This is a genomic window from Photobacterium sp. SP02, assembly GCF_038519165.1.
GTDB lineage: Bacteria > Pseudomonadota > Gammaproteobacteria > Enterobacterales > Vibrionaceae > Photobacterium > Photobacterium halotolerans.
The window spans coordinates 1-50,941 of the sequence record NZ_JASJOJ010000033.1 but is presented as its reverse complement, the minus strand read 5'-3'; the positions used below and the strand labels follow the sequence as shown (position 1 = coordinate 50,941).

The 50,941-nt window shown below is 48.6% G+C and carries 39 protein-coding genes; 9 read left to right on the top strand and 30 right to left on the bottom strand.

Annotated elements, in window-relative coordinates; genetic code table 11:
• Positions 1 to 98: 98 nt before the first annotated feature.
• The 8 genes from P0Y67_RS14480 to P0Y67_RS14445 all read right to left on the bottom strand — a co-directional run bounded on the left by P0Y67_RS14480 (position 99) and on the right by P0Y67_RS14445 (position 11,667).
• Positions 99 to 1,202, bottom strand: coding sequence for an ABC transporter ATP-binding protein (locus tag P0Y67_RS14480; protein ID WP_342392437.1), 1,104 nt, complete (start codon positions 1,200 to 1,202; stop codon positions 99 to 101).
• A gap of 5 nt (positions 1,203 to 1,207) precedes the next feature.
• Entirely contained in the window at positions 1,208 to 2,065 is an 858-nt protein-coding gene (locus P0Y67_RS14475) for a carbohydrate ABC transporter permease (RefSeq protein WP_161458743.1), read from the bottom strand.
• On the bottom strand, positions 2,062 to 2,982 hold the full coding sequence (locus P0Y67_RS14470; RefSeq protein WP_342392436.1) for a carbohydrate ABC transporter permease: 921 nt from the start codon (positions 2,980 to 2,982) through the stop codon (positions 2,062 to 2,064). The genes P0Y67_RS14475 and P0Y67_RS14470 overlap by 4 nt, the downstream gene beginning before the upstream one ends.
• 142 nt (positions 2,983 to 3,124) lie before the next feature.
• Positions 3,125 to 4,345 carry an ABC transporter substrate-binding protein gene (locus P0Y67_RS14465; protein WP_446728838.1) on the bottom strand — a complete coding sequence of 407 codons (1,221 nt, stop codon included), beginning with the start codon at positions 4,343 to 4,345 and terminating at the stop codon, positions 3,125 to 3,127.
• A gap of 714 nt (positions 4,346 to 5,059) precedes the next feature.
• Complete coding sequence (locus P0Y67_RS14460; RefSeq protein WP_342392434.1) at positions 5,060 to 6,238, bottom strand: hypothetical protein; 1,179 nt, start codon at positions 6,236 to 6,238, stop codon at positions 5,060 to 5,062.
• Positions 6,231 to 6,686, bottom strand: a complete 456-nt coding sequence (locus P0Y67_RS14455; RefSeq protein WP_342392433.1) for a response regulator — start codon at positions 6,684 to 6,686, stop codon at positions 6,231 to 6,233. Before P0Y67_RS14455 ends, P0Y67_RS14460 begins: the two co-directional genes overlap by 8 nt.
• Entirely contained in the window at positions 6,683 to 10,042 is a 3,360-nt protein-coding gene (locus P0Y67_RS14450; protein ID WP_342392432.1) for a hypothetical protein, read from the bottom strand. Before P0Y67_RS14450 ends, P0Y67_RS14455 begins: the two co-directional genes overlap by 4 nt.
• 905 nt (positions 10,043 to 10,947) lie before the next feature.
• Positions 10,948 to 11,667, bottom strand: coding sequence for a helix-turn-helix transcriptional regulator (locus tag P0Y67_RS14445; RefSeq protein ID WP_342392431.1), 720 nt, complete (start codon positions 11,665 to 11,667; stop codon positions 10,948 to 10,950).
• Between the two features lie 54 nt (positions 11,668 to 11,721).
• On the opposite strand from P0Y67_RS14445, the gene P0Y67_RS14440 reads away from it, so the two are divergent.
• Positions 11,722 to 12,087, top strand: a complete 366-nt coding sequence (locus P0Y67_RS14440; protein ID WP_342392430.1) for a VOC family protein — start codon at positions 11,722 to 11,724, stop codon at positions 12,085 to 12,087.
• 81 nt (positions 12,088 to 12,168) lie between these two features.
• On the opposite strand, the gene P0Y67_RS14435 is transcribed toward P0Y67_RS14440, so the two are convergent.
• The 5 genes from P0Y67_RS14435 to bcsQ are packed head-to-tail and all read right to left on the bottom strand — an operon-like array spanning position 12,169 to position 22,772.
• Positions 12,169 to 15,972 carry a cellulose synthase subunit BcsC-related outer membrane protein gene (locus P0Y67_RS14435; protein ID WP_342392429.1) on the bottom strand — a complete coding sequence of 1,268 codons (3,804 nt, stop codon included), beginning with the start codon at positions 15,970 to 15,972 and terminating at the stop codon, positions 12,169 to 12,171.
• The gene (gene bcsZ, locus P0Y67_RS14430) at positions 15,963 to 17,072 is read right to left on the bottom strand and encodes a cellulose synthase complex periplasmic endoglucanase BcsZ (protein ID WP_342392428.1); all 1,110 of its coding nucleotides are present in this window, start codon (positions 17,070 to 17,072) and stop codon (positions 15,963 to 15,965) included. The genes P0Y67_RS14435 and bcsZ overlap by 10 nt, the downstream gene beginning before the upstream one ends.
• Positions 17,069 to 19,357 (bottom strand): cellulose biosynthesis cyclic di-GMP-binding regulatory protein BcsB, encoded by a 2,289-nt coding sequence (bcsB, locus tag P0Y67_RS14425; protein WP_342392427.1) that lies wholly within the window; start codon positions 19,355 to 19,357, stop codon positions 17,069 to 17,071. Before bcsB ends, bcsZ begins: the two co-directional genes overlap by 4 nt.
• Before the next feature lie 3 nt (positions 19,358 to 19,360).
• On the bottom strand, positions 19,361 to 21,982 hold the full coding sequence (gene bcsA, locus P0Y67_RS14420) for a UDP-forming cellulose synthase catalytic subunit (RefSeq protein ID WP_342392426.1): 2,622 nt from the start codon (positions 21,980 to 21,982) through the stop codon (positions 19,361 to 19,363).
• A 4-nt stretch (positions 21,983 to 21,986) separates the two neighbouring features.
• Complete coding sequence (gene bcsQ, locus P0Y67_RS14415; RefSeq protein WP_342392425.1) at positions 21,987 to 22,772, bottom strand: cellulose biosynthesis protein BcsQ; 786 nt, start codon at positions 22,770 to 22,772, stop codon at positions 21,987 to 21,989.
• A 667-nt stretch (positions 22,773 to 23,439) separates the two neighbouring features.
• On the opposite strand from bcsQ, the gene bcsE reads away from it, so the two are divergent.
• The 4 genes from bcsE (at position 23,440) to P0Y67_RS14395 (ending at position 28,627) form a co-directional block, all read left to right on the top strand.
• Entirely contained in the window at positions 23,440 to 25,020 is a 1,581-nt protein-coding gene (gene bcsE, locus P0Y67_RS14410) for a cellulose biosynthesis protein BcsE (RefSeq protein WP_342392424.1), read from the top strand.
• The gene (locus P0Y67_RS14405; protein WP_342392423.1) at positions 25,017 to 25,163 is read left to right on the top strand and encodes a hypothetical protein; all 147 of its coding nucleotides are present in this window, start codon (positions 25,017 to 25,019) and stop codon (positions 25,161 to 25,163) included. Before bcsE ends, P0Y67_RS14405 begins: the two co-directional genes overlap by 4 nt.
• Before the next feature lie 22 nt (positions 25,164 to 25,185).
• Complete coding sequence (gene bcsG, locus P0Y67_RS14400; RefSeq protein ID WP_342392422.1) at positions 25,186 to 26,829, top strand: cellulose biosynthesis protein BcsG; 1,644 nt, start codon at positions 25,186 to 25,188, stop codon at positions 26,827 to 26,829.
• Positions 26,830 to 27,016: 187 nt separating this feature from the next.
• Positions 27,017 to 28,627: a methyl-accepting chemotaxis protein gene (locus P0Y67_RS14395; RefSeq protein WP_342392421.1), complete on the top strand. Its 1,611-nt coding sequence runs from the start codon at positions 27,017 to 27,019 to the stop codon at positions 28,625 to 28,627.
• Positions 28,628 to 28,686: 59 nt separating this feature from the next.
• On the opposite strand, the gene P0Y67_RS14390 is transcribed toward P0Y67_RS14395, so the two are convergent.
• Positions 28,687 to 29,565, bottom strand: coding sequence for a hypothetical protein (locus P0Y67_RS14390; protein ID WP_342392420.1), 879 nt, complete (start codon positions 29,563 to 29,565; stop codon positions 28,687 to 28,689).
• 682 nt (positions 29,566 to 30,247) lie between these two features.
• Here P0Y67_RS14390 and P0Y67_RS14385 point away from each other — a divergent pair.
• Complete coding sequence (locus P0Y67_RS14385) at positions 30,248 to 32,842, top strand: alpha-amylase family glycosyl hydrolase (RefSeq protein WP_342392419.1); 2,595 nt, start codon at positions 30,248 to 30,250, stop codon at positions 32,840 to 32,842.
• A 90-nt stretch (positions 32,843 to 32,932) separates the two neighbouring features.
• Positions 32,933 to 34,957: an alpha-amylase family glycosyl hydrolase gene (locus tag P0Y67_RS14380; protein WP_342392418.1), complete on the top strand. Its 2,025-nt coding sequence runs from the start codon at positions 32,933 to 32,935 to the stop codon at positions 34,955 to 34,957.
• Between the two features lie 150 nt (positions 34,958 to 35,107).
• Here P0Y67_RS14380 and P0Y67_RS14375 read toward each other — a convergent pair whose 3' ends face one another.
• Positions 35,108 to 35,260 carry a hypothetical protein gene (locus tag P0Y67_RS14375; protein ID WP_342392417.1) on the bottom strand — a complete coding sequence of 51 codons (153 nt, stop codon included), beginning with the start codon at positions 35,258 to 35,260 and terminating at the stop codon, positions 35,108 to 35,110.
• Positions 35,261 to 36,206: 946 nt separating this feature from the next.
• Here P0Y67_RS14375 and P0Y67_RS14370 point away from each other — a divergent pair.
• A complete protein-coding gene (locus P0Y67_RS14370; RefSeq protein WP_337111615.1) occupies positions 36,207 to 36,851 on the top strand; it encodes a LuxR C-terminal-related transcriptional regulator in 645 nt (214 codons plus the stop codon).
• Between the two features lie 248 nt (positions 36,852 to 37,099).
• Positions 37,100 to 38,620, top strand: coding sequence for an MFS transporter (locus tag P0Y67_RS14365; protein ID WP_342392416.1), 1,521 nt, complete (start codon positions 37,100 to 37,102; stop codon positions 38,618 to 38,620).
• Between the two features lie 503 nt (positions 38,621 to 39,123).
• Here P0Y67_RS14365 and P0Y67_RS14360 read toward each other — a convergent pair.
• The 15 genes from P0Y67_RS14360 to P0Y67_RS14290 form a co-directional block, all read right to left on the bottom strand.
• On the bottom strand, positions 39,124 to 39,438 hold the full coding sequence (locus tag P0Y67_RS14360; protein ID WP_337111617.1) for a BON domain-containing protein: 315 nt from the start codon (positions 39,436 to 39,438) through the stop codon (positions 39,124 to 39,126).
• Between the two features lie 59 nt (positions 39,439 to 39,497).
• Positions 39,498 to 40,388, bottom strand: coding sequence for a F0F1 ATP synthase subunit gamma (locus tag P0Y67_RS14355; RefSeq protein WP_342392415.1), 891 nt, complete (start codon positions 40,386 to 40,388; stop codon positions 39,498 to 39,500).
• Positions 40,385 to 41,926: an alternate F1F0 ATPase, F1 subunit alpha gene (locus tag P0Y67_RS14350; protein WP_342392414.1), complete on the bottom strand. Its 1,542-nt coding sequence runs from the start codon at positions 41,924 to 41,926 to the stop codon at positions 40,385 to 40,387. The genes P0Y67_RS14355 and P0Y67_RS14350 overlap by 4 nt, the downstream gene beginning before the upstream one ends.
• Positions 41,916 to 42,719, bottom strand: a complete 804-nt coding sequence (locus P0Y67_RS14345; RefSeq protein ID WP_342392413.1) for a F0F1 ATP synthase subunit B family protein — start codon at positions 42,717 to 42,719, stop codon at positions 41,916 to 41,918. The genes P0Y67_RS14350 and P0Y67_RS14345 overlap by 11 nt, the downstream gene beginning before the upstream one ends.
• Positions 42,720 to 42,722: 3 nt before the next feature.
• Positions 42,723 to 43,004 (bottom strand): F0F1 ATP synthase subunit C, encoded by a 282-nt coding sequence (locus P0Y67_RS14340; protein WP_342392412.1) that lies wholly within the window; start codon positions 43,002 to 43,004, stop codon positions 42,723 to 42,725.
• Positions 43,005 to 43,048: 44 nt separating this feature from the next.
• Positions 43,049 to 43,717 carry a F0F1 ATP synthase subunit A gene (locus P0Y67_RS14335; protein WP_342392411.1) on the bottom strand — a complete coding sequence of 223 codons (669 nt, stop codon included), beginning with the start codon at positions 43,715 to 43,717 and terminating at the stop codon, positions 43,049 to 43,051.
• On the bottom strand, positions 43,707 to 44,006 hold the full coding sequence (locus P0Y67_RS14330) for an ATP synthase subunit I (protein WP_161459031.1): 300 nt from the start codon (positions 44,004 to 44,006) through the stop codon (positions 43,707 to 43,709). Before P0Y67_RS14330 ends, P0Y67_RS14335 begins: the two co-directional genes overlap by 11 nt.
• The gene (locus P0Y67_RS14325; RefSeq protein WP_342392410.1) at positions 43,996 to 44,331 is read right to left on the bottom strand and encodes an AtpZ/AtpI family protein; all 336 of its coding nucleotides are present in this window, start codon (positions 44,329 to 44,331) and stop codon (positions 43,996 to 43,998) included. Before P0Y67_RS14325 ends, P0Y67_RS14330 begins: the two co-directional genes overlap by 11 nt.
• Positions 44,324 to 44,713 (bottom strand): F0F1 ATP synthase subunit epsilon, encoded by a 390-nt coding sequence (locus tag P0Y67_RS14320; protein WP_342392409.1) that lies wholly within the window; start codon positions 44,711 to 44,713, stop codon positions 44,324 to 44,326. The genes P0Y67_RS14325 and P0Y67_RS14320 overlap by 8 nt, the downstream gene beginning before the upstream one ends.
• Positions 44,703 to 46,136, bottom strand: coding sequence for a F0F1 ATP synthase subunit beta (gene atpD, locus P0Y67_RS14315; RefSeq protein WP_342392408.1), 1,434 nt, complete (start codon positions 46,134 to 46,136; stop codon positions 44,703 to 44,705). The genes P0Y67_RS14320 and atpD overlap by 11 nt, the downstream gene beginning before the upstream one ends.
• 300 nt (positions 46,137 to 46,436) lie before the next feature.
• Positions 46,437 to 47,015 (bottom strand): TerD family protein, encoded by a 579-nt coding sequence (locus tag P0Y67_RS14310; RefSeq protein WP_161446569.1) that lies wholly within the window; start codon positions 47,013 to 47,015, stop codon positions 46,437 to 46,439.
• Between the two features lie 24 nt (positions 47,016 to 47,039).
• The gene (locus tag P0Y67_RS14305) at positions 47,040 to 47,615 is read right to left on the bottom strand and encodes a TerD family protein (RefSeq protein ID WP_120512559.1); all 576 of its coding nucleotides are present in this window, start codon (positions 47,613 to 47,615) and stop codon (positions 47,040 to 47,042) included.
• A 20-nt stretch (positions 47,616 to 47,635) separates the two neighbouring features.
• Positions 47,636 to 48,805, bottom strand: a complete 1,170-nt coding sequence (locus P0Y67_RS14300) for a toxic anion resistance protein (protein WP_342392407.1) — start codon at positions 48,803 to 48,805, stop codon at positions 47,636 to 47,638.
• Positions 48,795 to 49,865, bottom strand: a complete 1,071-nt coding sequence (locus P0Y67_RS14295; RefSeq protein ID WP_342392406.1) for a toxic anion resistance protein — start codon at positions 49,863 to 49,865, stop codon at positions 48,795 to 48,797. The genes P0Y67_RS14300 and P0Y67_RS14295 overlap by 11 nt, the downstream gene beginning before the upstream one ends.
• A gap of 358 nt (positions 49,866 to 50,223) precedes the next feature.
• Positions 50,224 to 50,703: a GyrI-like domain-containing protein gene (locus tag P0Y67_RS14290; RefSeq protein WP_342392405.1), complete on the bottom strand. Its 480-nt coding sequence runs from the start codon at positions 50,701 to 50,703 to the stop codon at positions 50,224 to 50,226.
• Positions 50,704 to 50,941 lie beyond the last annotated feature (238 nt).

Here is a 50,941-nt window from a genome sequence, read left to right as displayed (position 1 = left end):
ACTGCCAGCGAACCTGCCAATAGAACCTGAAAGACAACACCCCATCCGAAAAAATACCACTGGGCGGCAAAACAGCTCGAGTGAGCCTTCCCCAAAAATCAGATAATACGTTGCTGGGATTGCGCGTCGAAAAACACCGCTTTTGACAGATCGATGTGGAAATGCATGGTTTCGCCGACCTTAGCCTCATAGTCCGGTGAAATGCGGCACGCCACTTCCTGACCGTTCATGGTGACCATAGCAATGGTGTCCGGGCCTGTCGGTTCCAGCACATCCACGGTCAGCGGTAGCGTGGTGCAGCCCTCGCCTTCCACCAGCTGCTCAGTGATGTTTTCCGGACGCAGCCCGATCACAATCGACTGACCATCGCGTTCACGCAGCGCGGCGGGCAGGGCAAGCAGGTGCGGCTCTCCTGCGACTGTCACGCTGGCAACCGGCTTGTCCTGGGCATCGAGATCCACTCTGGCCTGAATAAAGTTCATTGACGGCGAGCCCATGAAACCGGCGACAAACATGTTATTGGGCTGGTTGTAGATTTCTTTGGGGGTGCCCAGCTGCTGCAGTTCGCCGTCTTTCATCACCGCGATGCGATCGGCCAGGGTCATGGCTTCTATCTGATCGTGGGTCACATACACGATAGTGGTGCCCAGTTGCTGGTGCAGACGTTTGATCTGGGTGCGCATTTCAACCCGCAGCTTGGCGTCCAGGTTCGACAACGGCTCATCGAACAGATACAGCTTAGGCTGACGCGCCAGTGCCCGTCCCATTGCGACACGCTGACGCTGGCCGCCTGACAGCTGCGCCGGTTTGCGATCCAGCAGGTGATCGATCTGCAGCATAGCGGCGACCCGATCCACTTCCTGCGCAATTCTGGCCTTGTCCAGCTTGCGGATTTTGAGACCAAAAGCGATGTTGTCCCGCACCGTCATATTGGGATACAGGGCATACGACTGAAACACCATGGCGATATCACGATCTTTCGGTTCCACCTGGGCGACATCGACACCATCAATCAGAATCTCGCCGGAGGAGATGTCTTCCAGCCCGGCGATGGTATTCATCAGGGTGGATTTGCCACAGCCGGAAGGGCCGACCAGGATCAGGAATTCACCTGAATCAATGCTGATATCAATCCCCTTCAGGGTCTCAATCTCGGCGTTGCGGTACGTTTTACGAATCTGTTTTAACGCGAGTGTAGCCATGCTTGTTATCCTTTCACTGATCCCGCGGTCAGACCGCGGACAAAATACTTCCCTGCCAGCACGTACACCAGAAGCGTTGGCAATGCGGCAATAATGGCGGCGGCCATGTCGACGTTGTACTCTTTCACCCCGGTGCTGGTATTGACCAGGTTATTGAGCGCCACCGTGATCGGCTGGGTTTCTGCGCCGGAATACACCACGCCGAACAGGAAATCGTTCCAGATAGCGGTGAACTGCCAGATCACTGTCACCATGAAGATAGGCGTCGACAGCGGCAGCAGAATCCGGAAGAAAATGGTAAAGAAACCGGCTCCGTCCAGCTTGGCGGCTTTAACCAGCTCATCGGGCACGCCAACATAAAAGTTACGGAAAAACAGTGTGGTAAAGGCCAGACCGTAAATCACGTGCACCGTCACCAGACCGGCTGTGGTGTTGGCCAGCCCCAGCATGCCCAGCAAGGCAGCCATGGGTAACAAAATGACCTGAAACGGAATAAAGCAGCCGAACAGCAGCAAACTGAAGAACAGCTGAGAGCCCCGGAAACGCCACTTGCTGATCACATAGCCGTTAAAGGCCCCCAGCAAAGTCGAAATCGCCACCGCCGGGATCACCATCTGGAAAGAATTCCAGAAATAGCCTTTGATACCGTCGCAGCTCACGCCGGTACAGGCACCGGACCAGGCTTTATGCCAGGCATAGCCCACCCATTCCTGCGGCAAAGACATCAGATTGCCGCTTTTGATATCGGGCAGGGTCTTGAACGAAGTAATCACCATCACAAACAGCGGCATCAGGTACACGACGCAGAAAAAAAGCAGCCCGCTGTAAATCGCCATCCGGCCCAGAGTGAAATGCTTATTCATGATTTCTTCTCCCGCAATTCGGAATAGAGATAAGGCACCAGAATGGCCAGCACGCCAGCCAGCATCATGATGGCACTCGCCGCACCCAGACCAACCTGTCCACGGGTAAAGGAGTGCGCGTACATAAAGAGCGCAGGCAAATCGGAGGAATAGCCCGGACCGCCCGCGGTGAGCGCGGTGACCAGATCAAAGCTTTTAATGGCAATGTGCGAAGTGATAATCACGGCACTGAAAAAGACCGGACGCAGGCACGGCAGGACAATTTTCCAGTAAATGACAGGCATGCTGGCGCCGTCGATCTGGGCCGCTTTGATGATCGATGAATCGATACCGCGCAGCCCCGCCAGGAACATCGCCATGACAAACCCCGACGACTGCCACACCGCGGCGATCACCAGGGTGTAAATCGACATGTCCTGATCCACCAGCCAGTTGAATTCAAAGCCGGTAAATCCCCAGTCATGCATCAGTTTTTCGATCCCCAGGCCGGGGTTCAGAATCCACTTCCAGGCTGTACCGGTCACAATGAAGGACAGCGCCATGGGATAGAGATAAATAGTCCGGATTGCGCCTTCCTGGCGGATATTCTGATCCAGCAAAATCGCCAGACCAACCCCCAGTACAATCGCAATCAGCATAAACATCAGGCCAAAAATACCAAGATTGGTCACCGAGGTGATCCAGCGGTCGTTGTCCATCAGCTTCTCGTATTGCATCAGACCGGCAAAATTAAAGCTGGGCAGAAAGCGCGAGTTGGTCAGCGACAAATAAAATGTCCAAAACATAAAGCCATAAATACAGATCACAGTGACCAGCATGGTCGGCGCCAGCACGATTTTCGGCAGCCATTTCTGTAATCTGTCCGCCAGGCTGGGCCGGGCCGCTTTCTGTTTGGTGAGCGACAAGGTTTGCTCCATAGTGCGTCCTTGATTCTGGTTGCGTCTCAATGATCACCTCTCAGGCACACGCGTGCCCCGGCATGAATCGTCATATTCATTTGCCGCAGAGGTAAAAAAGCGTGGGTGAATCGACGGACTGAACCTCAGCCCGCCGACAGGGTTACATGGCTGCTTTTACTGCACGAGCCAGCTGTTGCGCGGCTTGTTTCGGATCGGCAGATGTATCGTTGAAGAAGTTGGTCACCACATCATAAACCGCACCCTGCACATAGCTGGTCGTGGCCAGGCCGTGGGCCATACTCGGGACCAGATCGCCCGTTTGCGCCGAGGCTTTGAAGGTGGCCATTGAATCCAGCGCACACTTGTCGAACTTGTCCATGTTCATGTCCAGTCGCACAGGGATCGACCCTTTATTGAGGTTAAACACTTCCTGGAAGTCTTTATTCAAAATGGTTTTGGCCAGATGTTTCTGCGCCTGCTCGTTGTCTTTGTTGCTCAGTTTGAAGAAGGCAAAGCTGTCAATGTTGAAAGTAAACTGGTTTGCTGTGCCCGGCGCTGGCGCGCAGATGTAATCTTTACCCGGCTGTTTACCCGCCGCGGCAAATTCACCTTTCGCCCAGTCACCCATGATCTGCATGGCAGCGTCGCCATTGATCACCATAGAGGTGGCGATATTCCAGTCACGACCCGGCGAGTTATCGTCAATGTAGTCATGCATACGCTGGAAAGTCGCAAAGGTTTCGACCATTTTCGGACCGGACAGCACGTCCATATCCAGATCAACGAACGCTTTGTTATAGTCCTGCGAACCTAAGATATCCAGCGCGATAGCTTCAAACAGGGTCGCGTCCTGCCAAGGCTGGCCGCCGTGCGCCAGAGGAATAAAGCCCGCCGCTTTTATCTTCTCGGCCGCAGCAAAAAACTCGTCCATGTTGGCAGGCACTGTCGCACCGGCTTTCTTGAACACTTCAGGGTTGGCCCACAGCCAGTTCACCCGGTGCACGTTCACCGGCACGGCCACATAGTCACCGTTATATTTCATGACTTTAGTCACCACCGCTGGCAGCACCTTATCCCATTGACCGGCTTCTGCCACATCATCCAGTGAAGTCAGAAAGCCCAGATCGCCCCACTCCTGAATATCATGACCTTTGATTTGCGCCGCAGAGGGCGGGTTGCCCGACACGGCACGGGTTTTCAGTACTGTCATCGCACTTTCACCGCCGCCACCGGCCACAGCGAAGTCTTTCCAGCTGTCGCCCTGCTTTTCCAGCATTTGTTTCAGCACAGCGGCCGATTTGGCCTCACCGCCAGATGTCCACCAGTGCAGCACTTCCACTTCACCGGCATTGGCGACAGAACTGGCTGCCGCGAATGTCATAGCGATCAGCGATTTTTTCAGAGTAAAGGTACCTTGCTTTGTCATTATTATGCTCTTCCTTGTTTATCAGGGATATGACCGGCGTGTAGGGTACAGAGCGCCGGTTGTTTAGAGTCTACCCAAGCAAGGAAATGGCACTGTAACAAAAGGAAACCAGAACGTAACACACGCGTAACATTTGGCTGTGTTTGATTATTTATCAGGTAGTTAGGGTGTTAAATAGATGCTAAAAAGTGTGATGTCAGTAGGGGGATGCGTGAGCGTTTTCAGTAAGGCTGCAGGTATGTCGCGCTTGAGATTGGTGCATCTCTTGGCATGGTGTGATGCGCGCCAGACACTCTTTGTCGGGCCAAAGAGTGCCCAGAAAACCCTTTTGGTTCTCTGGTGTTGTCCGGGACGGTTGTAGCCGCTCCCGGCGCCGACAACCTAAAAATTCGTCCTGAATTTTTCCCTGGGGGAATGGATTATTTTGATTTAGCGCAGACGATAAACAAGCGATTTCAGGTAAAGCAGAAGGTATGTCGCGCTTGAGTTTGGTGCCTCTCTCGGCATTGTGTGACGCGCGCCAGACACTCTTTGTTGGGCCAAAGAGTGCCCAGAAAAGCCCTTTTGGTTCTCTGGTGTGGCCCGGGACGGTTGTAGGCGCTCCCGGCGCCGACAACCTAAAAATTCGTCCTGAATTTTTCCCTGGGGTTATATGATATTGCTACCCCCCTAAATTAAGAAATACACAGCAACAGCTATAAGTAATAGAGGATAAAAAACCTTAAAATGAGAGGAGATTCTCGCAAAAAGAGATAATAATTCTTGGATAAAGCCTATCTTTATTTCTTCATCATTAGATACTACTTCACCTTTAAAGATCGGCAACCAGTATTTCTTTATGAACTCACCGTCACGATTAAAAAACATACTATGACCACCGCTAAAGAATCGATTTGTTACCTTACTTGAGCTGAGCCCTCTAAAACCAGTCAACCCGGCCATACCTGTTCCTAGTACAACAGCTTCGCTAAATAATAGAGGAACATCTTTAACTGCACAGTCATTCACAATAGTTATGTGTTTTAAATGATTTAATTTGGAAAAATCGTAATCCTGATCTAACACACTACCACTTAAGACAATACACTTAATGCAACTTAGATCCATATCACCTTTAATATTTTCAAGTGCTTTTACAGTTAAATATGTACCAAAACTATGTGAGAAAAATAAAACCTCTTTTGCTTTATTATTTTTTAACCAATCAATAAGATCGTGCTCTAACCTATTAACTATTTTCTTTCTTAGTGAAGGGAACAAGAAAGTAAAAAAATCTATACCTGTAAATTTAAATCCAAGATGCTCAATATCCTTTCCATCATTATCTTTCTTTACTCCAGAAAAAAGAAATTCTTGCCATGAGCCAAAGGTTCTTATTCCATGAACTGTAACAACGGCATAATCTTTTTCCACTTTTCTCGTTATATTGCTACGATAAATTGCATATCTAATTGCCTCTTTCTTACTGTTCAACCATGATATATCACTGGACTTAGCATAATCCAGTGAAAATCCAATATCACTAAACTCTCTTTCCTTTTCCTCTAAGCTTTCTTTTAGTGCCGTGTATCCAATTATTTTTTCAGGAGGTTCGACCCTTCCTCTTGAGATATCATTAAGTATCTTAACTCCTCCCCAATCATCAATTTCGCTTCCTCCATCAAAGTTAGGGAGTGCCATATCTAAGAAAACCACACTATATGTAATCTTTCGTAGTAGAGTTCGAGCATGCTTTATCGAAAAAGATGCATCTATTTGTTCATCATCCAAGTCGAAAGTTTCCGAGAGAGTCTTTTTTATTAAAGTAAGCCGAGATTTATCATCATCAACAATTAGCAACTTAGGCATTAATAACAAACTCCTTCAGCTTTTCCTTCCATTGTGACCCTGAGTGCTCATAAAAAATGGCACCCTTAAAACTATCAGGGTATTTTTCTTTGGCAATTTCATTAATTTTGTGCAAGCTCATACTATTATCTGCCGTAGATAGAGATTCATATTGAGTCAAAAATACAAATTTTACATCTATATTCCTCCTCGATATTTGTCGAGCGATATCTAGGCCAGCCAATGCACGAAAATCATTATTTAACTCATCTTGATTCTGATCAAAAGTTGGCAAACTCATATCAATAATAGCGAGTTCATACGCACCTGATGCCAAGGATCTTACAGCAGAAGAGTATGAGACAACTACATCTACGTTATTACAAGAAAGATCTGATTTTAAATAATATAAAACACTTTTGCTTTTGTAATCACCATCTTCAACTAATAATATCTTCCTATTGTTCATAACATAACCTTCTGATAAAAAATGTTGTCATCCAAATCAATTTCAAAATTAAATCTTGGAGAGCTATCCACTAAATATCTATATATCTTGTATAAACCTGTACCACCTTCGCTAACTAACTTTTCGTAGTTAGAATCCGGACTAAATTTTTTAACCTTATCAATGTAATTATTACTTATAATATAATCTTTCTTACTGTCATTTATCTCATTACTTATTACAATATTAGTTCTATCATGTAATGCTATACTAATTGTTGTTTGACTTGAATTATTACCATGAGATAAACAGTTCTGATAAATAGAAATCAATGCCCTCACAACGCCCAAAGCTTCAACAGAAGACAGAAAAGTATTATCTGGACCAATGTTAATTTGACTTCTATCAATATTAATAACCTGAGGATTATAAATCGCTGATATTGATTCAATAGATGAAGATAGAATATCAGTCATGAGAAATTCTCCCTCAATTAGAACATTTGGCCTAACGAACCAAGATTCCACTTGTGATATCTCTTCTACTATATGAACTTTTGCACTGGATAGTTGTTCTGTCAATTTAGTTAACACTAACCCTGTAGAGTTCAGCTTGTTTTTTAACTCATCAATAATAGCAACAAACTTAATTTTGAGTACTTCATTAAGCTTATTGCAAATATCAGTAAAGTGCTTATCAAGCTCTGACCAGATATACTCTTCCAAAACTAAAATCAACTCTCTAGCCTCTAAATCAGTAATATTTTCTGGATCTGAAAAACTAAATCCGTCTAACTTCAAGCTAACAAAGCTACCAAATCTATCTAGATTATCTTGGCTAAGTGAAAAATTAAATATAGCTTTCTCATTACTTCTAACCTCTGAAATCGTAGGCCAAGAGTTCGCTTCTTCTATTAAATCATCAATCTCTTTTGAGAATGATTTCAGACAACCATCAACATAGTTAACAAAATCATCGTTGGCGATATTTTCTAAGTAATTACGCCAATATAAATTTGGTTCGTATTCGCCCTCTAAACCCACTACAGTTACTAAGTTAAGTCCCTCAAAAACACTTCTAAGTTTGTTTGGTAGTACACCATGGCGAATTTCAGAACTGAGCGAACGCGCTAATCCAAAGTTACTATCAGTTATAAAATCCTTGACTACTTTTTCATAAAGATTTTCATAAATGTATGTTCTTATGTTCTTCTTCTTGTTTTTAGAGTCTTCTTCATTAGAAACATCATCAAAGAACGTCTCGACAATCGACTCATCAATATCTTTGATCATATTAATATTTTCAAACTTAACTCGATACTCGTTTAGATTACTTTTTATGATTCCATCGACGTCTACATAAATCTTATTCTTATCATGTTGCAATGTTAATGAGTGGGAGAGGATTTCTGCTAATATACGTTTCTCTTCTTCTTGTAATAAGTAATTTTCACTTTTAACATTAATTAAGTTTCGTACTATTTTCAACCTTTCTAAAATTAATTCCTTACCACTGGTAAAACTCAACAAATCACTCATTATTTCAGTGCTACAAACTTCAGAAAAGAAATAAAAATATCTTTCATCATCAAGGTCAACTGAAGAAAATAGCTCACTTGGTTTATTTGTGTTATTGTCAATTAGAAAGTCTTCGAGCATCTCTGAAACATTGACTTTATAGTTAGAGTCTCTAACTATGGAGTATAGATATACACATATCAAAGATGAAACAGAATTAGCAAATTTAGGTAAATATTCAATTCGATTAACAATTTCCTTGAGTGGATAAAGAATCACATTGTATGTATCTTTTATACACTCCCTAGATATTATCTCTATAACCTTTTCTGTCATTTCAGACTCTAGATACATTCCACATTTCAAGAAATTAAATTCAGAAGGAGTTATATCATCAAATTTATCTAGATTTTTTAACACTCCCTCTATTTCTTCTTCCGTTATATTACCTCTCTCTATTAATGATTGAGCCTCATATCTCGCCTTTCTGCTATCAGATAAAAAATCAAACTTATCATTTATAGAAAAATTAAACTTAGTATCGCTTTCAAAAATCACACTTTTATGCCTAGGAGTAATAGCAAAGCCTAGAGCATATGCTTCACTGCATGATTCTATATACGACTCTTTATTAACAAATGGGTATGAAGAGTAAATGGATGGTCTTAAAGATTTAAATAAATCTAGTGTATAATATCTAAAATTAATTTCTTCAATCGATTTTAAGATTGTATTATATCGAGAAGGTGTACTATGTAACACACATATCTGAGTCACGATACTTTCTTCAAGCTTTCCGGAAAATATACTTGAATCAATATCTCCATCATCTCCATATAAGTGTAAAATCGATTTAGCCTTTATATCTAGATAACTTAAATCTCTGTCAACATTACTTGATGTCCCATTAATCACTTCTTGATATTTACCTTGGCTATACAAATCAATCAAGTGTCTTCTATCTTCATTCGAATCCACCTCGCTATTTATTTCCCCATTAATAATATCTTCGATCCTTAGCCAATAATCATCATCAGTTGCATTATAAATATAATTAATAAACCTTATGTAAAGCTCATGCTTTTCTGATTTATTATTTTTAATTGCATAGTCGAAAAATAGCTTTTTAAATAGAACATACTTATCTAATGGGTTTAGAATCTCCGCGATTTCTATCGCCTCGTCTATTTCTCTATCAACATCGTATATTCTTGGCATAATCAGAGTTGAAAGCATATCAACATATCCTGAAAAGCTATTGTTTCTATATTCCTTCTGAATATCTGAGAAATAATTCTTTAAAAAAGCATCAATACTAGATGAAGAGTGTTTATAGAACAGATAAGTAAGTAACTTTATTTCATTCTCTGACACACTTATAGAATTAATATAATTCAGTATATCTTTTGGGGTTTTCAAGTCATGTTTTAATGAAATTCTAGCGTCTACTGCCCAAAATGTATTTCCATATTTATTATTAACTTCATCGATCAGTTCTACACATCTATCATGCTCACCTCTGATGAGACAGTTTTCTATCTCTGATTTTGCTTTTTCAAATCCATAAATAATTTCCTTGTTTTTATTAAAATAAGCAACTAATGAAAATAAAACAAATTCCGTACCAAGGTAGACGAAGTTATTAGATCCATTAGTAAAAACTTTCTTGTTATCTGGAGTTATAAGCTTATCAAACTGAGGAACACTTCCTGACGCTAGTGCAATGTTTACTATTGAATCACTAGGTAACCCAAAGATCTTATGTCGCAACTTCTCAAGGTGATACTTCTTTGTTTTCTTGCCATTACCTGACCTCAAGGCTTCCTTGATGACTCCTGAGAATCTTGTGTGCTTTGCCATAACTACCTAGTCCTTTCTGAAATCTCATCTATTTTTTATTGCGACAATCTGATCCTGCTAAGTTATGTAGCTCAGCATATAGATACGTATTATTATCATATTTGAGAAGAAATAGGGACGATTTTACGAATGGGGCTGTACCGCCAGAAGAAAACGGAAAGGGGCACTAATAAGTTTCAAACTTAACCATTTTCCCAATCCAGGGAAAAATTCAGGACGAATTTTTAGGTTGTCGGCGCTGGGAGCGCTTACAACCGCCCCGGACCACGCCAAAGAACAACAAGGGCTTTCTGGACACTCTTTGGCCCAACAAAGAGTGTCTGGCGCGCATCGCACCATGCCAAGAGAACCACAGAACTCAAGCGCGACATACCTCACCCAGCCTTAAAAGTCACACTCGCTGCACGGGAATAACAGCTTGAAAATGTACATTGATGGCACTTCCTAGGGAAAAATTCAGGACGAATTTTTAGGTTGTCGGCGCCGGGAGCGCCTACAACCGACCCGGACCACACCAAAGAACAACCAGGGCTTTCTGGGCACTCTTTGGCCCGACAAAGAGTGTCTGGCGCGCATCACACCATGCCGAAAGAACCACCAGACTCAAGCGCGACATACCTCACCCAGCCTTAAAAGTCGCACTCGCTGCACGGGAATGACAGCTTGAAAATGTACATTGATGGCACTCCCGCAGGGAAAAATTCAGGACGAATTTTTAGGTTGTCGGCGCCGGGAAGCGCCTACAACCGACCCGGACCACACCAAAGTACCCAAAGGCATTTCTGGGTACTCTTTTTGCCTCAAAAGAGTACCTGGCGCGCATCACACCATGCCAAAAGAACCACCAGACTCAAGCGCGACATACCTCCCCCGTACCAAAATCCCCAGCCGTACCTTTGTGCACCTCAGCCCTGACGCAGTCTTAACTCCTTCTCCCGCCACTCCCGAAACAACCCATGACGCCGCCTCGGATACCCCTGATCCATCATCAAAGCATCCGCAACCCACTCCGTACGGAAGTGACGAAAATCCTGCCGCAGTTCGCACCAGGCGGCGAGTACCCTGCCCTGGGCGAAATAGCCGATCGCAAACGGCCAGATCACCCGGTTACTCTCTTGCCCATCGGCCGCGCGATAGCGAATGGCGAGTTTTCTCTCCAGCCGGATGGCCTTTCTGAACAGGGTGAGATCTTCCGGGGCAAGCTCAGACGGCGGGCCGACGCGCAGCGGGACTTCATTGGCGCCCTGCACCAGATCGGCGGGAAGTACGGCAGTGACTTTCGCCAGTGCGGAATCGGCGGCGCTGGCCATCGGCACATCGCCAAAGGCCGAGACCCAGCGGACACCCAGCATGATGGCGCTGATTTCATCTTCGGTGAGCATTAACGGTGGCAGGAAAAATCCCGGTTTCAGCACATAGCCCATGCCGGGTTCGCCCTCGATCTGCGCCCCCTGGGCCTGCAGTGTGGCGATATCCCGGTACAGGGTACGGATACTGATATTCAACTCATCAGCCAGCCGCTGTCCGCTGACGGGCAGCCGGTGCTGGCGAAGAATCTGCAGTAATTGGAGTAATCGTTCGGTACGCATAGGCAACATGATACTGCCACTTTCTGACAGTGTCACGCGCTAATCTCAGCGCTGTACACACAGACGATTAACTCACAGAGGAAAGAGAGAATGACACCTAACCTGTTGCTGCTGTATGTGAAAAACCCAGAAACCAGCGCAGATTTCTATCGCCAACTGCTTGGCCGGGAGCCTGTGGCCGCACTGCCGACTTACGTGGCGTTTGAGTTTGAAAACGGCTTTAACCTGAGTTTGTGGTCAGAGCAGGCACGCAATTTTGTCTCCGGCGGCGAGGGCCATCGCAGTGAATTCGCGTTTATGGTGCCGGATGACGATCAGGTCAAAGCGCTGTATGACCAATGGCAGACTGCCTGTGTCGTGATTGAGCAGCCTTTGCATGACGCGGTCTTTGGTCTGACTTTTGTGGCGCTGGACCCCGACGGGCACAGAATCCGGGTCTGCACACCGGATGAGTAACGGGGAATCAACCCATGATCAACAGGCGCAGCTTCATGCGCCTGTATTTATGTGTTGCAATGTCAGTGACGGTTGCGCGTATCAGTCAAAATCGCTGTACAGGCTGGGCACAGTCGGCGGGTAATCGATCGGTTGCCAGCGATCATTGAAGGTAAACCGGGTATAGAGCATCAAATGGTTTGGCTCGTAAAAATCAGAGCGCTGCAAGTCCAGGGCGACCCCGACATACCAGCGGCTGCTGACCCGCTTTTCCAGTGCGCCTTCCAGCGAATAACCAAAACCGCCGCCTGTGTCTGATTCCCCGTCCGACTGATAGGGCGCATCTTCTCTCGACCAGGAATTGGACACAGAAGCGCTGACCAGATACGACCAGCTGCTGTTATAGCGGCCATAATAATTCACCGGCAGCGACAGCGACACATAGCGCTGCGGGCTGTAATACCCGCCGCTGCCCAGCGTGTACTCGCTCAGGTTTTTATCGTAGTCAAAATACAGCAGATTGGTGCCGATACTGAAACGCTGATCATCGGTGGCAATCAGTTTGTAATAGCCGCCGCCCAGCAGGGCCAGCCGGGTATTATCAGCCACATTTTCGCCGGTGATCAGATGATGTTGCACACTGCTCCAGAAGCCGTACGGACCGCCAATGTCCCAGCTGGCATTGAGCTTAACGCCTGTGCTGACCACACCGCCCCATTGTGTGCCGGCTGGATCAACAGAAGAACCAGCCGTCACTTGGGGCACACTCATCCCGGCATACGACAGCACACTGCTGGTTTCCGGTCGGCGTGACAAGGTGCCGGACACACCGAAATCGCCGATGTCGCCCTCAAGCGTAACGCCGCCCACCCAGGTTGACTGCGCAAAACCCAGCGGTGTGGTGCCGATATCGGCCTGCCAGTTGTCGGCCTGCCAGCCGATGCCCAGGGCCAGCCCGGTGTCACGGGCGCGCAGCGTGTCGTATTGCGCATTGGAATCGGCAAACCTGTCGTAATAGTCCAGATCGCCGGAGTCGAGCGAGACATAATCGGCCCGCACCATCAGATGGCCGTCCCATTGTTCGAGCGGGATCCGCGCTTCAATCGGCACCTGACTGGCCTTGTTTTCCCCGTCCCGGGCACTGTAATCCCAACCGATCATGATGTGGCCGTCGCTACGATCGCGCAGACGGTCGATGTCAGCTTTGACATTGCGGGTCAGCCAGTAATCGTCGGCCTCCTGATACAGCGTGCGTAAATCGGGTGACTGGGCCTGCGCCGCCTGTGCATCGGCGCTTTTTTCGATGCGATCCGCATTCAGTGCCTGATAGCCACGCTGCTCTGCCAGCGCCCACTGCTGATTATCCATCGCCAGGGCCATGCTGTTGCGGTAATCCATCGCATCCGCGTCCGGCCGCTGGCTCAGTAAACGGTTCAGTTCACGGGCTTTATCGTATTCGCCCTGACGGTTCATCACAGGGGCGGCGGCCATTAATTGTCTGGCCGTCAGCTGGGCACGGCTGGCATAGAGCTGCTCAGACACTGGCTGATAAACGGCCGCATCGCCCAGTGCGGCACTGGTTTGTAACACGCCGAGCCGGGCATCGGTGCGGTAAGGCTCGGGGGCGGGTTTAGCGTCGGTGAGCACATTCTGATAAAGCGCCTGCGCCCGGCGGAACTGCCTCTGTTCAGTCAGGAGTTCTGCTTCGGCCAGCAAGCGCCGGGTATTGAGCGCATCCAGTTCGGTAAGCGATACGGCGTCCCGCTGCCCGTTGACACGCGCCTGTCCCTGCTGCGCCAGCCACAGATCAAAGGCGCTGAAGTGCGCCAGCTCAATCATCAGCTCACCATAGCCAAGCTGAGCATTCTGCGGCCAGGCATCATTCGGGGTTAACTGACGGTAGATTTTCTCAGCCTGCTGCCGTTCACCTAAACCGGACCAGCTTATGGCCAGCCGCGCCAGCACGGCCGGCTGACTGGCATACTGCTGCGCCAGCGAATGCAGTTGCTGGCGCACGGCATCCGGGTTGGCCTGATAGCGGGCAGGTAAATCTGCCAGAGACTGATTCAGGCGCAGCCGCAGCAAATTACGCTGCATGGCCTCACTGCGTCGGGCAGCAGGCACGCGCGATAACACGGCAATGGCCTCATCATCGCGACCGGCCTGACTCAGGTATAACCCGTAGGCAAACTGCATCTCCGGATCGCGGCTGTCAGCGGCCCATTGCTGCATCAGGGCATCGGCCCGGCTGCGCTGCCCGGCGGCGACTAAGGCATCGGCGATATCGCGGCGCTGCCAGGGAGAGGAGGGATCCAGTTGGAGTAATTGTTTGGCGAACCGCTCTGCGGCCTGCGTATCATTCTCTGCCAGCGCGCTGCTCAGTTGTTGCACCACTAACTGGGTTTTCATCTCCAGTAAGGTGTCGCGAATTTGCCGCCGCTGGGCCGGAGGCAACTGCTCCGCAAAGGTAATCGCCGCCACCAGCCCCTTGCTTTCCAGAGTCAGATTCACCAGGCCGCGCACGATCTGCGCATTGCCGGGATCACGCTGCAAGGCTTGCCGGTAGGCCTGCCCGGCGGCAGCAAATTTCTGCTGCTGCTGATACAGTTCTGCCAGTTTGAGATAGGCATAAGGTTCGGCGGCGTTCACTGGCATGGCTTTCCGATACGCGCGCTCGGCCTGACTCAGTTGGCCTTTTTGTCTCAGCGCATCGCCTTCATCCAGATACGCCCAGTAAGAAGAGGCCTCCACCAGCGACTGCCACTTACTGACATTGTCCGGATCATCATCGAGCTGCTGCGCCTGTCGGAAGTAATCCAGTGCTTTACCCTGCTGCCCTTGGCGCAGGTACACCATGCCGAGGCCGCCCAGGATGTCAGGATCGTCCGGGCGCGTGGTTAAAGCGTATTCCAGTTGTTTTTTGGCTTGCGGGTACGCCCCTTGCTCTATCAGCGCCAACCCCTGAAGCTTGGCCAGATAGGTGGGATCTTTGCGCAGGCTCTGCTCAGTTTCCCAGCGCGCCTGGGCATTGCGGTTGGCACGATTGATGGCGGTATCAGACGAAAAATAGCTGGCGACAATGGCGTACTGTTCGGCCACTTGCGCTGATATCGGCTGCTGATCCAGCGCGCGCAGCCAGGCATTGGCCGCCACTATGCCGATATCCGAACGCAGTGCCAGCTGGCGGTAAGTCGCCAGAATCCAGGGATCGGCGGCATCGCGACGACGAATATGGTTTGCCAGCGCCAGCTGAAAAGCAGGCACGCCGGGATACGCGGCATTGAGCTGCTCCAGCCCCTGTTTCACGCTTTCCCAGCGCTCGCTGAGACTGCCTTCGGCCTGCAGGTATTCCAGCTGCAACTCGGCCGAGGGCATACCATTGGGGAACAGCGCATCATAGGCTTTCAACGCTTGCTCATAACGGCCGGCGCGCACCAGTAATCGGGCTTGCTGCAACTCGGCTTTTTTGCGGCCGTTAATGGCAATCAGATCATTCAGCGCCTTGAGCTGCACCGACTGCGGTGAGCCGGCTCTTAACTGATTTCTGACTTCCTGCGCCTGCTGCAGCTGGTTTTGTTTGATCAGCAGCCGCGCCTGATAATACAGCCCGTCCGGGTGCTGGCTGTCAATCGCCAGTAATCGCTCCAGCGCACTTTCAACGATATCATCGCGACCTAACGCCGTGGCCAGCTCAATCTGATTGACCAGAAAATCCACCGAATTGCTATCCGACGGCACGGCGGAAAAGGTGGTCACCGAGTCTACCGGCTGGTAGACCTGCTCAAGCTGCTGAGCTGTTAAAGGTGTTGCCGGCACAATTCCGGCGTAAGCGGACAGGCTGATGGTGCCGGCGCTGAGACCCAGTGCAATCAGGATACTGGCGTTTAGCGAAACAGTTACTGACATCCCTTTTCCCATGCTGGCTCCAGTTCACCCTGTACGCCGAAGCGATAACGTTGCTGGTGCCAGCCTTCGCCAAACAGCGCCAGCACATTGTCGTAATAGTGGTCGTCCTGATTTCTGATCAGGTGCCTGGCCGCCCGCCCGGCCTGAGCCTGCAACAGCGCGGTTTCACCTGACGCGGCCAGCAAGGGCAGCATGGCGGCCGAAAATCCGGCGCTGCCCTGTTCCTGATACTGGCCCGTCTGAGTGTTCACCGTACGTGGCGGGGCCGACAAAGCCGCCGTGGCCGCCACCATGGGCTGCATTGCCTTCACCAGTGCTGCTTTGTCTTTCGAATCGTCGCTGAGCATGCCTGCCCATAAGTAGGTACGAATGGCGTTATAGCTGCCCACCGGCCCGGTTTGCTGATCTGCGCTATAACGGCCGTTGGCCAGCGTGGCCCAGTCCGGGCTGAAACCGGCGGGCATGGTGTCCAGAATCATGGCAAGGCTGGTGCGGTACAGAGATGTCCAGCGGTATTGCGGATACAGCTGTGCCATCCGGGCAATCAGCTGCAGCGGCAGGTAACTCGGATTGACCCGATACTGACCGTTCTCCAGCTCAAACCCCACCGATCCCGGCAGCAGCACAGTGCCCAGGCCGTCGACATCCACGGTTTCTTCGCGCAATATCCGGCTGGCGATCAAATGGCCCAGCGATTGGTAATAATGGTTATTCCAGAGGCGGCCCGCTTCAGCCAGCGTGTACGCAATCCAGAGATCAGAATCCGAGGCCGGATTATCATCCAGCACGCCCCAGCGTCCCGATGGCTGTTTGCCCCACAGCCAGGCCGGCAAGCGCGCCGTCAGATCGCCTTCGGCCAGCTGGCTTTGCGTCCAGTCCAGCAGGGCGGCAAAGGCCGGTTTGTCATTGGCTATCAGGGCAAAAAACAAGCCGTACGACTGGCCTTCGGATGTGGTGATCCGGCGCTCGTCACTGCCGTCTATCACGCGGCCATCGACCAGATAAGCCGATTTGAACGCTTGCCACTGCGGCCATTCACAGCGGTTTGCCAGGCTCTGGGCACTGAACAGCAGACTCAGCACAAGTATCAGGCTTTTCATGCATCTTCTCCGTTGCGTGCCAGCCGTCTGGCGGCAATTTTCCGCAGCACCCGCCACAGGAAGACAGTGACAATCACCACCAGCAACACCGCCAGGCAGGCGACAAGCACAGGGTGATTGGAGAAGTGATACCAGATCAATTTCAGCACCGGCAACTGGCCGACAAAATAATGCTGGCCGACGTTATAACTGGCCACTTCCTGATTACGCAAGATCACCACAGAGCCTGACATGTGTTCCACTTTGCCCGAATCAATAATGGCATTATCCACCAGGCTCAATGCCTGCGGACTGGCAGCCATGATTGCGACCAGGCTGCGCTTTTTGGTGAACGGCGATTCCATGCCTGTGATGGCGGCAAACTTGCCGCTGGCATTGACCGACACCAGATCGACAGCCTCCGGATTGTCAGACGCCCTGCCCAGCCAGTTCATGCCTGATGCGGTTTCGTTGCGGCCCGGCAGACGGATCTGGCGCTGACCGGACTGCAAAACCAGATTAACCTGATCAGGATGCCCAATCGCCTGGTTCAGTTCCTGCGCCACACCAATACTCAGGATATCCTTGCCTTTCAGCGTGGCGCTGTCCCACTGATCTGCGAGTGAAACTTGAATGGCCGGGTAACCGGTGTCTGCCCCCAGCCGGCCCATGACATTCAAAAAGGTTTGCAGCACTTCGGCTGACGAAGCGGCGGGCAGCACCACAACCGTGTCCGACAAGTCTGCCATGCGGGTAAACGGGAAGCCGGAGGTTGCAAAGGAGCGCAGGTTCGGCATCTGGATATAATGCGGAAAGCCGCTGAAATCAATGGTCGAGTCGCCGTCAACCACGGCATACTGTTTGCTCGGCTGGGTGATCTGGCAGTTCCCTTCCGTGACAGAGGCAAAGCCGAATTCGAAATCGATGAAATTTTTACTGCCCACTTTGAACGCCGGAATCCGTACCCTGTCACTGCCGCCCAGCAAGCCGTCGTCCAATAAGGGCACCCGGACACGCTTGGATTCACCGCCCTGACCGGCTGTGGTCAGGTTAAACGCTTCGACAAACTCATCGTTGATCCCCAGCGTCAGCCGTGAGCCCGAGTTATCTTTCATTGGCGGCGAATAGCGGTACTGCAGATCCATCGGAATACCGCGGCTCTGCCAGGTGAACAGATCCGGCGGCAGCTGAAAACTCAGCCGTACCGGCGGCGGGGTACGGCCTTCCACCTGCAGCTGACTGCGCTGTTCCACCAGCTCAGTGAACGCCACGGGCCTTGAGGTATCGACCCAGTTGGGCGCGTCATAAGGGACGCGGGGTTTGACCTGCACCACCTGATTGATCTTCGCCATCGGGCCGGTTAACAACTGGGTGCCCAGTGCCAGCCCCTGAACCGCGGTATTGAGATCCTGGCTGTCGCGGCCCTGCACCAGCAGCAGTTTGACATAAGGGTTGGTCGGGTGGGTGATCACCTGTAAATACGGCCCGTCGGCATCCGGAAAGTCACGCAGAAAATCGGGTTTATTGTCATTGCTGACAAACACCACAGCATGCTGCTCTGGCAATTGATCGAACAAGAGCGAAAATTGCGCGCCCCGCCACCCGGACAGCGAACCAAAGTGGGACGCCAGCACGCCCGCCGCTTTTATTTCTGCCAGATCATAGTCTGCTCCCATAATGACCGGCAGGGTTAACTTGCCAAAATCACGGGGATCAAAAAAGGGCGCCGGCAATAAGCTCAAATCGCTTTCAAGCCGGGTTTTCTGCACAAACAGCTCGACCCGGCTGCTCTGGCTGATCTCCGCCCAGATACTGGCATCATTGGGGTTAGAGCAGGTTTTATGGGTGTTGCCAATCAGCTCAAAGCGGATCTGGTTATAGTTACTGAAATAACGCGAGTCCAGCGGCATGGACACGCTGCTTTTTTTGCCCTGCTGGCCATCTGTGACCGGCACGACCCCCATCAGTTCATTGTTGAGGTACACCTTGATGTGAGACACCAGCGCCAGCAGCGCCGGTGAAGGCGTAACATCAAAATGCAGGTTGGCTTTGGCAATCACCTCATCCAGACGCGAGCCGAAACCGACATTGGCGTTGGCTTCACTGCCGTAAATACCGATAGAGCCATTAAAGCCCAATTGTGAGAATGGCAGCTCTCGCTGGATAACGGGTGAGAGCTGATGTGAAGGTGTCGTGGCTCCCGCTGAATCGGCGTTAACTGCCGTGGCCTGCGCACTGGCCATTGCCGCCATACCCAGACTGCTGAGTATGGCAACCACTGTTTTTATTGTTTTATTGATCTTCATTTTTTAAGCCCTGTTGGGGACATTACGTGGTCTCAGTGACCAAATCAGGCCACCAAAGATTGAAACACCCTGCGCCAGCGCAGCGACTGGTGCCGGGCTGTGCTGAATCAGGCGGCGGTATCCGTTCCAGCCGACCTGCAGCACAGATTTCATACTCGACATCGGCTTATCCGACTGATAAGACTGCTGCCACTTCGCCCAGATGTCTGCTCTGGCAAACGTACATTGCACGTACTGAATTTGCTGCTGTGTGCTGAGTTCACTGAGCTGCAGCCCCAGCATGCCGTTACCGGTAAAGGCGATGGTCGCCGGAAACACATAGGATTGCTGACCACGACTCAGCACCACCTCCAGTTTCTGATTCACCTGGACATTCAGTCGCTCACTGTCCTGTTCGCCCAGCTGGACCCGCAAGCCACTGAGCGAGAAATCTTTCATTTCAGCCTGCAGCAGGTGTCCGGATCTGAGCCTGACCGCCACCGGCATAGAGACTTCAACCCGGTGATCACGGCGTATTTGCTTGGCTTCAACAGCCACCGCCACTGCCGCGCCGAGGATCAGCAGGTTGTACAGGGTCCAGACAATATTCACCAGCACGGTCGCCATTTCGTTATCCGGCCCCCATCCCAAGCGGTACAAGCCCATGCCGAGTCCAATCACATTCAGCAATACCAGCACCAGATAGGGTCGGGAGATCACCCAGTCATAATGGGATTCTTTGACCAGCCCGCCCTTGGCGGTGACATTGAACTGCCCTTTGTGCGGGGCAAACAGTGCCACTGTGGTCGGGCGCGCGATATACCAGGCCAGAACGGTTTCATACACTTCGCCCCAGAATGAATAGCGAAATTCCCCCTGCATCCGCGAGTTGGTCATACTGGCATGCACCATGTGCGGTAACACGTACAGAATGATCGCCAGCGCCGGTGCATAAATAATGAAGCTGTGCAGCAATAAGAACGCCAGTGGCGCGGTCAGGAAAATGATCCTGGGAATACCCGACAAAAAATGCAGCATGGCATTGGCATAACACAAGCGCTGGGACAGCTTAAGTCCTTTGCCGGTCAGCGGATTATCCACCCGGAAAATCTGCGCCATGCCCCTGGCCCAGCGGATTCGCTGGCCGACATGCGCCGACAGCGTTTCTGTTGCCAGACCGGCTGAAATCGGTTGTTTCAGATACGCCGAGTGATAACCCAGACGGTGCATCCGCAGTGAGGTATGCGCATCTTCAGTGACTGTCTCCACCGCTATGCCACCGACCTCTTCCAGTGGCCCGCGGCGTAAAATGGCGCATGAACCGCAAAAGAAAGTGGCATCCCACAGATCGTTACCGTCCTGAATCAGGCCGTAGAACAAGTTGCCCTCATTGGGCACATCGCGAAAATTGGCCAGATTACGCTCAAACGGATCCGGCGAGAAAAAGTGGTGCGGTGTCTGAATCAGCGCCAGTTTTGGATCTTTCAGGAACAGGCCCATGGTCAGCTGGAAAAAGGCTCTGGCCGGAATATGGTCACAGTCAAAAATGGCCACATATTCTCCCTGAGAGCGCTGCAGGGCATAGTTAATGTTGCCCGCTTTGGCGTGCTCGTTGGTTGGCCGTCGCAGATAGTGCACGCCAACTTCCCGGGCAAAATCGCGAAAACTGTCTCGCTTACCATCATCCAGAATATAAATATTCAACTTATCCTTTGGCCAGTCGACGCCCAGAGAGGCGTACACAGTGGCACGCACAACGTCCAGATCTTCATTATAAGTCGGTATCATTACGTCAATTGTAGGCCAAACTTTTGTCTCTGACGGCAGGGCAACCGGTTTTCTGTTCAGCGGCCAGATATTCTGAAAGTAACCTAAAATCAGCACGATCCAAGAGTAGGTTTCTGCCAGTAACAGTAAAACGCCCAGCATAAGCGCCAGAGGGTCATCCCAGTTCAGGGTGGAAGAATAGCGCCACCACAGATAGCGGCACGAAGCTGTGACCGACAGGATGATCAACAGCAAGGTCGGAAAATGGCCGGGCATTCGCCGGCACATCATGGCCAGCGCCCACAGCAGCAGCACAAACACCATCTGGGCTTCCAGCCCGAACGGCACGGTAAAACAGATCAGGGCCAGCAAGACCACAGCGATCAGCAGCAGAACATTGATCATCCGCCCGGTTTTGCTTTCTCTTAATACCGTCTTGAGATCTTCTGTGTCGGCGTCGGTCGCTTTTTTTTCCAGCCATTGAATGAGGCCGGCAATGCGCCCAAAGGGTAAATAAAAGATGGCTTTCACGCGGCGGATCAGCTGTTTGGTTCCCGCTTGCAGTCGGGCTTTAAAGTGGCCCGGCGATTGCGGCCTGACGCACAACAGCCACAGGCTCTGCAGCACAAAACGCACAGGATCCAGCAACGAAGGAGAAGCAAAATTGATGTGCGGGTAGTAAATCAGCGGCAGACGCCATGCCGGCACGCCGGCAATCTGCGGCTTGAGACACACAAACGCAAAGGTAAACCATAACCCGAGTATCAGGCTTCCCGTGCGGGAGGCAGGTGTATTTCGCTCGCGCTCATAAGCCAGCTTTTGCACTTTAAACTGCTCAATAACCCAGGATTTAAAAATCAGATTTAAGGTGTTGAACATAGACTCAGGAAACACACTGGATGGCTGATAATTGCGACACGCACCAAAAGGCGAGCGACTGGTAATCTTTTGCCGCCTGGCTGGTTGGTGAAAACTGCTGCACCGTGGTCAGGTTTGCCACACTGTCCATCAGAGCGATATCTCGGTGTAACAGAACCGGTGACATATCAGCATCAAGCTCTTTTTTCATCACCAGCATGAAATCGCGGCTGATCTCAGTTTCTGGCTGATATTGATTGAGCACATAGCGCACTTTGGCTGACACAGGCGCATCGTTAAACACAGTCAGGGTCTCAGAGACATCTTGCAGCACGCTGTAACAGGCAGCGTCCGGTGTTAACACCACCAGCACGGCATCAAAAAAATACCCGAAGGATTCATCTTCCAGTATCGCCAGATCTGACGCCGCCAAATGTACCAGTTGCCAGTGATCCTGATTGTCACCGAGGTCAACCCGCCCGAGTGCTTCCAGGATCTCGGCAAGATAAGGGCCGCGATTCGCCTCAAACTGCCGGGCGTTCTGTAATGACAATTGGCCAAAAGGCAAAAATGTTACACCATTGGGACTTTCAAAGCCGGCCGATTGCCAGTCGGTGTTTGCACACATGTGGCTGGCCCACCCTTCAACGCTGGAGAGTGGTAAACCAAAGTGTAAACGCAGCAAATTGGCCGGGACAGCATCCACAACCAGCACATTTTTCTGCACTGGTACGAGCGCCTGTGCCAGATTGGCTGTGACTGTGGTCGCCCCGGCACCGCCACGCAAGCTGAGGATCCCGATCCTTTTCATGCCATATCGGCCTGGCTACTGTTTTCCATGTTCGTGCGCCTTGTCCCGTGAAGTGATTTTTTACTTTTTAATATCAACCACTTGTTTTTAATTTTTGAATAATTTTCACTTTCGTTTAATTCAACATAATCATGATTTGTCATGTTGTAAGATGCATAAATTGCATCAACATCTTTCGCAGGCATTACCACAATAATTCACCACTACTTCATCGAATTTATCAATGCCGTTCATACATATTGTATTTAAGTACATAATTTTTAAAGAAACAAACAGGTGCTAACATTTATTACATTTTTGCCTTTTCATTCTTAACACTCAGTCCACAAAAAAATAAAAAACCGATTCAATAAACTTGATGCGTGTGACTCACACGCTTCCTGATACAACCGGAAAATAATGATAATATTACAATTAATTATGTGTGCCTTTCAGTTCATAATCAAATGTCATCATCAATGCATCGGCCACATGCCAAGAGAACAGTTCTTTATAGATTTCAGTCTTTACCAAGATACATCAGACGAATGATTCGACATTTTGGGCAAATTCTATATGATCTGATTATATTAGTAACATCTTTTCTGTCGCGATCTTACGGTGATGGTACCTCTGAAAGCGTTAAACAGCAGGGAAAAGTGCCGATAGCGAGCAACTGGTATTTTATATGTCTACAAATCCGGACTTTACACACTTTGTCGAAATAAACAATTTTCCGTCGGTTTATGTGACTCTTTTTGACCAGAAAACCATGGCAATCGATTATCTGACAGCCATCTTGAAACAGAATCAAAACAATGGCTTCACTTGTTTTACAAACAAAGATAACTTTTACTCAGGTCTGAACGTTCAAGAAAGCGTTCAGCTTTCAGCGACATTAAAGGAAAAGTGTCAAAGAACCTTTTTTCTGAATCAGAATAAAACCAAAAATGGTATCCATTTTCATTTGCTGCTGGATGATCTCATCAAATTAAAAGTCGCAAAGCACTCGCTTGCTATCCTTTTTGTGCCGGATATATTTTTCACAAATATTAATAAAAAAAATCTCACTATTGTTTTAAAAATGCTTCATAAATACGCTGCTGACCATGAGCTGGCGATACAGCTCATGGTGTACGGCTCTGTCACCTCAACCGCATTAAAACCGGCATTACTGTCACTGAACCGCTATCTGGCAGGGCTGGCCGCGATGGGAATGATCAGTGACAACAAATACAGCTACCATGTGCATTTCTGGGCAAAATCAGACGGTATTCAATCAGATAAAAAGTTTGTTGTGCAAAAAACGGCCCCGGGTATGCTGACTGCGGTGCCGATGTCCCCCACCAGTATAGCGACATTCAGTAGCCAGGATGACACGACCCTGATTGTGATGAGTCATGCTGTGCTGGATGAAGACATCCCACTTCCTGCGCATGTTCAGCTGGCAGCGAACAATGCAGAGATCATCCGTGATTCAGCAATACCGCATTCAGCGACATTGATCTTGTCCTGTCAGTCGCCGGAGGAGATCCGCCAGCTGGCGGTCGACTGCCTGCATTTACGACAGCAAGCCGGCCCGAAGCTCAAAATCATCATCAGAGAAGTCAGACAGTGTCTGCGATATGCCGATGAGACTTTCCTGCTGCGCGCCGGCGTAAATCTGATTGTGCCTTATCATCTGCCTTTCCTCAGAATGATGAGCCAGGTTGATGCGATACAAGGGCAACGCATGACGCGCTCACTGCCGGACAATACGGAAGAACTCTTGTTACATGACCCGAACTACAATGCACGGGGGTATCTGGATAATCAGACATTTATCCAGTATTGCCATGCTGTAATGCAGCAATTGACCTCCCCGCAACTGGGTGTGGTATTGATTAAACTCAAACTGCTGTCCGGCATGCAGCCGGAGGAGTGTCTGCGGCTGTGCCATATCCGGCGTGATGGCGATGTGATTACTGCCTGCAACCATGCCTTGTACGTTCTGTTCAGTGCCATTCGCCAAACCGATATCCATACCGCACTGAATCATATTTTTGATGTCCCGGTCCGGGATCTCTTCCGGACCGTTCATGTCATCAGTGCACACTATGAGCTGGAAAAAGAGCTGGAAGTGGTTGGCAAAGAAGCTTTGCCGGTTTCGGCAGAAATCAAGAAAATCACCACAGAACCGGCGATTTTTACAGTAAAAAGCAACGCCGAGGATGAGATGGCGACCCTTTTTGCCACCCCGAAGCGCATTCGATTAACAGGTGAATCATGAACATTGATGATTTTCTGCTCACCGCAGGGTTCAGCCTGATCACAGGTATGGTACTGGGTTATTACCTGCGCCAGCTGATTGCGCTGGGCAAGCGTTTCCATCACAGGTTTATCAGGCGCTCCCGCTACTTTGAACAAGACTGAATCTTTCAACTAAGCAGAGACTATGACGATTACACGCTTTTCACATTCATCACAGCAGGTTCAAGGACTGGGGTGGTGGAATGTTTATTTCATTGCCAAATTCGCCCTGTATTTCCAGGGGACGATTGATTTCCACCCGCTGGAAAACGTCGTGCTGGCCCTCTTTCTGTTATTGCCGCTGCGCTCTCGTTTGCTGGCAACGGTCAGGTTCGTCATCGCTGTGCCTGCAGCGGCCTGGTTGCTGCACTACGATTCTTTTCTGCCGCCTTTAGAGCGCCTTTGGGGGCAAATGAATCAGTTAATGCATTTCGAATGGCGTTATCTGTTTGAATTGGCTGGCCGTTTTGTCTCTGTCCAGGCGATATTGGGCCTGTTTGCCGTCTGTATCGGTTATTACCTGCTCAATCGCTTTTTACGCATATCCGTGCTGGTGATGGCGGCGATGTTGTTTTTCAGTCTGCCCTCCAGCCAGATACCGCCTGTCATTGCGGATCAGGGAACGGCTGATAACACGACCCCGATCACCCAACCCGCAGGCAATGTAAACACAACGGCTGCCAACGTGCCGGCGGGCACGGACGATGCCTCGCTGAATCAATACGTCTCTGAGTTCTTTTCCCGTGAAGCAAAGCGGCAAGTGCTGTTTGATGACAGCGCTGTTCAGGCTGCGCCATTCGATATTCTATTTCTGAGCATCTGCTCTGTTGCCTGGGACGATATTGATATTGCCGGGCTGGAAGATCATCCCTTGTTTAAAGAATTCGATGTCCTGTTTGATCAGTTCAATGCAGCGACTTCCTACAGCGGGCCTGCCGTGATCCGTCTGCTGCGAGCCAGTTGCGGGCAGGAAAACCACAGCCAGCTCTTTGCGGGCGCACCGTCTGAGCAGTGCTACCTGTTCGAAAACCTGAAACAATTGGGTTTTGAAGAAAATCTGGTGATGAACCACGACGGGGTTTTCGACAATTTCCTCGAGTTAATTCAAACCGAAGGGAATGTCACGGCAGATCTGATGCCGCAAACAGATTTTTCTCCCTATCAGAAATCGTTTGACGGTGCGCCGATCTACCGCGACAAAGATGTCTTAAATCACTGGTGGCAGCAGCGCCAGCAGGAAGGCAGTGACAAGATCGTCGCGCTCTACAACACCATTTCTCTGCATGACGGCAACCGGATCATTCACGGCAACCAATCCACCGGGCTGGTGAGCTACAAACTGCGGCTGAAAAACCTGCTCGACGATCTGTACGCTTTCTTCCAGTCGCTGGAACAATCGGGCCGGAATATTGTGGTGGTGCTGGTGCCCGAACATGGCGCGGGCATGAAAGGCGATCGGATGCAGATCACCGGAATGCGGGAAATCCCGTCGCCTTCGATTGTGCATACCCCTGTTGGCTTAAGAGTCTTTGGCAAAAACATCGTCCGTACCGGCGAGACAGCCCGCGTGACAGCACCGTCCAGCTATCTGGCGTTATCTCAGCTCATCGCCAATGTCTTAGAACAAAACCCGTACCTGAGCGGCAGCTTTGACCCAGCCTCACTGATCAGTAACCTGCCTGCCACGCCTGTGGTCGCTCAAAACGAAGGCTCTACTGTCATCAGGGTGCAGGGCAAAAACTATGTCACCCTGGATGGCAGCAACTGGTCTGAATACCCGGCGAAATAACACCAGATATTCTCTGCCATTTCCCACGCCCCCATTCGGGGGCGTGGAAGTTACATCGGCAGATTGAACGGCAACAGCGTGACTTTCAGTCATTTGCATAAAAAATAAAATAGAAAAGATATTATTATTTCTCTTAACCATGCAAAATACCGCCCTTATACGCCTTCGGTATCAAGCTTAAATTCATATGAAAAAAAATATATTCACAAAACTTCTCGCCGTGCCTGCCACACTATGTGTATTTATGTTCATACTTTTCTGGAATCAAATGTCTGGAAATAAAGACACGTTAAATGCAATGAACTCAATCTATCTTGATCGTGTCATTCCTTTGCAACAGTTAAAAACAATTTCTGATGCCTTTGCGGTTGATATTGTCGATGCGTTCAACAAATGGAATATTGGTGCACTCTCTCAGCAAGAGCTGGAATTATCGGTCTTAAAAGCCAAAGACATTGTTGCGAATACTTGGGATAATTATCACTCAACCCAATTAACGGCCGATGAAAGAGCCATCTCAAGAACACTGACGGTTGAAATCAATGCCATAAAACAAGAGCTTGTTGCGCTTTTAGAAGAAACGAGAAACCAACCTGATGCTAAACATCAAATCGTCCACAGAGTCTACAACCGTATAGAGCCTCTTTCAGATCAAATAGACAACCTAATTAATATTCAACTAACGACATCTGAACATATTTATCAAACAAGTAAAAATACCTATGAAGCTAATGTTCAGCTTGGGATCATACTTCTTGTTGCTGCCTGTATGACCGGCTTCATCTTTTCTTTCTGGATCATACGGAAAGAATTACGCGTGTTGCCTGAAATTACTGACACCATTCAAAAAATGTCTGATGGTGACTTTACTCCACGTGAAATGACGAAAGCCAATAATGAACTTGATTTAATAACGTCATCGTTGCAAACCCTCCAGCACAGTATTTTCAGCATCATCCAGTCTTCAGAGCGAATTCAAGAGCAGCTGGCTGTAAACCAAACGCAAATATCGACAGTGATACACAACAACTCTGAGAATGCCCAGCGCGAGTTATCTGAAATAGAACAAGTCGCAGCCGCTGCGACAGAACTGTCTTCAACCGCGTCTGATGTTGCCCACAACGCGCACTCGGCGGAAACTGCAGCGATTGAAGCTATCACCATCATCAACGCCAGCTCAAGTACGCTGCAACGCTCCGATTCTATTGCTGAAAGTGTCAGTGACTCTATGAAAGAATCTGCACGAATAATCAACGAATTAAGAGAGCATTCAGAAAAGATAAGCTCAGTGGTTGATGTGATTAACAGCATATCAGAGCAGACCAACCTACTGGCGCTCAATGCCGCGATTGAAGCTGCCCGTGCCGGAGAACAAGGCCGGGGGTTCGCGGTTGTTGCCGATGAAGTCCGTGCACTTGCAGCCAAAACACAAAAGTCGACCATAGATATTCAAACAATCATCAGCCAGCTTCAGGAACAATCCAAACTTGCAGATGAACACATGAAACTCAACACAGACATGGTTTCAGAGTCTCAGATCATTACTCAGGCTTTGTCCGATGCGTTCAAAACGATTTCAGAGCAGGTTGGGCAAATTTCGGACGTCAATGCGTTAGTCGCTACCGCCTCAGAAGAGCAATCTTCTGTCACGAATGATATCTCTCACAGGCTGGAAGAAATCAGTCAAATCGTGCAGAAAAACTCTGAGAATGCCAGCCAGACGACACTGGCAAATAACGATATTTCGACATTAACTCAGCACCTCAGAAAAGAAATGGCTTTTTTTAAAGTCAGATAACATACAGATCAGGCCCAGCTACGGGCCTGAACTATTAATAAATCACTTTCTTGTCACGCTTAAAGAGGCTGACATCTTGGGCATGGCGGTTTCGGTGTGCCCGGTACTCTCACATAACCTAAAGACATACCATCGGTATACTTTCCGTCAGACAAAGTCACGCTGACACTATTTATACCTGGATTGGCTGGCGTAATACTGATTGTTTTACTGCCCTTCAATGCACTCAGGCTCACAGATGTAGAGGCAGTCTGGCCATAGAGATCATCCCGGACATGAATAATCAAGCGGGCATTCACGCTACTATCTTTCGCCGCTGTTGAGTATTTATCAATCAGATATTCTATATTTGCCTGCACTTTGCCCGAAGCATGGGTCGCACTAGCACTGACAATTCTAGGCTTCTTCTGAACCCAGACACCTTCAGCCGAACACATACCGCCGGATCGGTTTATCCAGACTAATCCGTAACCGTAAGTACGTGAAAACTTCATATTAAGATAGGAATTGGCATCAAGGTTTGATTTATCTTTACCGACATAGCCGAATTCTGAATTGTTGAAATGCACATTGGCATAACGATCAAATAAGTTGCCTTTGGCACGGAATACTTCATCCTGAACCACATGTTTTGGCACTTCCACCCGCAAATAGTCAAACGAGTTGAAAAGGTTAATCAGCGACTCAAAAAAGTTGGCATATTCTTCCTGATTATAATCCGTTTGATCCGGGTTAGAAGGATCAGGATAGGTTTGAGGATCGTTGTAAATATTGTAACCACTCTCGACAGCACCCTTCACATCTTCTGATTTAAAATCATATGATTTGACTCGTCCGTATTCGCAGCCAGAGGGTAAATCAAAGTTACGTGCCTGAGTGCTCACTGAAGTTGCCGCTAATGCTAAAGCAGCAAAAGTAAGAGCGTATTTTTTCTTCATTGTCGTCATCCTTGTTATTGATCTCTATAGGTGTTGCACTACCAATAAATGCGCACATAGGTGCATGTGCAACTAAATCATATAACGGGAGTCGGAAGATTTAGACAATGAGAAAAAGATAAACATGAGACACAGGAATGATATTTACTCACAAACATTGCATATCAATGTGATCAGGTATCATTTTCGAACACAAACGAAGGTAACCGACTTCACGGTTTCCGGCTTATTTCCCCTCCATTTGGGTCGGACTACTGATGCTGTTTTGATACCAAAGTGAAACTAAGGACAGTGAAACTAAAACTGAATTAATAATCAGCTTAAGCGACAAGATATTGACAAACATTGAGTACAGCAACAACCATCTGCAGACGCAGCCCCGGTAGAATGATAAAGACCACCGAGCAATGATGATCCCCCTCAGGGCGTAGAAAAGGGGGCGTAGAAAGGGGCTGAGATAGCAGGATCACAGTTCAATTTTTTCTTGCCATACAATGAGTTAATCGGTTCACATTTCAATTCAATTTCACCGGAAACGGCATTTTCAGCGTTATTTTTTGTGCTATTTACAACTCACCTGGCTGGATGAAATGTCCGCGTCAGGAGTGCGAATAACCATAAACAATAACTCGATCCGTTCGGGAGTCATCTCTCTTGCAAAGGACGGCAAAAGGAAATTGAAATGAGAACCTTACCTACGCTTATTGTTGGTGCGACGCTGATCAGCGCCCCCGCACTTGCCGACTGGCACTTCCGGGGCACCCCGAATCAGTGGAATGCGGCAGCAATGACACAAATAACGACCACTCACTATCAAACCTGCCAGACGTTTCTGCAAGGGGATGCCACAGGTGGCCCGCGATTTAAAATCGACCGCTACGGCGACTGGCAGGAAAGTTATCCCGCCGGCGATTTCACGGTTACCGGTGATCAGAGCTATCGGATCGACTTTTACACCGACAGCCAGACGATACTCACCCCCCCAGTGACCAGTTGCGACAGTTCGTCTCTGGCGCAGAACTTCACGGCGCTGCACTTTCGCGGCACGGCAAATCAATGGGCCGCAGAGGCAATGACCCTGGTCGATAACAACACCTGGTCGCTGTTGGTTCATTTTGACGGACAAACCAGTCAGCGTTTTAAGTTTGACCTGACCGGAGACTGGTCGCAGAACTATGGCGACAATCAGAATGACGGTGTGTTGGACGCATCCGGCGATGACATCTATACCCAGGTTAACGGCGAATATCTGGTCACGGTGAACGACCAGACGCTGAGCTATAGCCTGACGCCCGTGAATCCATGCACCTCAGATTGCACCCCGCTTGCGACGCTCGGCGCACAGTATCAGGTTGATAAAACCACCTTTGCGATCTGGTCGCCGGATCACAGCGATGTCACGGTTACCGTGAACGGCACCGAATACCCGCTGAGCAAAGTGAGCGATGCCAACGGCTACATAGATATCTATCAGATTGACGTTAGCGGCGATCTGCACCTTGCCGAGTACACCTTTAAGATCAATGGCATTCCGGTGCGCGATCCCTACGGGAAAATGGCAAAGCCAGGCACAGGAGACAGTGAAGCCATCAACATTGTGATGGACATGTCCCGCACTGTCCCTGATGGCGGCTGGGCTGAGCGTCCTGCACTGGTGAACCGCGAAGATGCGGTGATTTATGAAGTGCATGTCCGCGATTTCACCATCGATGCCAGCTCTGGTGTCAGCGCAGACAAGCGCGGTAAGTACCTGGGGATGGTTGAAAGCGGCACCCGTTACAACGGGCTGAAAACGGGCATTGATCATCTGGTCGATCTGGGCATCACCCACGTCCAGCTGCTGCCCGTCTATGACTTTGCCACTTGTGACGGACTCCCTGACAGCGATCCTTGTTACAACTGGGGTTATGATCCGCGCAATTACAACGTCCCGGAAGATCGCTATTCACAGGTGCCGACCGATTACGAGGCGCGTGCCAGCGAGTTTAAAACCATGGTGAATGAATTTCACAAAGCCGGGATCCGGGTCATCATGGATGTGGTGTACAACCACACTTACGCCAAAGAGATGTTTGAAAACATCAGCAGCCGCTATTACACCCCCACGGATCTGTCCGGCACAGGCAATTCCATTGATGCCGACCAGCCTATGGTCAGCCGCATGATTCAGGATTCACTGGCTTACTGGGTCGATGAATATGGCATTGATGGTTTTCGTTTCGATCTGATTGGCATTTTCTCTTACCAGGAAGTGGAAAAGTGGGGACGCGCGCTGAACCAGCAATTCCCGGATCGCAATTTACTCCTGTACGGCGAACCCTGGAATGGTTACGCCAGCGATCCGAAAGAAGCGCAACGTGTTCGTTACGGCACCACGCATCATATGGCACAAGAGCATGTCGGTGTGTTCAACGGCGCCTATCGTGAAGCCCTGAAAGGGTCGAACGACGATACCCGGACCGGTTATATGTTCAACAATCTGGGCAGCGCCGATGCGGGCTGGTCTGTCTATGATGGCATGCGCGGTTCAGCGTACGATCCCAATGACAGCCGCAACAGCACCTGGTTCAGAAACTTTGCCGCCGACCCGGAGCAAAGCATCAACTATATTTCTGCCCATGATAATTTCGGGCTGTGGGATAAAGTGTATTTAAGCCTGTCGGGCAATGTTGTCCAGAACAGCTCGCACCAGATTCTCAGCCTGACGCCACCGACCAGCCTCGATTACGCCAAACGCGTGGTGAATTTTGGCATGGGGATGGTACTGACCAGCCAGGGCATCGGGTTTGTCCATGCCGGTGACGAGTTCTTACGGACCAAAACCGACAACGAACAAATGAGTCATCCGGATGCCTGGAATTTCGGTGCGCACGGCGGTACCCACAATACCTACAATGCGCCGGACAGCTTTAACAGCATCAAATGGCAGCGCCGTGCTGATAACGCGGCGACCTATGATTACTTCAAAGCTCTGATCGCGCTGCGCCGCAATCACCCCGGTTTACGCATGCCCTCAAATCAGGACATCGCCAGTTACCTTACAGTCTCCCGACCCGCTGAGTTTGGCGGGCAACTGGTCACAGGTTTTATCACCTACCCGCAAGACACCCATCAGCTGTTTGTGGTGTACAACAGCGGCAACAATCAGACCATCAGCTTGCCTGCAGGCGACTGGACGCTGGTTGCCGATGCATCAGGCGCCCGTCATCAGACTGGGTTATCCGGCAGTGTGGTGGTTGAAGGCACTGCGGTGACTGTGTTTACCCAATCCCGTTAATTGTCTTGGTGCGTGTCCCTGAATGAAGGGGCACGTATCCACAAACAAACAGCGATCAGACATTCAAAAAATAACGACAGGAATTGAAACGTGAACAAAAGGATTGCTCATTCCACACTCTCATTACTGATAGCCGCAGCCCTGGCAGGATGCGGAAGCTCAAACCCATCTGCGGACCAAAACCAAACCATTGCGCCTTATGCCTGTAACCCAAGCGTTGCCGAGCAAAGTCAACAGCTTCGGATTTACCAGGTCATGGTCGAGAGCTTCGTCGATGGTGACCCGAATCTTGGTCATGGTACCGGCTACGGAACCAGTCATCACCAGGGCGATTTGCAGGGGATTATCGACGCTCTGGATTATATTCAGTCGTTAGGGGTCAATGCGATCTGGCTGACGCCTGTGTTTGCGTCGGTACCCACAGCAGGCCAGGATCACTGGGCGGACCGTTTGGATGCAACCGGCTATTATGCCACCGATTATTTTTCGATTGATCCGAAATTTGGCAGCTTGGAAACCGCGAAAGCATTGGTCGAGCAGGCCCATGCCAGAGGCTTGTATGTGTTCTTTGACGGTGTATTCGGCCACCACAAGGAGAATGTGGTGCCATCACCCACCGGAAAGCTGCCCGTGGGCAGCAGCAATCCGGTCAGCTACCCGGAAAGCCTGCCTTTTTATCAGGAAGTCGCAGCTTACTGGATCAAAACACTCAAAATCGATGGCTGGCGACTCGATCAGGCTTATCAGGTGCCTCTCGAGGCCTGGCAGGACATCCGCAAGACGGTCGATGAAGCCTCGCAGTCGGTCACTTACGTCAATCACCTTGGCGAAACAGTTCACCCGCTGGGTTACATGGTGGCTGAAATATGGAATAACGAAAATGTGATCAATCAGACAGGTTATGGTCCGCATGGCACACCGGGACTGTGTTCAGCCTTTGATTTTCCAGTCCGCTACCGGTTAGTCGAAACCTTCGCCGTGAATGAAAACAGCAACGGCGGCAAAGGCGGCAGCTGGCTGGCAGAAGGCATGGATTTGCATCGGCTTTATCCCGATCATGCCAAGCCCAATCTGATGCTGGGCAATCATGATCTCGTCCGTTTTGGTGATCTGCTGCAACGCGGCAATATTGCAGAACCCACCGATGATCAATACTGGCAGCGCCATAAAGCAGCGTTATCTTTCCTCGCCGCGTATACCGGCCCTATCACCTTGTATTACGGTGATGAAATTGGTGATCAGGTTGAACATTTTGCCGATAAAGTGCCGGGCGATATCTGCGCCATCCAAGGCTTATGTGATGATCATGTGGCCCGCTCCAGTGGCAAGGTTGACGGCGTCAGTGCCACGCTGAATGCGCGCCAGCGCGATCTCAAAGCTTATGTTACTGAGCTGATGACAATGCGGGCGGCGCACCCGGCGTTATACCAAGGCGAACGCCTCAATATGATGGCCAATGACAAGGTGTATGTGGATCGCAAGCAAAACGATCAGGACGCCGTTGTTTATCTGGTCAGCACCACAGACGCTTCGCAACAACTGGCTTTAGAAGCAGACACACTGGGCTCAGCCGGAGATTTGATTGACCTGCAAAGCGGTGAGCGCTTTCGCCTCAGCAGCGGATACTACACAATTCCGCTCGATGGCTTTGAAGCACGCTTCCTGCGCATTGCATCCCCGGTACAGCCTGCCGTGGATCTGACGGCCAGGGCCCTGAGCGTGACGGGCACAGGTATGATGGCAAAGTGTGATAATCCCACTGTGACTGAGCAAGGCCCGGTGAGTAAGCCGCTGTATGTGGTTGGCGATTTCACCGATTCAGGGTGGAAGCACAAAGCCAACCGGCAGTTCGAATACAAAGGCCAGAACCTGTATCAGGTGGTAACCAATGAACAGGCCGGCAGCTTCCGTCTGCAGTACGCCAGCAAAGACTGGTCGCCACAGTATACGGCCGAGGGGCTGGAACTCAGGCCGGGTCAGGAAACGCCGCTCACTGCAGGCAGCTATGGTAAAGACACCGCTGCCATGCTCCCTGAAGCAGGACGCTATGTATGGAGCCTGACCTTCCAGGATAACGGCTTACCCGACGCTGTCATGGTGTCGAAATGTGAGTAAATGAATAGACGGCGAGCGCTGTGCGCTTGTCTTGATGCGGGTAAATGGCAGTTGGCAGGATTAAACCTGTCATTCCTTTTTTCATCCTTGTGTCAGTCACATGCCCGTGTTTCACAAAAAAGCCTGCCATCTCTGGCAGGCTGTTTCGTTTTAACGCAGGAACTCGCCGTCACTGCCGATTTTCCCGGGGCCGTTCAAAACGTAAATCCCGGCACTGTAGCCTTTCACGGTAAAACTGATCGTGCCGTTGGATACCGTCAACTGATGACCTGTAACGGCATCGCGGTAGGTCCCGTTTCGCACGCCTGTGATTGGGTGTCCTGCGAAAATACCAGTTGCCACTTGCCGGTATGGGGGCGAGCGAGGCTCCCGTACGAATAAGCAGTAACAATCTCATCCATTGCATTCCTTTTGCTGTTTGAAAGAGCTGACGGTTCTGAACTATCGCAGCCATGATTGCGAAGCGGTGACTTCGCGGTTATCAGCTTATAAGGAATTGATGAGCACCACCCGAATGCCATCCGGGAATTTCACGAATTATGAACAGGTAAATACTATGTGTAACAAAGAGATAGGGGAAACATGCACGCTTAGTGATCAGGGTTCACAACGGAGTAATCGATGTTGTCCACACTGGTGATCTCACCCTGCCCCAGCGTCGCGAGCGTCTTGTCTTTGCTGTATGACGAAGTGTTGGTGTATTGCGGGTTGATGCTGTTGTCCGTGGATCGATTCCCTCTTCCTGTAAGCCGACACTAGTGATGGTACCTGCCAACTGACCCAGACAGGAGTCACTGCTGCCCGAGATGAGGTTTGCAAAGGGGGGTGAGCTGGGTTTAAGTTTTGAGGGATGTGGGATGATGGGAAAATGGGCGGCCAAAATATCTACGCTGAATTATTTGTTCTCATTACTACCTCTGCGAGAGATTTTTCTGAATGAGATATCCATTCTTGTTGGAGTAGGTCAATGAATACCCACGATCTTATGCTATCGATTTTTCTCCATCAAACACACAGATCATTAATTGGACTCTTGGTGTATTTATTGTTCTCATTTGTGGTTTAGACGTCGTTTGATGATAGACCAAACAGCCTACCTTTAGATCTATGTCACTATTTGCACATGAAATCATTGGTGTATAGGGAATCTCCCTATTCTATTGATATCAAGGCTGCTGTAGTATCGCTGTCTGTTTCAATAACCAAGAGATTACTTCAGTGAAGAAAATGCTGAAGAAAAGTATAAGCTATGGAAAGCATTGAGTATTTTCTCGAGAACCCGATTATTGACTTTCCTGTCGGTATTCTTTTCGTTAAAGATAAAAATTACAAGCTTGTTGCTTGTAACAGAGCTTACCTTGAGCTTTCTGGAAAATCTGATTTCGATGAAGTTATCGGTAAAAGTGATGATGATATGCCATGGAAAGTATTTTCCAGAGTATATAGAACACATGATAAAGATATTATTGAAGGGAAAAGTTATGACTTGTTTGAGCCAATCATCGACGCAACAGGTGAAAGATTCAACTTATATGTTAGAAAAAATCCCATCTTAGATAAATCAGGTAAAATCGCAGGCATCGTAGCGAACGCCATGATTTTCAACTTTTTTGACGGTTCATCTATTCTAAAAAAATCATCCGGCATTGTACAGAATGTGAGTTGCGGCGTTAAACTAAAGGAGCTCACTTCTAAGGAGAAAGAAGTTTTATTTCTTTTTCTTAACGGGCACAAAAGGAAATTTATATCTGATTCTCTAGAAATATCAAGTAAAACGTTTGATACACATATTTCATTCATTAAAGAGAAGTTAGGTTGCCAATCCAGCAATGAAATCATGATTAAGGGAATAGAACTTGGCCTACATAAAAAGGCACCTGAGTCATTGTTATAGTTCAATAAAATCAATCGGAATAAAATGATTCACCTATCTTTCATAGCGTCTAACATTTAATAGGCTTCAATCGTCCCCTCATGTAATCATGAAAAAACCATTCACATAAAATATGTGAGTCAGTTATTTATGATAACTAATTTTCAGTCACTTATATGCTTCTTTTTATAATCGATACAAACGCTTGACAATTATTTTAATGACCTTGTTTTTAACAACAAGATACAGTATTTAAAGTTGGTGTAAAAATGGTTAAAATTAAAATGTTAAATAAAAAACCAAACCTTGCCTTATTTGGTGTAGGATTAGCGAGCTTCCTTGGCTGTGTTGATTTTACGATAGTGAATACAGCACTTCCAGACATTCAATCAGAGTTTTCCTCTTCATTATCCTCGTTACAGTGGATCATGAACATCTTCGTTATCGCATTATCGTCCATGATGGTAACGATGGGAAGATTGGGAGACATTTATAGCCATGAAAAGGTTTTCTACACAGGGGTGATCGTATTTGGACTATCCTCCGTAGCAGCTGCACTATCCCAAAATATCGAAGTATTAATTATAGCCAGGTTAATACAAGGACTTTCCTGTGCAATTCTGTTTACAAATTCCGGAGCGATTATTTCGCATATATTTCCGGTAGAAAAACAAGGCCATGCACTGGGAATTTTATTTGGAATCAATGGTCTTGGTTTAGCACTTGGCCCTTTTCTTGGCGGCCTGCTTGTCAATTATATAGGTTGGAGATGGATCTTTTATATCAACATCCCCATTATCACTATTTCTGTATTGGCTTGCTTGCTTTCCATTCCTAAAACCAAACACAAGGAAAGTAAAGGTCGCCTGGATATCCCGGGATCTATTCTTGTGACCTTAATTCTTGCTTGTTTGTCAATACTGTTCACTCAAGGTTCAGTATGGGGCTGGCTGTCTACTCATGCAATTTCTCTGGTTGGTTTCGTTACTTTCTTAACCATCATGTTTTTCTTTGTTGAAAAAAGGGCAGAGGATCCAATTGTCAATTTCAAGATCATGAGGAATGCGCAATTTTCATCGTCAGCAATCGCTTCCTTTACACTTGGGGCATTCTATAGCCTGGCATTCTTTCTGATGCCACTTTATCTGGATAACATCAGACATCTGTCTGCATTGGATATCGGCTTCATGTTACTTCCTACGACCGCAGGAGTCGCGATTATTTCGCCTTTTGTTGGTAAGGCAGTAGACAAATTTGGGTGCAAGCCTATTATCGTGCTGGGGCTAGGATTGCTGGCTTTATCGGCAGGGCTGCAATCTCAATTTGTCGCTGATGAAACAACACCCTTCATCCTTCTTTCCTTTCTCTGCATGGGAATTGGCTGGGGATGTGTTTTAAGCCCGTCAATGACAGCAGCCGTCACGTCCGTACCGCAAACATATACAGGTGCCGCCATCGGAAACTTGGGAACAATACAAAATACGGGGGCTTCTGTTGGGCTGGCGATAGGCGTCGCGTTGTTCAATAGCAAGTTTATGGACAATATTTCCTCCGGACTGGGGGTGTCGATTTCGTCAGCAGAGCATTCCGGGGATATAGGCCAGCTCATGGATATGTTGACTCAGCAGCTAAGTACGAAACCAGACATTATTGCTCATATTGTCGTTTCAGGTTTCATGGCGTCCTATTCGAGCGCAATGTTATTGCTGGCTGCAATATGTTCATTGTCAGTCCTGACTTTGCTGATAAAGATGAAAAGCACAACGTCTGATGCCATCGAGGAAAGCTGACAGCCAGAGCTAACGGTCGTATTTAGGAGTTCTCCCGAAAAAGAATCAAAGCCGACAATTCGGCTTTGATTCTGTATGTAGCCATCGCAATCAGCTCCAGGGCATGATGGAGGCTATGGAAAAGATGCGATACATCCACAACCGTTTATTGCGCAAGGCTCATGTGATTCAGACTGCCAGTGATACGTGTCACCCTTCTGCATGCCGATACTGTCGAAGATGACTGCCGACTGGTCCTGACGGTAGTCGGTGCTGTCCACGACCTTGATTTCTGCCGTACCGCCCGAGATTAAGGTGGTGAGTTGGGTTTAGGTGTTTTGAAGTTGACAGCCAAGAGACTGCCGCTAGCTTGGTAGTTCCAGTAATTCAGCAGATTAAATCGGCTGTAAAATGCTCATATTAAAATGTCTGTCCTTGTAGGCCATTGCAATGAGACAAAAAGTAAGCAGTGGCTTTTGCTGAGTCAGCAATAATCACAGTGATCGTGATATAGCGAAGATGCGCTAATACTTCACACTCAGATTATTATCGACAGATTTCACGCCTGGGACGCCTTTCGCCAAGCTGCCCGCTTTTTGAATACTGGCTTCTGATGCCACAAAACCACTGAGCTGCACCACACCTCTGAAGGTCTCCACACTGATTTCAAGTGACTGAAGTTGGGGATCATTAAATATGGCGGCTTTTACCTTTGTTGTGATAACCGAGTCATCAAAGTATTCCCCGGTGCCTTGTCTGCTCGCCGTTGAGCCACAGCCAATCACAAACAGTAATGCCACAATGGTTAAGATCGAAGTAAAATGCTGTAATGTTTTCATAACTCACTCCCGCTGTTGTCACTGACGCACGAATTACTGATTACATCCACACAGATCCATTATGGTCTGTGTGTCGCAGTCCCGTACGATTCAAAACCCGCAATAACATCAAATAATTCTTCATCAATGACACGCTGGCGTAACCGGTGAAAATCCGTGCCCAATGTTTCTAATTGATTCTCAATGTTCTTTTCTGCACGCTGCATGGCTATCAGCCGACAGGCATTTTCACTGGCTAAAGACTCTGCACAGGCACGAAATAAAGACACAAAAATATATTCTTGCACGAAAGCAATAATGGCCGGCTTGCGCCCCTGAATCACTTCCGGCAGGTTTTGAGTCGGCCAGTCTCGCTGAGCAATCTCGCGATACCAGACCTCGTCAAGAGGCAATAAGCGCAGACAATTCGGTTCGAAGGTCGCCCCGGAAACCGGATGATTATGGAATAGATACACCGGGCCAATATCGCCACCTATACGCCGGTTTTCTATTTCTGACCGGATTTGACTGACCATAGCCGTGATTGCGCTCATTGAGTTGGGAAGCTCAAAGCGGGTATCAACGTCCAGATGACAGCTGTCAAGACGGGTCTGAATACGCTCACCCACAGTCCATATCCTTTTCCGGCATGGATGTTCACTAAGCGTCTGAACCGCAAAATCGACTAAGCGCTCGTTAAACTGTCCGACTAAACCCTGATCTGAGCCAAATATCACTGCTGCGACCATATTTGCTTTCTCATGAGTCTGCGGGCTGGCGGCAACCGACTTCTGGCGGAGACCGACGAGCAGAGCAAGCTGTACGGCCCTGTTGTAGTCCTCCAAAGCGCTTACGGCATTCTCATACTCATGAATACTTGATGCCGCTATCGCTTTCATCGTACGTACGATCGCGATCAGGTCAGACGCTGTCGCAATTTTACGGCGTAGGCTAACAGCAGTATTACTCATCTCTTTTCCTCTTGCTCTGGCAGGAAATCCAATAATGCCTGCTTTGCAATATCGGTAATCAATGCCCGATCTGCAGCGCTGAGCGCATCGTCTGAGTCTAATTGCGCAACCAGTTCATCCGGTATCTTTACTGCAGCAGCACAGATGGCAAGTTCTGCTTCTGCCATCTGTGCCAACGGCACGCGATCCAGTAATCCTGCGGTCAATGCCAATAACACGCTCATCTGTATTGGAACAGCAAGCGGCGATAACTCCTGCTGTTTCAGACAAGCCCGGATACGTAAGCCGTGTACCAGTTTCAAACGCGTCGTTTCATCAAGCCGGGCACCAAAGCGGGAAAAGTTTTCAAGTTCTTCGAACTGCGAATATGCCAGCTTCAGATCACCGGCGACAGCCCGATAAGCTGCGCGCTGTGCCTTACCGCCAACACGGGAAACCGATTTACCGACATCGACGGCAGGCAAAACACCTAACTCGAAAAGTGCGGGCGACAAATAAATCTGACCATCAGTGATCGAAATCAGGTTGGTCGGTATATACGCTGAAATATCTTGTGCTTCCGTTTCGATGATCGGCAAGGCGGTCAGCGAACCTCCCCCCAGGCTGGGGTTTAGGTGTGTTGCCCGCTCTAACAGGCGAGAATGTATATAAAAGATATCGCCGGGAAAGGCTTCTCGTCCCGGCGGTCGGCGCAGTAACAGAGAAAGCTCCCGATAGGCTCTAGCATGGTGCGTAAGATCGTCATAAACCACTAACACATCCCGGCCCTGAGCCATAAAATACTCAGCGATACTGGTTGCAGCGTATGGTGCAATATAAGCGAGTCCCGGCGGGTCATTCCCTTCTGTCACCACCACGACAGTGTAGGCCAATGCCCCTTTTTCACGCAGCGTCGCAATGACTTTCGCTACCCCAGAAGCGCGCTGACCAATCGCGCAATATACGCAGAGGACGTTTTTGTCGTGTTGGTTCAGGATGGTATCCAGCGCAATCGCGGTCTTGCCGGTTTGCCGATCACCTAAAATTAACTCACGCTGTCCGCGGCCAATGGGGATCAGGGCATCAATCACTTTAATCCCGGTTTGCAAAGGAACAGTCACAGCAGCCCGATCCATGATATGCGGTGCGGGCTGTTCAACCGGCAAACGGACTCCGGTCAGCAGATCACCCTGACGATCAAGGGGTCTGCCGGTCGGATCAATGATCCGGCCAAGCAACCTCTCACCCACAGGCACATCGACCACGTGACCACAGCGCTCAACCGGATCACCCGCCTGAAGCTGCCAGTAGTCACCAAGCAGAACCACACCAATTTCATCTTCATCCACATTAAAGGCGATGCCCTCAATGTCACCGGGAAATTTAAGCACCTCCTCAAAGCCCACTCCTGGCAGACCGGAAACCTTAGCGATGCCTGCGGCAATACTGGCAACCCGCCCGATTTCTCTGGGCGTTAACTGAGGCGAAAAGGTTGCGCAGGCTGCGTCAATTGTGGCAAGTGAGGCATCCAAAACGCGCTTGAGTGGCTCAGCTCTCATCAGCATTGCCCTTAGTCTGTACCCCCTGTTCAGGTACTGAGGCTTTAATCAGTTCATCGACACTGTGTTCCAGTGCCTTGAGATATTCCTCGATACTCCATGCCACTTTCTGTCCGTCAGTACTCAACTCAATACCACTGACCATTTCCGGCGCCGTTGCGAAACGAATAGCTGACGTCGTGCCGAATATTTTCCTGACCTGGGTTTCAATCAATATTTGGTTTTCTGACGGTAGTTCAAAGGCTGAACGCACCACAATAGGCTCAGCATCTGTACGCAGGGCGCTCGCCAATTTGCATTGTTCGTCAGTGCTTAACGCTTGCAGGCGGGCCACAAAAGCGGAAGTTATACGTTCCTCAAGCGTCACATCAGCCAAGTCAGCCAACGCCTTACGTGCAATAGCAAAAACCTGTTGTTGCATGCGGCGACCTATTTCTTGCCGCAGTTCTCTGGCTTCAGACTCCAGATTTTCCTGACGTTTAGCACTGAGTAACAGGGCTTCTTCACGCGCTTTATCCAGCAGACGCAAACGTTCCTGATTCGCCGCCACTGTCGCCTGGCTGAGCAATGTTGCTCTTTCCTTATCAAAAATCGCCTGCTTTTGCTGAAACGCCTGGCTCACTTTTTCGGCTTGGATCTTTGTTGCATCTGCGTCAGCCAGTTCACTGGCTATGCGCTGCTCTCGTTCGTCGATGGCATTGAGTATCGGACGATACAAAAACCGTTTGAGCAGCCAAACGAGTATCAGGAAATTAATAATCTGAGCGCTGACAGTAAACCAGTCGATGAGCATGCGCTATTTACCTGCCATCTGACCGATAACATAGTTCCAGAATGGATTAGCAAAAAGCAGAATCATCGATAGCACAAAGCAATAAATAGCAATTGATTCGATCATAGCAAGACCAACAAACAAGCTGCGGGTGATCGTTGCTGAGGCATCGGGTTGCTGCGCCAAAGCACTGAGAGCAGCGGCTACAGCCCGCCCTTCACCTAAAGATGGCCCAATGCTACCGACAGCCATTGTCAGACCAGCTGTAATAATCGAGACGACCGCAATAACTGTTACCGTATCCATAAGGTAGTCCTATTCATGTTTTAGCTTGTGGTTGAGTTTCGGACTTACTGACGCGAACGTGTCGCCGCCGCAATATAAACAGTCACCAAAATGCTGAAAATATATGCCTGAACAATGCCGGTTAGCAGCCCAAGCGCACTCAGAGCGATCGGAAAAAGAAAGGGAGTGAGAGACAATAGGATGGCAAGAATCATAGTGCCACTCATCATATTTCCGAAAAGTCGCGCGGCCAGAGCCAAGGTGCGTGAAAATTCACTGATGATATTGAAGGGCAGCATAATCACTGTCGGCTTCAGATAAGCGCCCAGATAAGCCCTCAAGCCACAATCCGAAATACCGTACATGGGTACTGCGATAAAAACACAGATAGAAAGTGCTGTGGTGGTAGAAAGCGAACCGGTCGGTGGCTCGAAGCCAGGAACAATGGTGAAAAGACTGGCCGAACCGATAAACAGGAATAGGGTACCAATAAAGCCCAGATACAGACGCGGCCGGGCCAGACCAACATCGCTAATCTGATTGACGATCCCAATCACTATGATTTCCAATAAGTTCTGCCAGCGACTGCGTTTCAATCCCCTGGACAAACGTCGTGTCACCAAATAGGACCCCAGCGTCAACACCGCCATCAGCCCCCAGGTAAAAATGATAGTCGCATTGATTTTAAACAGACCCCATTGCCAGAAAATGATGCTGTCCGGACTAAGGTGCATTATTGCCCTCCTGAATCGCTTCAGCTGAGCGGGTAAGCCGAATGATGGCCCAGCGCGCCAGGCTAAAACCCACTAAAGCCGCCAGCCAGTGCTGCCAGTTGTCACCACAAATCCAATAAAAGCCAGTTAAAACAATCCCGGTACGTACCAGCAGACTACTGAAAAACCACAAAGCCACATAGTCAGAGGCTATCGTCTTCTGAACGGTCAACCACAATCCACCGAAAAAAATGATACCCAGCACAATACCCATGATCAAAGGGGCGACAAGCCATAGATTATTCATCATCGTCAGTTTCCTGTTCATGAATTTCGCGACCTTCTTTGGCCAGCCAGTGCCAGGCATTGGCACAACCAATAACCAAACCGGCCACCAGCAAAGCCAGCGTCCAGGAATGTTCGCTGGGGTATCGGTTATCAAGCCAGATGCCCAGTGCTGTCCCGAGCAGGGTCGGTATCGCTACAGACCAGCCAACCAATCCCATCATGCCGAGGCCATTCCAGATGGTTCGCGATACATGCCGCTGAGACTGCCGCTTCCTCGCCGCCTTCGTCCCAATTTTCTGGCTGAAAGCCGTCTTTGTGATTGGCGACTTACCTTTTTTCTCATTCATGATGCAGTGTGAAAAAACGACGGATAAAATCGTCTTCGATTTTCGCTAACACCGAGCGCACACTTTTTTCCTGCTCGTCCAGTGCAAGGAATTCCTGTTCAATTGCATCATGCAGCTCTTCTAACGCCAGCCCGCCGATGGCATTTCTCACTGAAACCAACACATCTGTGCCCACTTTAACCAACACACCTTCGTCTACTGCTATATAAACCTCTCCGTCAGATGCGGTTTCATAAATCAAAATGCCCGGCACAAGCGCGGCTGCGCAATCAAGCCTGTTTGGCAACAGCCCAAAAGCGCCACTGTCTGACTCTGCGACAATGCGAAGAACGTTATTCTTCTCTGCAAACACATGATAAGGCAGTAAAATCTTAAGCTGCATGCTCGTCGCCGGCATCGTTTACATCCTTCCGCTTCTTCGCATTGTCAGTAGATTCACCAATAGCGCCAATCATATACAGCGCGCTCTCCGGTACATCCTGGAATTCATCGTTTAAAATGCGCTCACAACCGTCGAGAGTGTCTTCAAGACTAACCAGCTTGCCTTTAAGGCCGGTAAATTGTTCCGTGGTAAAAAATGGCTGGGTAAGAAAGCGTTCCAACCGGCGGGCCCGACCGACGATTTTGCGGTCATCATTCGACAATTGCTCTAAACCGAGCATTGCAATGATGTCCTTGAGCTCGGCATATTGGGCTAAGGTTCGACGAATCTCCTGCGCCAATTCATAGTGCCGTTTTCCGATGATATTAGGCGTCGCCATTTTCGAATTCGACTGGAGTACATCAATCGCTGGATACAAGCCTTCGCTGGCCATTTTTCGCGACAGTACAATAGAAGCAGAGAGGTGCGAGAAGGTATGCACCGCTGCGGGGTCGGTGAAATCATCCGCGGGAACATAAACGGCCTGAATAGAGGTAATGGCACCTCTGTCAGTATTTGCTATGCGCTCTTCCAGCTGTGCCAGTTCGGTGCCCATCGTCGGCTGATAGCCAAGCCTGGCTGGCATCTGGCCAATCAAACCAGAGACTTCCATACCAGCCTGGATAAAGCGGTAAATGTTATCGATTAATAGAAGAACATCACGATGTTCGTCGTCACGGAAATATTCAGCCATGGTCAATGCCGCATGACCGACTCTGAAGCGGGCACCCGGCGGCTCGTTCATCTGCCCGAATATCATCACCATACTTTCCAGCACACCCGCTGCCTTCATTTCGCGATACAGCTCTTCGCCTTCACGACTGCGCTCACCAATCCCACAAAAGATGCTCACACCTTCATGCTGCCCAACCATGTTGTGGATCATTTCAGTCAAAAGCACAGTCTTACCGACACCGGCTCCACCGAACAAGCCCGCTTTTCCGCCTCGTTCCAAAGGGACCAAGACATCGATAATTTTGATCCCGGTTTCAAAAATACTGGATTGTGTTGAACGATGCTCCAATGCAGGAGGGGCACGATGAACGCTGCGCCACTGCACCACAGGTTCTGCTAACCGGTCAATGGTGTTGCCAAAGACATCAAACATCCGCGATAAAATCGCTTTGCCGACCGGCGCCATCAAAGGGCCGCCACTATCAACAACCGGCATGCCACGGGCTAATCCCTGCGTGGTGGTCAGGGCGATACCTCGCACACGCTGCGCATCCAACTGGGCTACCACTTCAATCGCAATTTCGTCATCCGCCCCCGTGCGCAACAGAGAATGTATCTGGGGTAACAGGGATTGAAAAAGGACATCGACGACACTGCCTCGAACAGACACGATGACGCCTTTATTGAATGAACTTTCAATATTTTTCATATGCGCCCCTAAGCACCAAGCCGCTCTATGAGTCCCTTTTCTTTAATTTTCTAAGTCTAGTCCAGATCGAGACAGTACTTCCCTGCCACTTAAACAAAAAAGCTCAGATTAACCGCGCCCTTGATATCTGTCGCGCCACCAGAAGCTAAGGTGGTGAGCTGGGATTAGGTGTTTGAGGGGGGATAAATTAGCGGCCAATAACTCACCGCTATAATGTATGCCTTTGTCTCTTTTGTTTACTCACCATACAAAAAAGCCATGAACTATCATCATGGCTTTAAAAGAAAAAATCAGCTGTCATTACAGTGATGAACAAATCGTTGGAAGCATGTCATTCACATTAGTGCCATGAACAGGCTGGCCTTTCGCTGAAAAATGCCATTCATTATTCTGACGAGATAACAATGCGATATAGATGCCAGTGTGATTACCTTGCTCTGACAGGGTGAACCGACATAGTTCAGCCTGCGTTTGGTCCATCACTCGGCAATACGCCTGTTCGACTTTACTGAATGGCTGACCGCGAAAGCTATTTACTGTCAGGGCCATATAGCTCACATTTTTCGGCAGCTTTTCCAGATTGATTTTAATCTGCTCATCATCGCCATCGCCTTCACCGGTACGGTTATCACCCTGATGCTGAACGCTTTTACATTTTGACTTCAGTTTCTGGAAAAAAACCGTATCCAATACCTCACCCGTCTCGTTTAACAACACACAAGAGGCATCAAGATCAATATCGCTCGCACCGAAAATGGCACCAAAAAAACCTGTGGGTTTCACCGGATTCCAACCCAAACCAAGGGTCAGTTTTTTCAATTCAACTGACGCACTCTTAGTCAGAGATATGGTGCTGTTTTTTTCTAGATTAATCGCCATAACTACTTCTTCCAGGTCCGAGAATTATTGGTAACCGTTGACAAAATCAACCAGACCCAGCTGATAGCCAGCACCCACTGCTTTGAAATTCCACTGACCGTTTTCTTTAAACAGAGAACCGAATTGCACCGAAGTTTCACTGTGGAAATCATTGCCCAGATTGAACTGTGCAATCAGCTGACCCGAGTCTTCGTTGTACAGCTTGATGTAACTGTTTTTCACCAGACCGAAATTATGATTACGGGCTGGGGCATCGTGAATTGTCACAATCAGCGAAATCTCATCGGCGTCCGGAGACATATTGGTCAGGTTGATTTTGATGCTTTCGTCATCACCTTCACCGTTACCGGTACGGTTATCACCTGTGTGAACAACCGCTCCCTGCGGACACTTCAGATTGTTATAAAAAATAAAGTGACCATCAGAGAGGAGTTTTGGCTCGCCCTGCGCATTGTGGCGACAAACAAAAGCAGATGCGTCGATATCAAACGGTGAGGTATTGGTCACCGGATCCCAACCCAGACCCAGACGAAGATTAACCAGGCCCGGCTCTGTTTTTTGCAGGTTGATGGAGTTGCCTTTTTCTAAATTAATAGCCATAACGTTTCTCTAATGATGATTTAATTTGACAGAACAGACAGTAATTCTGTTTTCATGGATTCCATTTTCTGGCTGGCGGCCTGACGTTGTCTTGCGCCTTCCTGCTCAATGGTAACCACATCCTGCAGGGTGCTGATCAGTGTGGTCTGAACATGTTCAAGGGTTTCGATATCCACAACAGAGCGCTGATTGCTTCGTGCAACATCCAGCGTGTTCTGACGCAGCATGTCGGCATTTTTACGGATCAGATCATTGGTGGTATCGTCAATCTTGTTGCTGAGTTGAACGGCTTTCTTCTGCTCCAACATCGAAATTGCCAGCGTAAACTGCTTCTTCCATGCAGGAATGGTCAGCGTTTTGATGTTGTCGAATTTCTCAACCAAGGTCAGATTGTTGGTTTGCACCATGCGGATCATCGGTGCGGTTTGCAGCGCCAGCATTTGCAGTGATTTCAGGTCATACACACGCTTTTCAACCCGTGCCGCAATGTCTTTCATGTCACTCACCTGCTGGGCAAGGAATGAGGAACTTGCTGCTTCTTCAGCCATGCCATCAATTTTCTGCTGAATCAGATTCAACTTGGCTTCGCCGAACACAATGCAGGAAGACAGCTCTTTGTACTCATTCATATTATGAATGAAGACGTTGTCCAACTGATGCGCACGTTCACGCAGACTGGATTGCTGCTTATCAATTTCTTTGACCAGGCGCTCAAGCTGCGTATTGACCGAGTTAAACTGAGCCAGAATTTTTTCTTTGGTGTTCTTGACCTTGGAAATCAGTTTGGAGAAGAAGTTGCTTTCCCCCACCAGGGCTTCAATATTGACGCCCTTCGCCAGGCCAATCACCTCCGTCAGATTACCAGCCATGTGCTCCAGATCTTTACACTTCACATGTTTCAGCATGTCATCCGAGTAGCTGCCGATCTTCTGGGCAGACGCATCGCCCAGCGTTGCTACGCCATTCGGACTGTAAACATCCATTTGGGACAATTGGCTGACAAGGGTGGTTCTGAGCACTTGCGTATCAATCTGGCATTGCTCAAGCTCGGACTGATACTGCCCCATCGCCTGATCAACCGCAGCCTGAACGACCGCCTGCTCAAGCGCAACCGGGGGTTGTGAGACTTCGGTGGATTGCCCACCTGGCGCAGGGGTTGCTGTGTTTACAAAAACAGGTTTAAACGTCATTTTTATTCAGCTCTATGATACTGGAAAATAGCTTTTCCTGGATTTCGTTCAGTTCGTAATACAATGAGATTTCACTTTTTTCATGAAGTGCAATGGCAGTTAAAAACTGTTGTTTCCACACCTGGATGACATTAGTACGAATATCTTCCAGTCGGCTAAAACCATTCACCAAATTTGACGAATAAAGTTTTAATTGTGGTAATGTCATTAACAATGATTGACGTAACACTTGCAGGTTAGACAATTTTCTATCCCATCGACTTACGGCTTCTTTCTTTGTCGCAACAATGTCGATCTCGAAAGGATTAGAGGCTATTTCACTGTTTTTATCCGAATGCAACTCTGCGTTAAAGGCAGCCACTTTTATTTTAGCCGCCAGAATTCTCAGCTCTAATTCTTTATAAATTGAATGAACCTCTGACATACGATGCTCAAACTCAGACAATGTGGATTTCATTGATGTCAAATCCTGGAATACAGAGTCGATTTTTGCATCTACCTGATCACAGGCAAAATCAAATTCATGCTTAATAAATTCAATTTTTCCTTTTTTAGTCCGCATAAAGGTCGATATTCGGCTGGACATTTTCTTTGGGTTAAAGATAGAAACATCGATACTCTTAACAATATCGATTACCAACGAACCCAAGTCAGTCAGTTTATCAACTTTACCCAGCTTAGCGTAATCAGATAACTCACCCTGTACATCTTGAAAACGTTTCGATAAGTGGTTACAAAATTCAATCTGAGCCGTTGCACTTTCAATATTAATTTCATCTGAGAAAGTGCGTATTTTAAGATAATCATTCGATGATATCTCTGAGCATTCTCCTAAAATAGCATCTACTGATTTCTTCCAGTCACTCGGAATATCTATTTCACCATTCACCGACTTAACCTGGCTTGAGAAAAGTAAGCCAGGCGACCGGTTAACTTTTTCCGGTAAATCTGACACTTTCGGTGAATTCTCTTGTTTTATCCGAGCAACAGAAGAGAAATCTTTTATGTTTGATTTCTTATCTTGATTTGTTTTAGATGCACTATGAAAAGTTTTTACCATTCTCTCGCTCTGCTCTAAGTCAACGTCGTTAAACCTATAACGATAAAGCATTGATTCTGACAGCAGCAATCCTATTACTCACCACCTTTTATTACAACTTTTGAAATGTATTTAGACACTGTCATTTTTACTTATCCCATAGTCAAAATCACGCCCCTTAATCAAAAGTTAAATTCTTTGACTCTGATTCAATATACAAACAATTAATTTAATTTTTCTAAAAACCCTAAAATAACAAAAAAGTAAACGTTAACTAAAGTCAACGTCTGAAATTTTCACAAAATGAATACCACTTGTTAACAATAGACAGTGTTCAAAACACTGTAATCACTGTTTGATATGGACTGACAATCAGGGACTATGAAAGGGTAGTATCGGTCTGAACTCCAAACTGAATTTCGACAACATTCTTATCTGAATCCGGCCCGCACCAGTTGTGGTAAACCTCGCGGCTTTCACCGGTCAGCCTACAATCTTCGTCTTTCATTTCCTGTAACAGTGGCTGGTAACCTTTGACAAATAAATCATCCAGCGGACCTTCAAAAACGCAGGTAGCGCAATGGAAATCAGATAAACACTTCGCCTCAATGTCGCCTTTCAGAAATTCGTCACACTCGCCAGCGACAGGCAGGCAGAAATCCATATCAAATTCGGTCTGGTCATCCTGAGGAAAATGATAGGCAATGAAATGCCACGGGCCTGTAACATGTAAGTTTGATCGATCAATCAGATCCTGAATCTGCCGACTGCAATCAACGCTGGCAGGGCCAACATCGGAAATATACAAACGCTTTCTGATAAACAAAACCTGACTGGGGGAAGTGTGCTTAATATGCATTCTGTTGTCCTTTTTCGTATCTTAAAATTCCGCAAGAGTATTTCAGTGTTGCCCCAGGCTGGCAAAGACCAGAGAAAAGGTGTGGAAGGATCGTCACAATATGCACTTAAGTGCGCTTTGTGAGGTAACGTCTGCAGATTTTGCAAACTCTGGATACATCGGTATCGGTATCGGTATCGGTATCAGGGTGAGAGCATGAGTTAACAAGTTGTAAAATCACCATATAAAAAGCATGTTG

What these genes read in the sequence shown, in the direction of transcription:
- P0Y67_RS14480 (WP_342392437.1), bottom strand. Translation starts at nt 1,202, where the DNA reads ATGGCTACACTCGCGTTAAAACAGATTCGTAAAACGTACCGCAACGCC.
- P0Y67_RS14475 (WP_161458743.1), bottom strand. Translation starts at nt 2,065, where the DNA reads ATGAATAAGCATTTCACTCTGGGCCGGATGGCGATTTACAGCGGGCTG.
- P0Y67_RS14470 (WP_342392436.1), bottom strand. Translation starts at nt 2,982, where the DNA reads ATGGAGCAAACCTTGTCGCTCACCAAACAGAAAGCGGCCCGGCCCAGC.
- P0Y67_RS14465 (WP_446728838.1), bottom strand. Translation starts at nt 4,345, where the DNA reads ATGACATTCGCGGCAGCCAGTTCTGTCGCCAATGCCGGTGAAGTGGAA.
- P0Y67_RS14460 (WP_342392434.1), bottom strand. Translation starts at nt 6,238, where the DNA reads ATGCCTAAGTTGCTAATTGTTGATGATGATAAATCTCGGCTTACTTTA.
- P0Y67_RS14455 (WP_342392433.1), bottom strand. Translation starts at nt 6,686, where the DNA reads ATGAACAATAGGAAGATATTATTAGTTGAAGATGGTGATTACAAAAGC.
- P0Y67_RS14450 (WP_342392432.1), bottom strand. Translation starts at nt 10,042, where the DNA reads ATGGCAAAGCACACAAGATTCTCAGGAGTCATCAAGGAAGCCTTGAGG.
- P0Y67_RS14440 (WP_342392430.1), top strand. Translation starts at nt 11,722, where the DNA reads ATGACACCTAACCTGTTGCTGCTGTATGTGAAAAACCCAGAAACCAGC.
- P0Y67_RS14435 (WP_342392429.1), bottom strand. Translation starts at nt 15,972, where the DNA reads ATGTCAGTAACTGTTTCGCTAAACGCCAGTATCCTGATTGCACTGGGT.
- bcsZ (WP_342392428.1), bottom strand. Translation starts at nt 17,072, where the DNA reads ATGAAAAGCCTGATACTTGTGCTGAGTCTGCTGTTCAGTGCCCAGAGC.
- bcsB (WP_342392427.1), bottom strand. Translation starts at nt 19,357, where the DNA reads ATGAAGATCAATAAAACAATAAAAACAGTGGTTGCCATACTCAGCAGT.
- bcsA (WP_342392426.1), bottom strand. Translation starts at nt 21,982, where the DNA reads ATGTTCAACACCTTAAATCTGATTTTTAAATCCTGGGTTATTGAGCAG.
- bcsQ (WP_342392425.1), bottom strand. Translation starts at nt 22,772, where the DNA reads ATGAAAAGGATCGGGATCCTCAGCTTGCGTGGCGGTGCCGGGGCGACC.
- bcsE (WP_342392424.1), top strand. Translation starts at nt 23,440, where the DNA reads ATGTCTACAAATCCGGACTTTACACACTTTGTCGAAATAAACAATTTT.
- P0Y67_RS14405 (WP_342392423.1), top strand. Translation starts at nt 25,017, where the DNA reads ATGAACATTGATGATTTTCTGCTCACCGCAGGGTTCAGCCTGATCACA.
- bcsG (WP_342392422.1), top strand. Translation starts at nt 25,186, where the DNA reads ATGACGATTACACGCTTTTCACATTCATCACAGCAGGTTCAAGGACTG.
- P0Y67_RS14395 (WP_342392421.1), top strand. Translation starts at nt 27,017, where the DNA reads ATGAAAAAAAATATATTCACAAAACTTCTCGCCGTGCCTGCCACACTA.
- P0Y67_RS14390 (WP_342392420.1), bottom strand. Translation starts at nt 29,565, where the DNA reads ATGAAGAAAAAATACGCTCTTACTTTTGCTGCTTTAGCATTAGCGGCA.
- P0Y67_RS14385 (WP_342392419.1), top strand. Translation starts at nt 30,248, where the DNA reads ATGAGAACCTTACCTACGCTTATTGTTGGTGCGACGCTGATCAGCGCC.
- P0Y67_RS14370 (WP_337111615.1), top strand. Translation starts at nt 36,207, where the DNA reads ATGGAAAGCATTGAGTATTTTCTCGAGAACCCGATTATTGACTTTCCT.
- P0Y67_RS14365 (WP_342392416.1), top strand. Translation starts at nt 37,100, where the DNA reads ATGGTTAAAATTAAAATGTTAAATAAAAAACCAAACCTTGCCTTATTT.
- P0Y67_RS14360 (WP_337111617.1), bottom strand. Translation starts at nt 39,438, where the DNA reads ATGAAAACATTACAGCATTTTACTTCGATCTTAACCATTGTGGCATTA.
- P0Y67_RS14355 (WP_342392415.1), bottom strand. Translation starts at nt 40,388, where the DNA reads ATGAGTAATACTGCTGTTAGCCTACGCCGTAAAATTGCGACAGCGTCT.
- P0Y67_RS14350 (WP_342392414.1), bottom strand. Translation starts at nt 41,926, where the DNA reads ATGAGAGCTGAGCCACTCAAGCGCGTTTTGGATGCCTCACTTGCCACA.
- P0Y67_RS14345 (WP_342392413.1), bottom strand. Translation starts at nt 42,719, where the DNA reads ATGCTCATCGACTGGTTTACTGTCAGCGCTCAGATTATTAATTTCCTG.
- P0Y67_RS14340 (WP_342392412.1), bottom strand. Translation starts at nt 43,004, where the DNA reads ATGGATACGGTAACAGTTATTGCGGTCGTCTCGATTATTACAGCTGGT.
- P0Y67_RS14335 (WP_342392411.1), bottom strand. Translation starts at nt 43,717, where the DNA reads ATGCACCTTAGTCCGGACAGCATCATTTTCTGGCAATGGGGTCTGTTT.
- P0Y67_RS14330 (WP_161459031.1), bottom strand. Translation starts at nt 44,006, where the DNA reads ATGATGAATAATCTATGGCTTGTCGCCCCTTTGATCATGGGTATTGTG.
- P0Y67_RS14325 (WP_342392410.1), bottom strand. Translation starts at nt 44,331, where the DNA reads ATGAATGAGAAAAAAGGTAAGTCGCCAATCACAAAGACGGCTTTCAGC.
- P0Y67_RS14320 (WP_342392409.1), bottom strand. Translation starts at nt 44,713, where the DNA reads ATGCAGCTTAAGATTTTACTGCCTTATCATGTGTTTGCAGAGAAGAAT.
- atpD (WP_342392408.1), bottom strand. Translation starts at nt 46,136, where the DNA reads ATGAAAAATATTGAAAGTTCATTCAATAAAGGCGTCATCGTGTCTGTT.
- P0Y67_RS14310 (WP_161446569.1), bottom strand. Translation starts at nt 47,015, where the DNA reads ATGGCGATTAATCTAGAAAAAAACAGCACCATATCTCTGACTAAGAGT.
- P0Y67_RS14305 (WP_120512559.1), bottom strand. Translation starts at nt 47,615, where the DNA reads ATGGCTATTAATTTAGAAAAAGGCAACTCCATCAACCTGCAAAAAACA.
- P0Y67_RS14300 (WP_342392407.1), bottom strand. Translation starts at nt 48,805, where the DNA reads ATGACGTTTAAACCTGTTTTTGTAAACACAGCAACCCCTGCGCCAGGT.
- P0Y67_RS14295 (WP_342392406.1), bottom strand. Translation starts at nt 49,865, where the DNA reads ATGGTAAAAACTTTTCATAGTGCATCTAAAACAAATCAAGATAAGAAA.
- P0Y67_RS14290 (WP_342392405.1), bottom strand. Translation starts at nt 50,703, where the DNA reads ATGCATATTAAGCACACTTCCCCCAGTCAGGTTTTGTTTATCAGAAAG.